At 35.5% G+C, this 57,671-nt stretch carries 48 protein-coding genes (1 of these 48 running past the window's edge); 27 read left to right on the top strand and 21 right to left on the bottom strand.

Translation table 11 applies throughout. The features are described from left to right. The 7 genes from LQV47_RS00240 to LQV47_RS00210 all read left to right on the top strand — a co-directional run. Window positions 1-252, top strand: the end of a protein-coding gene (locus LQV47_RS00240) for a beta-ketoacyl-[acyl-carrier-protein] synthase family protein (protein ID WP_230032479.1). It extends 969 nt beyond the left edge of the window; only the last 252 of its 1,221 coding nucleotides appear in the window; its start codon lies off the left edge, out of view; it ends in the stop codon at window positions 250-252. Window positions 253-256: 4 nt separating this feature from the next. Beyond that, the gene (locus LQV47_RS00235; RefSeq protein ID WP_230032476.1) at window positions 257-511 is read left to right on the top strand and encodes a phosphopantetheine-binding protein; all 255 of its coding nucleotides are present in this window, start codon (window positions 257-259) and stop codon (window positions 509-511) included. Between the two features lie 112 nt (window positions 512-623). Then, window positions 624-1,508 carry a lipid A biosynthesis acyltransferase gene (locus LQV47_RS00230; RefSeq protein ID WP_230032473.1) on the top strand — a complete coding sequence of 295 codons (885 nt, stop codon included), beginning with the start codon at window positions 624-626 and terminating at the stop codon, window positions 1,506-1,508. Window positions 1,509-1,655: 147 nt separating this feature from the next. After that, window positions 1,656-3,173, top strand: coding sequence for an NAD(P)/FAD-dependent oxidoreductase (locus tag LQV47_RS00225; protein ID WP_230032470.1), 1,518 nt, complete (start codon window positions 1,656-1,658; stop codon window positions 3,171-3,173). Window positions 3,174-3,185: 12 nt separating this feature from the next. Next, a complete protein-coding gene (locus tag LQV47_RS00220) occupies window positions 3,186-4,871 on the top strand; it encodes a C45 family peptidase (protein ID WP_230032467.1) in 1,686 nt (561 codons plus the stop codon). Further along, window positions 4,868-5,233, top strand: a complete 366-nt coding sequence (locus LQV47_RS00215) for a hypothetical protein (RefSeq protein ID WP_230032465.1) — start codon at window positions 4,868-4,870, stop codon at window positions 5,231-5,233. The genes LQV47_RS00220 and LQV47_RS00215 overlap by 4 nt, the downstream gene beginning before the upstream one ends. Before the next feature lie 261 nt (window positions 5,234-5,494). Beyond that, window positions 5,495-8,125 carry a T9SS-dependent M36 family metallopeptidase gene (locus tag LQV47_RS00210; RefSeq protein ID WP_230032463.1) on the top strand — a complete coding sequence of 877 codons (2,631 nt, stop codon included), beginning with the start codon at window positions 5,495-5,497 and terminating at the stop codon, window positions 8,123-8,125. 59 nt (window positions 8,126-8,184) lie between these two features. Here LQV47_RS00210 and LQV47_RS00205 read toward each other — a convergent pair whose 3' ends face one another. From LQV47_RS00205 to LQV47_RS00130, 16 genes are all read right to left on the bottom strand, one after another. Next, window positions 8,185-9,354 (bottom strand): DUF2062 domain-containing protein, encoded by a 1,170-nt coding sequence (locus LQV47_RS00205; protein ID WP_230032461.1) that lies wholly within the window; start codon window positions 9,352-9,354, stop codon window positions 8,185-8,187. A 4-nt stretch (window positions 9,355-9,358) separates the two neighbouring features. Then, entirely contained in the window at window positions 9,359-9,835 is a 477-nt protein-coding gene (locus LQV47_RS00200) for a hypothetical protein (RefSeq protein WP_230032460.1), read from the bottom strand. After that, window positions 9,832-10,212: a 3-hydroxyacyl-ACP dehydratase gene (locus LQV47_RS00195; RefSeq protein WP_230032458.1), complete on the bottom strand. Its 381-nt coding sequence runs from the start codon at window positions 10,210-10,212 to the stop codon at window positions 9,832-9,834. The genes LQV47_RS00200 and LQV47_RS00195 overlap by 4 nt, the downstream gene beginning before the upstream one ends. Before the next feature lie 117 nt (window positions 10,213-10,329). After that, on the bottom strand, window positions 10,330-10,965 hold the full coding sequence (locus LQV47_RS00190; RefSeq protein ID WP_230032455.1) for a hypothetical protein: 636 nt from the start codon (window positions 10,963-10,965) through the stop codon (window positions 10,330-10,332). Then, window positions 10,931-11,557, bottom strand: a complete 627-nt coding sequence (locus LQV47_RS00185) for an outer membrane lipoprotein carrier protein LolA (protein ID WP_230032454.1) — start codon at window positions 11,555-11,557, stop codon at window positions 10,931-10,933. Before LQV47_RS00185 ends, LQV47_RS00190 begins: the two co-directional genes overlap by 35 nt. Then, window positions 11,550-12,305, bottom strand: coding sequence for a polysaccharide deacetylase family protein (locus LQV47_RS00180; RefSeq protein WP_230032453.1), 756 nt, complete (start codon window positions 12,303-12,305; stop codon window positions 11,550-11,552). The genes LQV47_RS00185 and LQV47_RS00180 overlap by 8 nt, the downstream gene beginning before the upstream one ends. Before the next feature lie 71 nt (window positions 12,306-12,376). Then, a complete protein-coding gene (locus LQV47_RS00175) occupies window positions 12,377-13,438 on the bottom strand; it encodes a beta-ketoacyl synthase N-terminal-like domain-containing protein (protein WP_230032450.1) in 1,062 nt (353 codons plus the stop codon). Next, window positions 13,435-14,634, bottom strand: coding sequence for a beta-ketoacyl-[acyl-carrier-protein] synthase family protein (locus tag LQV47_RS00170; RefSeq protein ID WP_230032448.1), 1,200 nt, complete (start codon window positions 14,632-14,634; stop codon window positions 13,435-13,437). Before LQV47_RS00170 ends, LQV47_RS00175 begins: the two co-directional genes overlap by 4 nt. Before the next feature lie 84 nt (window positions 14,635-14,718). Beyond that, complete coding sequence (locus LQV47_RS00165) at window positions 14,719-14,976, bottom strand: phosphopantetheine-binding protein (RefSeq protein ID WP_230032446.1); 258 nt, start codon at window positions 14,974-14,976, stop codon at window positions 14,719-14,721. Between the two features lie 98 nt (window positions 14,977-15,074). Beyond that, complete coding sequence (locus tag LQV47_RS00160; protein ID WP_230032444.1) at window positions 15,075-15,617, bottom strand: 3-oxoacyl-ACP synthase; 543 nt, start codon at window positions 15,615-15,617, stop codon at window positions 15,075-15,077. 7 nt (window positions 15,618-15,624) lie between these two features. Further along, window positions 15,625-16,758 (bottom strand): beta-ketoacyl synthase N-terminal-like domain-containing protein, encoded by a 1,134-nt coding sequence (locus LQV47_RS00155; RefSeq protein ID WP_230032441.1) that lies wholly within the window; start codon window positions 16,756-16,758, stop codon window positions 15,625-15,627. Further along, window positions 16,755-17,183 carry an acyl-CoA thioesterase gene (locus LQV47_RS00150; protein ID WP_230032439.1) on the bottom strand — a complete coding sequence of 143 codons (429 nt, stop codon included), beginning with the start codon at window positions 17,181-17,183 and terminating at the stop codon, window positions 16,755-16,757. Before LQV47_RS00150 ends, LQV47_RS00155 begins: the two co-directional genes overlap by 4 nt. Before the next feature lie 55 nt (window positions 17,184-17,238). Then, a complete protein-coding gene (locus LQV47_RS00145) occupies window positions 17,239-18,507 on the bottom strand; it encodes an ABC transporter permease (protein ID WP_230032437.1) in 1,269 nt (422 codons plus the stop codon). Continuing rightward, a complete protein-coding gene (locus LQV47_RS00140; protein WP_230032436.1) occupies window positions 18,494-19,252 on the bottom strand; it encodes an ABC transporter ATP-binding protein in 759 nt (252 codons plus the stop codon). Before LQV47_RS00140 ends, LQV47_RS00145 begins: the two co-directional genes overlap by 14 nt. 1 nt (window position 19,253) lies before the next feature. Further along, a complete protein-coding gene (locus LQV47_RS00135; protein WP_230032433.1) occupies window positions 19,254-20,249 on the bottom strand; it encodes a BtrH N-terminal domain-containing protein in 996 nt (331 codons plus the stop codon). A gap of 56 nt (window positions 20,250-20,305) precedes the next feature. Next, on the bottom strand, window positions 20,306-20,710 hold the full coding sequence (locus LQV47_RS00130; protein WP_230032430.1) for a hypothetical protein: 405 nt from the start codon (window positions 20,708-20,710) through the stop codon (window positions 20,306-20,308). 365 nt (window positions 20,711-21,075) lie between these two features. On the opposite strand from LQV47_RS00130, the gene LQV47_RS00125 reads away from it, so the two are divergent. From LQV47_RS00125 to LQV47_RS00115, 3 genes are all read left to right on the top strand, one after another. Continuing rightward, window positions 21,076-23,988, top strand: a complete 2,913-nt coding sequence (locus LQV47_RS00125; protein WP_230032426.1) for a M16 family metallopeptidase — start codon at window positions 21,076-21,078, stop codon at window positions 23,986-23,988. A gap of 465 nt (window positions 23,989-24,453) precedes the next feature. Then, a complete protein-coding gene (locus LQV47_RS00120; protein ID WP_230032420.1) occupies window positions 24,454-25,932 on the top strand; it encodes a hypothetical protein in 1,479 nt (492 codons plus the stop codon). A 16-nt stretch (window positions 25,933-25,948) separates the two neighbouring features. Beyond that, window positions 25,949-26,488 carry a DUF6705 family protein gene (locus LQV47_RS00115; protein ID WP_230032418.1) on the top strand — a complete coding sequence of 180 codons (540 nt, stop codon included), beginning with the start codon at window positions 25,949-25,951 and terminating at the stop codon, window positions 26,486-26,488. A 504-nt stretch (window positions 26,489-26,992) separates the two neighbouring features. On the opposite strand, the gene LQV47_RS00110 is transcribed toward LQV47_RS00115, so the two are convergent. The 5 genes from LQV47_RS00110 to LQV47_RS00090 are packed head-to-tail and all read right to left on the bottom strand — an operon-like array spanning window position 26,993 to window position 33,618. Continuing rightward, window positions 26,993-27,430 carry an ABC transporter permease gene (locus LQV47_RS00110; protein WP_230032417.1) on the bottom strand — a complete coding sequence of 146 codons (438 nt, stop codon included), beginning with the start codon at window positions 27,428-27,430 and terminating at the stop codon, window positions 26,993-26,995. 5 nt (window positions 27,431-27,435) lie between these two features. Then, on the bottom strand, window positions 27,436-27,867 hold the full coding sequence (locus LQV47_RS00105) for a hypothetical protein (RefSeq protein ID WP_230032414.1): 432 nt from the start codon (window positions 27,865-27,867) through the stop codon (window positions 27,436-27,438). After that, on the bottom strand, window positions 27,867-29,006 hold the full coding sequence (locus LQV47_RS00100; protein WP_230032413.1) for a beta-ketoacyl-ACP synthase III: 1,140 nt from the start codon (window positions 29,004-29,006) through the stop codon (window positions 27,867-27,869). The genes LQV47_RS00105 and LQV47_RS00100 overlap by 1 nt, the downstream gene beginning before the upstream one ends. Window position 29,007: 1 nt before the next feature. After that, window positions 29,008-29,922, bottom strand: coding sequence for a dialkylrecorsinol condensing enzyme DarA (locus tag LQV47_RS00095; RefSeq protein ID WP_230032412.1), 915 nt, complete (start codon window positions 29,920-29,922; stop codon window positions 29,008-29,010). A gap of 42 nt (window positions 29,923-29,964) precedes the next feature. Continuing rightward, the gene (locus LQV47_RS00090; protein WP_230032411.1) at window positions 29,965-33,618 is read right to left on the bottom strand and encodes an MMPL family transporter; all 3,654 of its coding nucleotides are present in this window, start codon (window positions 33,616-33,618) and stop codon (window positions 29,965-29,967) included. Between the two features lie 194 nt (window positions 33,619-33,812). On the opposite strand from LQV47_RS00090, the gene LQV47_RS00085 reads away from it, so the two are divergent. The 17 genes from LQV47_RS00085 to LQV47_RS00005 all read left to right on the top strand — a co-directional run bounded on the left by LQV47_RS00085 (window position 33,813) and on the right by LQV47_RS00005 (window position 57,044). Continuing rightward, window positions 33,813-34,823 carry a hypothetical protein gene (locus LQV47_RS00085; protein WP_230032408.1) on the top strand — a complete coding sequence of 337 codons (1,011 nt, stop codon included), beginning with the start codon at window positions 33,813-33,815 and terminating at the stop codon, window positions 34,821-34,823. Further along, window positions 34,820-35,959 (top strand): EpsG family protein, encoded by a 1,140-nt coding sequence (locus LQV47_RS00080; RefSeq protein ID WP_230032405.1) that lies wholly within the window; start codon window positions 34,820-34,822, stop codon window positions 35,957-35,959. The genes LQV47_RS00085 and LQV47_RS00080 overlap by 4 nt, the downstream gene beginning before the upstream one ends. Before the next feature lie 244 nt (window positions 35,960-36,203). After that, a complete protein-coding gene (locus tag LQV47_RS00075; RefSeq protein ID WP_230032403.1) occupies window positions 36,204-39,650 on the top strand; it encodes a T9SS type A sorting domain-containing protein in 3,447 nt (1,148 codons plus the stop codon). A gap of 275 nt (window positions 39,651-39,925) precedes the next feature. Further along, window positions 39,926-42,436 carry a type I DNA topoisomerase gene (topA, locus tag LQV47_RS00070; RefSeq protein WP_230032400.1) on the top strand — a complete coding sequence of 837 codons (2,511 nt, stop codon included), beginning with the start codon at window positions 39,926-39,928 and terminating at the stop codon, window positions 42,434-42,436. A 156-nt stretch (window positions 42,437-42,592) separates the two neighbouring features. After that, a complete protein-coding gene (locus LQV47_RS00065; protein WP_230032399.1) occupies window positions 42,593-43,663 on the top strand; it encodes a formimidoylglutamase in 1,071 nt (356 codons plus the stop codon). Window positions 43,664-43,666: 3 nt separating this feature from the next. Next, window positions 43,667-44,668: a glycosyltransferase family 2 protein gene (locus LQV47_RS00060; protein WP_230032394.1), complete on the top strand. Its 1,002-nt coding sequence runs from the start codon at window positions 43,667-43,669 to the stop codon at window positions 44,666-44,668. A gap of 111 nt (window positions 44,669-44,779) precedes the next feature. Continuing rightward, window positions 44,780-45,898, top strand: a complete 1,119-nt coding sequence (locus LQV47_RS00055) for an MraY family glycosyltransferase (RefSeq protein ID WP_230032389.1) — start codon at window positions 44,780-44,782, stop codon at window positions 45,896-45,898. A gap of 35 nt (window positions 45,899-45,933) precedes the next feature. Continuing rightward, window positions 45,934-46,809, top strand: a complete 876-nt coding sequence (locus tag LQV47_RS00050) for a polysaccharide biosynthesis/export family protein (RefSeq protein ID WP_230032387.1) — start codon at window positions 45,934-45,936, stop codon at window positions 46,807-46,809. Between the two features lie 4 nt (window positions 46,810-46,813). Further along, complete coding sequence (locus tag LQV47_RS00045; protein WP_230032384.1) at window positions 46,814-49,321, top strand: polysaccharide biosynthesis tyrosine autokinase; 2,508 nt, start codon at window positions 46,814-46,816, stop codon at window positions 49,319-49,321. Between the two features lie 213 nt (window positions 49,322-49,534). Further along, window positions 49,535-50,425: a DUF6089 family protein gene (locus LQV47_RS00040; protein ID WP_230032383.1), complete on the top strand. Its 891-nt coding sequence runs from the start codon at window positions 49,535-49,537 to the stop codon at window positions 50,423-50,425. A 5-nt stretch (window positions 50,426-50,430) separates the two neighbouring features. Continuing rightward, window positions 50,431-51,180: an isoprenyl transferase gene (locus LQV47_RS00035; RefSeq protein ID WP_230032382.1), complete on the top strand. Its 750-nt coding sequence runs from the start codon at window positions 50,431-50,433 to the stop codon at window positions 51,178-51,180. A 28-nt stretch (window positions 51,181-51,208) separates the two neighbouring features. Then, entirely contained in the window at window positions 51,209-53,752 is a 2,544-nt protein-coding gene (locus tag LQV47_RS00030; RefSeq protein ID WP_230032381.1) for a POTRA domain-containing protein, read from the top strand. Between the two features lie 8 nt (window positions 53,753-53,760). Then, window positions 53,761-54,315 (top strand): OmpH family outer membrane protein, encoded by a 555-nt coding sequence (locus LQV47_RS00025; protein WP_230032380.1) that lies wholly within the window; start codon window positions 53,761-53,763, stop codon window positions 54,313-54,315. A gap of 66 nt (window positions 54,316-54,381) precedes the next feature. After that, window positions 54,382-54,885, top strand: coding sequence for an OmpH family outer membrane protein (locus LQV47_RS00020; protein ID WP_230032378.1), 504 nt, complete (start codon window positions 54,382-54,384; stop codon window positions 54,883-54,885). Between the two features lie 70 nt (window positions 54,886-54,955). Further along, complete coding sequence (locus tag LQV47_RS00015) at window positions 54,956-55,441, top strand: acyl-CoA thioesterase (RefSeq protein ID WP_084087138.1); 486 nt, start codon at window positions 54,956-54,958, stop codon at window positions 55,439-55,441. Between the two features lie 41 nt (window positions 55,442-55,482). Continuing rightward, window positions 55,483-56,346, top strand: coding sequence for a dTDP-4-dehydrorhamnose reductase (gene rfbD, locus LQV47_RS00010; RefSeq protein WP_230032375.1), 864 nt, complete (start codon window positions 55,483-55,485; stop codon window positions 56,344-56,346). An 11-nt stretch (window positions 56,347-56,357) separates the two neighbouring features. Continuing rightward, window positions 56,358-57,044 (top strand): hypothetical protein, encoded by a 687-nt coding sequence (locus tag LQV47_RS00005; protein WP_230032374.1) that lies wholly within the window; start codon window positions 56,358-56,360, stop codon window positions 57,042-57,044. Window positions 57,045-57,671 lie beyond the last annotated feature (627 nt).

Here is a 57,671-nt window from a genome sequence, read left to right as displayed (position 1 = left end):
CCCGTAAGTTCTACGAAATCTATGACAGGGCATGAATGCTGGATGGCAGGGGCAAGTGAAGTTATTTACTCTATTCTGATGATGCAGAATGATTTTGTAGCTCCCAATATTAACCTTGAAAATCCTGATCATGAGGCTCAAAAGATAAATTTAGTCTCCAAAACAAAAAATCAAAAAATTGATGTATTTTTGTCGAATTCTTTTGGGTTTGGGGGAACCAATTCTGCATTAATAGTTAAAAAATTTGATTAAAAACATGGAAAGGGAAAAAATAGTGGCCATCGTTAACGATTTTCTGGTAAATGAATTCGAGGTAGACGGAGACGAAATCAGTAATGAGGCCAATCTTAAAAATACATTAGGCTTAGACAGTCTGGATTATATCGATATGGTTGTTGTGATAGAATCCAATTTCGGAGTGAAATTAGGAGAAGCAGACTTCAAGAAAATGGTAACATTTGATGATTTTTATACTGCTATTGAACAAAAAATTGCTAAAAAAAACGCTTAATTATTGAATAAAATCTTTATTAATTGAATGTAGCAGTGTACCCATACTGTGTATTTTTTTAAATTAAAATAATTGTTGGATTGGTATACCGTTACATTGGTAAATTGTATATATGAACAAGTGGAAAGGTAAATCTAAAGGAACGGTATCAGGATACAGAATATTCGTTTGGTGTATTAGAAATATCGGAATCAGAAGTTCATATGTTGTTCTTTATTTTGTGGCTGCTTATTACTTTCTGTTCCAGAAAAAAAGCAACCGATACATCCTTTATTATTTTCAAAAAAGACTAAACTATGGATATGGAAAAGCTTTGCGCTCCATATTTAACAGCTATTTCACTTTCGGAAAAGTACTGATTGACAAAACAGCTATTTCTGCGGGATTAAGAGAAAAATACACCTATGAATTTGATGGGATTGAAAATCTCAGAAACCTTTTAGCCGCGAAAAAAGGAGGTGTTCTGATCAGTGCCCATATCGGTAATTTTGAAATTGCAGAACATTTTTTTGCAGATATAGATTTTGACTGCCAGATCAATTTGGTGACCACAGATCAGGAAGTTACCGTGATCAAAGAGTATCTGCAAAGTGTTGCCGTAAAAGAGAGTTCCATTAAATTTATTTATGTCAGAGAGGATATGTCGCATATCTTTGAGATTAATCAGGCATTATCAAATAATGAACTGATCTGCTTTACCGGCGACCGTTATTTTGAAGGATCCAAATACCTGGAAGCCGAATTGCTGGGGAAAAGTGCAAAATTTCCGGCAGGCCCTTTTCTTATTGCTTCCAGATTGGGAGTACCTGTAGTATATGTGTATGTAATGAAAGAAAATAACCTTCATTATCATCTCTATGCAAGAACTGCCCAGAATATTAAAAACAGGGATTCTCAGGGGCTTTTACAATCTTATGTTCAAAATCTGGAGACCATGGTTAGAAAATATCCGTTCCAATGGTTTAATTATTTTGATTTTTGGGATGATGTTGATTAATTTTTCTATTTTTATCCCTGAAAACTAACAAAAACTGAAACCATTTAGATTAAAATCAGGATTAGCCTGTCTATTGATCTCTAAAAGACCGGAGGCAGATCATCTTTTGATGAACATTCTTAATTTCTAAATTAAAATACATTCTCCTTGAAGAAAGAATATGACATACTTGTAATCGGCAGCGGATTGGGAGGTCTTGTTTCGGCTCTTATTTTGGCGAAAGAAGGGCTTAAAGTATGTGTATTGGAGAAAAACAATCAGTATGGAGGCAATTTACAGACTTTTTCAAGGGATAAGCTCATCTTTGATACGGGAGTTCACTATTTGGGTGGGCTGTCAAAGGGACAAAATCTAAACACTTTTTTTTCCTATCTGGAAATTATGGATGATCTGGATCTCCAGCAAATGGATGAAGACGGATATGACAGAATCTCCTTTGGTGATGATCCTATTGAATATCCACATGCCCAAGGATATCAGAACTTTGTTGAGCAGTTATCGGTCTATTTTCCGAACGAAAGAGAAAATCTTGAAAATTACTGTGAAGAAATTCAATATGTATGCAGCCAGTTCCCAAGATATAATGTAGTGGGGAAAGATAGTTACAATGAAGAAATTCTGCATCTGAATACCCGAAGATTTATAGAATCTGTGACCTCAGATAAAAAACTGCAATCGGTTTTATTAGGCTCTAATTTCCTTTATGCCGGAGATTCTGACAATATTCCTTTTTATGTTCATGCTTTAACGGTAAACTCTTATATCCAGAGTGCTTACAAATGTGTAAAAGGGGGAAGTCAGATTTCAAAATTATTGATCAGGAAGCTTCGTCAGTATGGGGCGGAAGTTCATAAACATACCGAAGTAACCGGGTTTATTTTTGATGAAAATAATGTACTGACCTCAGTGAAAACCGCTTCAGGTAAAGAATACGCGGCAAAAAAAATAATTTCAAATATTGAAATCCGCTCAACCATTAAATTAATTGGAGAAGAGCGGTTAAAAAAATCCTTTCTCAACAGGGTTTTAAGCTGGCAGCCTGTTCCATCATGTTTCAGTGTATATCTGGTCTTAAAGCCACATACACTTCCGGATTTTAATTATAATATATACCATTATTCCTCAGGGGAACAGGTTTGGAGTGCCTTCCGTTACAGGAAAGAAGCATGGCCGGAAACCTATATGCTTTCGGCATCACCGTCCAAAAATTATCCTGGGTTTGCAGAAAGCCTGACGGCTATTTCCTATATGGACTTTGATGAGGTTAAAGACTGGGAACACACATTCAATACAGTAGCTGATGATCACGAAAGAGGAGAACAGTATGAAAGGTTTAAGCTGGCAAAAGCAGAGAAAATGCTTGATGCCCTGGAAAAGAAAATTCCCAACCTTAAACAGGCTGTCAAAAAAATATATACTTCTTCACCGTTGTCTTATCGTGATTATATTGGTAGTTTTGAAGGAAATATGTATGGTTACATGAAAAACTCAGAAAACCCGCTTAAAACGATGGTTTCTCCACGCACTAAAATAGATAATCTGTTTCTTACAGGTCAGTCTGTAAATATGCACGGGATTTTAGGGGTAACCATCGGAGCTTTCAATACCTGCTCTGAAATTGTAGGCAAAGAAACGATAGACAGACATTTAAGTCAAATGATGTAATAAGAACCCAACGTGAAAAAAGCTGATACCAACCCTCTGTTCTATAAAAGACTTTTTCTGTATGCTCTTTTTTGTTGCATTCTGATCTCATGCGGGGTATCAAAATCTGTTCATCATCTTCCCGATGTGAAACAATATTCACTGGAAATTCCAAAAGTGAATATAATAAATGATACGACCTTTAGCTTTAAGCACAATTATCTGACTAAAAATAAGCAGCAGCTCTGGGAGCTTTATATAACAGGAAATCCGCTTCAGTTAGGGTATAATAATGGGGCGTTAACGCAAAATCTTATGCAGAAGCAGGAGGCAATTTTCTTTTCGAAGGTGGAAGGATTTGTCCCTTCAAAATTCAGGCAGAAGTTGTTGAGAGGCTTTTTAAAATGGTACAACAGAAAAATGTATCTTAATGTAAGAGAAGATTATCAGGCCGAATTGTATGGATTATCACAGTATTCCTCAGATCAATATGACTTTATTGCCCCAAAATATTTAAGGAATCTTTACCTGCATGGAGCGCATGATATTGGACATGCTATGCAGGATCTGGCCATGGTTGGCTGCTCTTCACTGGCTGTCTGGAATGAAAATACAGAAGATGGAGATCTTCTGATAGGACGGAATTTTGATTTTTATGTAGGTGATGATTTTGCGAAAAATAAGCTGGTGGAATTTGTAGAACCGGAAGATGGAATTCCTTATATGTCAGTAAGCTGGCCGGGGATGATAGGAGTAGTCTCGGGGATGAATAAAGAAGGAATTACGGTGACCATCAATGCAGGGAAATCAAAAATTCCTTTAACAGCCAAAACCCCTATTTCTTTGGTGACGAGAGAGATCTTACAGTATGCAAAAAATATAGATGAAGCCGTTGATATTGCAAAAAAAAGAAAGGTTTTCGTTTCAGAATCCATTTTGGTAGGAAGTGCTCATGATAAAAAAGCAGTAATCATTGAAGTATCTCCCAAAAACTTTGGAGTTTACAGCGTACAAAATACAAGCAGGGTTCTTTGTACTAATCATTTTCAGTCTGAGGCTTATAAAGATGATACAAAGAATCAGAAACATATTGAAGAAAGCCATTCAGAATATAGGTATGAAAAACTGCAGGAGCTTCTTCAGGAGGAAAAAAAACTTACTCCACAGAAAATGGCTTCCATTTTAAGAAACAGATCAGGGTTACATGGTGAAAGTATTGGCTATGGAAACGAAAAATCTCTGAATCAGCTATTGGCGCATCATGCAGTTATATTTTCTCCTCAGAAGAAATTGGTCTGGGTATCTTCAAATCCTTATCAGCTGGGAGAATTCGTATGTTATGATCTGAATGCCATATTTTCAGATAAAGGATTACAGCATAGCGATTTTTCAACATCACAGCTCAATATTGGAAAGGATCCCTTTGTGGAGTCCCGTGACTTTAAAAACTATGAGGAATACAGAGTGTTGAATACAAAAATAAACGATGCGATTCAAAATCGTGAGCTTCTTACAGATAGCTATATTACCCGCTATCATTCTTTAAATCCCGATTTTTGGAAAGGATATTATATGGCTGGAAAATATTATTTTTACAGGAAAGAGTATGCAAAAGCAAAGACGGAATTTGAAAAAGCCCTGACAAAAGAAATTACAACAGTACCTGATAGGAAGGACACTGAGAAATTTCTGAAAAAAACTTTAAAGAAACTGAAATGATCCCTAAATATATAAAAGTCTTGTTCTGCATTCCCATTGTCATTATTCTGTGTTATTCTGTTTATCTTCTCTCAGTATATAGCTCAGTTCCGGAAATTATACCGATTCACAGCTATGGAGGAAGAAAAGATGAGTACGGGAGCAAAGTATTTCTGTTTTTACCGGTAGTATTAAATTTGATCATTCTTATCTTTACCTGGTTGATTATCAGAAGACCGGATAAGATTAAATTTACCTTTGAGATCAATGAAAATGACCGTGAAAAAACCTATCATACCATCCAGATGATTTTAGTAATTCTTTCCATATTTGTCACAATCATGATGAGTCCTTTATCATTTTTTGATGTTGTTTATAAATAACGTTTTATATCTTGCTCAACCCTATTTATAGTGTGAAATTTTGTAAACAATTGTTTGATTTTAATAGTTTTAATAGCTTTTTCATCCTCTTTTTTGATATCAAATATGAATAAAAAACAATTTAGGATTCATTTTAACTAAAAATTTAAATTCTTTTTTCTTTTTTTTATGAGTTGATTGTGAATTGTTTATAAAAAAGTCCTTTTTGTTGTATTTTTTATTGTATGTGTTTACATTGGATTCTGTAAAAAACATTTAAATATGAAAAAAATTAGATTGACTATTAAATTTCTTCTTTTATCTTCTCTGTTGACCACAGGAGCCGTTTTTGCTCAAAATCAGGAACAGATTATAAAAGAATATCTGAACTCTTCTAAAGGGCAGTTTCAGAGATTAGATGCAGATTTAAAGACTTTTAAGATCTTAAATATTGATCATTCTGAAAGCTTGAAGGGAGATGTGGTGGGCATACAGCAGACTATTAACGGTATTCCGATATTTGGCAGTTCTGCCAATGTGTTGATAAGAGAAGATAAAGTATTAAGTTTTGCGGATACTTTCATAAAAATTTCGCCATCTTCTATTAAAGGAAAAGAAAGAGCCGATAAAGATGCTCTTATTGTAGCTGCAGCAAAAAAATTAAATGGAAATCCTACTGCCAAAAACAGGGTTGGAAAAGACGAACCTATTAAAGCTACCACAGTTTATTTTGAAAAAAATGGGAGCCTGATCCTCGGATATGAATTTGATATTGAGGAAAAGGGCACCAATAATACCTGGATGGTGATTATCAGTGCTGAAGATGGTTCTGTTCTGTACAAAGAAAATTTGACCCTTTCCTGTAATTTCCATTCTGATGCTTATGAACATTCTTTTGCTGAACATCATATGCCTGCAATATTTCCAAACTTAGAGAAAGGAACAAAGCATAATACAAACTTTGTTTTAGCTCCGGATAATGCATCCTATAATGTATTTCCGCTTCCTGTTGAGGCTCCTACATTCGGAAGCAGAGCTTTACTTGCCAATCCTTGGGATCTGACTGCATCCCCTGAAGGATGGCATTCTGATGGAACCAATCATTATACCAATACAAGAGGAAATAATACGTATACCTATACAGATGAAAATGCAACCAACACTCCTCAATTTTCACCAGATGGGGGAGCGGGCAGAGTCTTTGATTTTCCATTAGACATTACACTTCCACCTCAGAATTATACTTCTGCAGCAGTGACCAACTTATTTTATCTGAATAATAAGATTCATGATGTATTTTATAAGTTCGGATTTACAGAATCTTCCAAGAATTTTCAAACCAATAACTTTGGAAACGGAGGTTCCGGTAGTGATGCTGTTCTGGCAGAAGCGAGAGATGGAAAAGGGTATAATAATGCTAACTTTAGTACACGTAATGATGGATTTGCTCCTAGAATGCAGATGTATTTATATGAACCTAAAAATTTACAGAGAATTTTTTATAACTCACCTACCGGATTTACATCGCGAGCTCCAATTTCCAATACAGCCGGTTTTGGTCCTAAACTTACTATAACAGGTGTTACAGGAGATATTGCTGTGACTACACCTACGGATGGCTGTGCTGCCATTACTGAGAATCTAACCGGAAAAATAGCTTTAATACAAAGGGGAAGCTGTGGCTTTGTTGTTAAAGTAAAGAATGCCCAGCTAAAAGGTGCTAGTGCAGTAATTGTTTATAATGCCGTAACATCACCGGATTTTCCTGGAATGGGAGGAGCAGATGCTACGATAACTATTCCATCTTTACTTGTGGAAAATTCTGAGGGAGTTGCTATTGTCAATCAATTGGCTTCTACTTCTGTAAATGCTACATTAAAATATGATAAACCTAATTATATCTATAAAGATGGAAGCTTAGACAATGGTATTGTTACCCATGAGTACGGACACGGTATTTCTGCCCGTCTTACAGGAACAAGTGTTGGCTGTTTAAATTATACATCTGATAATGAACAGATGGGAGAGGGCTGGTCGGATTTCTTTGCCTTAGTGCTGACCAATAAACCGGGTGACAATGCTTCTGTTCCGAGAGGGATGGGAACTTTTGCTGAAGGACAAGCCACTGATGGACTAGGTATTAGACCCGTCAAATATTCACCCGATTTTATGATCAATAATTATACGTACGGAAAAACAAATGGGATGAAGTATAACGATGTGGAAGATGATGGAACTGAAATTACCAGAGTAAATTCTCACAGTGTCGGATTTGTATGGGCAACAATGCTCTGGGATCTTCATTGGAATTATGTGGCAAAATATGGATATAATAGTAACGTACTCGCTGATCCTGATAGCGGAAACGCAAGAGTGTTACAGCTTGTGGTGGATGCTCTGAAGCTGCAGCCGTGCCTTCCTTCTTTTGTTACAGGTAGAAATGCTATTTTAGCAGCTGATCAGGCGAAAACAAATGGAGCAGATAAATGTATGATCTGGAAAACATTTGCTAAAAGAGGATTGGGAGTTAATGCTGCACCGGGTGGGCTTATAGGAAGATGGGTTGGAAGTAATCAGCCAGCACCAGATCTAAGTGATCAGGTAGAAGATTTTACAGTACCTGCAGAATGTGGTACCCTTGCAGTAAAAGAAGTTTCTGCTTCTAAAGGTATTTCTATCTATCCTAACCCGGTGAAAAGCGAATTTACTATACAAGTACCTGACGGAATGAATGCCTCAGGAATCACTACGGTGGCTATCTATGATTTTACAGGAAAGCTGATGACTACGGAAAATATCAATCTTAATAAGCAGACTAAGATCAGTGCTGATAAGTTGATCAACGGAGTGTATATTGTAAAAATCAAAAATAACACAATTGATTATTCGCAAAAGATTATTGTTTCAAAATAGACATTAAAATACGATACTATGAATAGCCCTGAAATACTTTATTTCGGGGTTATTCCTTTTTAAGGCTCCGGATTCAGTTTGTTCAGAAAAAGAAAAGTAAATATTCCTGCAATTGCAGATAAGGTGGTACTTAAGATAAGGCTCCCAATTATATATTGAAGCAGATTATTCCTGATCAGCTCAAAATTAAAGTCCTGGCTCAGGATATTACTGTTACCTTCCACAAATGGAGCGCCCAGAAATAAAGAGGCAGCAATGATAAAAGGAATAAAAGGAGGGAGGCTCACATTGGAAGCGATGAATGCAAGAACTTTATTCAATTTGAAAAGAACCGATACGCTAATCACAAGAAGGGTCTGAAATCCCCAGAAAGGAGAAAGCCCTATAAAAACCCCAAGTGCAATGGAAAAAGCTTTGGTACGGTTGCTCCCGTCACTTTCTAAGACATCTTCCTGGATGAACCTTTTAAAACTTTTTTTTTTGAAATTATTGATGAAGTTCCTCGGAATAATATAAAATAAAGTAATCGTCACCAGAATTGTATTCAGAATACTGATTCTTGTAAAATCCTTGAAGGGCCTGAAATGGGAAACCCGTTCTGCAGGATCATATAAGACCTTTATAGGAACATTCTTTACCGGAACATGTTTCCATGCGGTTCTTACAATGATCTCGATCTCAAATTCAAATTTAGGAGTAAAATATTTCTTTGGAATTTTGTGCAAGGGATAAAGCCTATAGCCGGATTGGGTATCTTCGAGCTTAATTCCGGTCTCAAACCAAAACCAAAAATTGGAAAAACGGTTTCCAAAACTGCTTTTTTTCGGAATACCATCCTGAGACATATTTCGGTTTCCAATAAGAAGAATATCTTCCTTTTCCTGAAGAAGTGCCTCTACAAACACCGGAATATCATCCGGATAGTGTTGCCCGTCCGAGTCGATGGTGATAGCATAATGATAACCTGATTCCTTAGCCTTTCTAAAGCCTGTTTTTAAGGCGTTTCCCTTTCCTCTGTTCTCAGATAAGGTAATGATAGCTATTTCAGGATATTGAGAAAGGATAAATGGCGTAGAATCGGTAGAACCGTCATTGACAATAATAATACTTCCGGTGTAGCTGAGAACGCCGTCAATTACCCTTTTCAGGGTTTTTTCATTATTGTAGGTGGGTATTAAAATGCAGATCTTCTTTTCGGAAATTGCATTTTGTACTTCAGCAACGGACATGGTTTTATTTTAAAGTGGCTCTTTCGGCTCCGGTAATGGTCTTAGACTGCATCGCAAACCTTTTGATATAGTTTTTCAGGGCTGTATTCTGTTTGCTGTAATTATTCAAAAGGAAGGTTTTATCTTCTTTCAGACTTCCCCGGTATCCTACTATTTTTGGAATGTTTTCCTGAACGCTTAATCTGATCAGACGCAGTTCTGCATTATTCGGATTGCTTTTTATGATACTTTCAAGACTTGTAGCACCTGTTTTTACCATAGATTTTCTGTTTCCTTTAGCTACCTTGGCTTCCATGATCTTAGCTGCCGCTTTATATCCTAAAGTTACCGCATCAGAGCCGGATTGCTTTTCTGCAGTATCAATAAAATTTTGTGTATTGACATTAGATTCGTTGGCTTTGGCATAGCTGTTTCTCAACGTTTCCAAATCAGACTGGAAGAAAAAAATAAATGCCGCTAAGAAAGATAAAATAAGTTTCATGATGGTATTTTTTTATAGCTTACAGACATTTTTAATGCAATAGTCTCGCCAAAAGAAGTGATGTTTTTTACTTTAACATCTTCTCCGTTTACAGCAATATCCAGCTGAAGTTTTAAATCAGGCGTCTCAAAAGGATTGATAATTGCCATGAATTTAACGTTGGATGCTGTTTTTAAAAATAATTTGGAACCCACAAATTCTTCAGTAAGTTCTTTTACAATCTGCATCATACATACTCCTGGTGTAACCGGGTTTCCCGGAAAATGCCCCTTGAAAATATCATGATCTTTGTTTAAGCTGATATCAGCAATAAAACTTCCGTTTTCTGATTTTTCGTATGATTCTAATGTATAAAAGTCTGTAAGAATGCTCTGCATGATCTTATTTTTTAAGATTAAAAGTATAATAAACTCCAGCCTGGAATAGGTGCATGTGCAAAAGATAAACCGAAGATTAATGTAAAAACTAAGAAGCGTATTTTTTTCATGTCAAATTTATTCCGTCACGGTTATTTGAACCAGTTTTATATTGATCTTAAAATCTTTGTGCTGCAGATTTAAGCTGTCCGCGAAGATATGCTTTTTTGCCTCAAAAGTAAAATTGATTTTTTCCTTATTATTCCGAGTATAAATGATTCTTTTCAGTAAGCCGTTTTCTTTATTAAAAAATAAATAATAGCCTTTATTATCGTTTTTTGACAGATAAATTCTGGCATTTTCATTCTCAAAACTTTCACTGATAGGATATTGCTTTTTTAAAAGTTCCCGAAAGTCGTTTTTAAGAAAATTGATGACCATCTTTTTGTCGAGATCAGGAAGAACATAATTCAGTTTAAAATCATGTTGCGAAATCTCAAAATCAATCAGCTTATTTCCGAAATCTGAAGTTAATGCGACCCGGTGTGTCGTTTCATCGATTTTTTTGATGATAAGAATACCACTTACATGATTCTTATAAATGTCTATCTGACACTTGTATACATAATCTTGGGGAGAAGAAAAATAAAGATTTTCAACCGTTTTCTTTGATTCAGAAACAGGTTTTACATCCGTAAGCTGATAAGACTTACAGGAAATAACCCCTATTGACATCAGGCTATAAACTAAACTCAGACGCAGGAATTGAAGCATTAATCTTGGTATTTTTGAAAACAATATGGGTAGTATCTCCTGAGGCTTCCGTCATATTAACTTGTGAAACTGTTGACTGGTTCTTCGGGAAATACAGTTCAATCTGCTTGATATACTTCAGAAGCTGGGATGTTTTCGGAATGAATTTCGCCATATTGTAGTTTCCGCTCTTAAAATAAGTTACGGTGAATTCAGGATCACTGAACATCGTTCCATTAGAGCTTCCTACAATAAGTTTATTGATCTTTTCAAACGTTTTGCTCTTTGCATCTACAGAAGACTTTTTCCCCTGATCATTGATAAAGATCTTATTATTTTTAAAAACAATGCTGTATTGATAAGGTTTTGTATATTTCCAGCTCAGCATATTCGGGGCCTGTAATGACATTTTTCCGTTCGTAACGATGTTCTTATCCAAAAAGTCCATTTTTTTGGTTTGGGTGAAATCGCTTTGCAGCGTTCTGATCTCTTTGGTTTCAGAAGAAACTTTAGAGACAAAAGCTTTTGCTTCAGCTCCGGACATTGCTGTATTTTGAGCCGAGAAAAGACCTGATATTAATAAAAATGCTCCGAAAGCAATGTTTTTAATCATTTTTCTTTGAATTTGTAATTGAATCAATGGTAAAAGCTGCATACTTTTTATCTTCCAAAAATACTAATAAATTAACCAGTACACGGTAAGTCTTCTCCGATGTATCATGGAGAAGGATGATACTTCCTTTTTGTAAGCCTTTCGTTATTCTTCTGTAAATTTTCTTTTCATTATCAATAACGGTATCTAAAGAGCGGACATTCCATCCTATACTTTTTTTATGGGTTCTTTTAATTGCTTTTGCAATATTTGGATTGGTAACCCCGAACGGTGGTCTGTACAGCTGCGTTTTTATATTCCCGACTCTGTATATCACTTCATCACATTTTTCAATCTCTTCAATCATTTTAGAGGCAGATAAAAAACCTGTTGTGCTAGAGTGTGTCAGCGTATGGTTTCCAATGGTATGGCCTTCTTCAATGATCCTCTGAAAAGTTTCCGGGTATTTTTCAATCTGTTTTCCGATACAGAAAAAAGTAGCCTTTATCTGATGCTCCTTTAGTAAATCTAAAAATTGGGGTGTAAATTCCGTTGGCCCATCATCAAAAGTTAAAGCCACTTCCTGAGCTCTTGTCCGCTTATGGGTGATACTGTTGACGAAATATCCCAGTTCAATATGGAAAGAACCCCAAACAACTACTGCAGAAAAAGCCAGAAAACATGCTATATATACCCAAAAGCCTCCATGAAACGCATAAATAAAAACGTTACAGAGAAGGTAAAATAGAATGAAGAAATAGTGTTTCATCGTTCGTTGTTTAATAGTTTATTCGTTGTATGATAAGCAAATTTACGAATAACCTTTTGCTTTCACTTCAGTTAAGCTTTTTCCAGTAATACGAGACTATGATCAGAACCTGCCAGATGATTATATAAAAGTATGTTTTTTACTTCACTTTTTGTATTTCCGTTGATCATCATTATCTCCGGAATCTGCTGTTCTTTAAGAATATGACAGGCCAGAAAAGTTGAAAAACCACTGGCTGTATTGAATTCTCCACTCAGATGTTTGTAATATAGCAAAGCTGAATCCGGAAATACATCCATTGCTTGTTTATAATAAGTATCTGAAGCTTCATCTCCACTAAAGCCTAAAATGACCACATCAATATGATTACCGGATAGATTGTTTTTAGCTAAAAAATCCTGAATAAAACCCTGAGTCTCATTCAATTCTAATGTATTGATGATCTGAATGTCGGTAAGCTTTGCATAAGAACTCTCTGTCTTATTTTTTCCTACCACAAAAAAACTGGCTCCTTCGCCCCAGATCACTCCATCCGTTGTAGAATGTAAATAATCAGCAGGAAGGTCTTTTTCTTTTTTAATGATATTGTGCAGACAGTAGAGTTCCATAGTTCTGCCGGTCTGTTCATCGGTAGAGCCCACCAGGATATTTTCAGCTTCTCCATCTTTGATCTGAAGCTGAGCATCCAGTAATGAAAACTCCAGTGATGAAGAGGTATTTACATAGGTGAAATTGTAAGCGTGACACTGCAGTGCCAGAGCAATTTGCCCTGAAACGGTATTGTGAGTAGACTGGATAAAAAATGTAGGTGTTAAAAACTCCTCATGGTTATCAATCACATTTTTCAAAAACTTTTCAGAATCCTGGGAGCATCCCATTCCGGTTCCTACAATAATGGCGTCAGGCATCGTAATTCCTGCCTCCTGTAAAGCATAATGTGAAGCTGCGGAACTCATTTTTACGGTTTTAGACATTCTCCTGATCATAGCAGGCGGAATGAATTCCTTGTAATTAGGTTCTATCGCTTTGAGCATTTGTACCGAACTTTCCGGGGCAAGATTCTGTAGGATATTTTCGTTTAAAGTGTCCTGAACAGATATGCAGGATGCACTGTTGATGTAAACGGAACTCATGATTTTGAGAATATTAAAGTGGAACAGTTTCCTCCAAATCCAAATGAATTGGAAAGCACATGATTGATATCCTTCTTTTTAAGTTCAGTGACAGGCGTTAAATCAAATTCTGCCATTTTCGTCGTAAAGTTCAGATTTGGAAAAATAAGACTGTTTTGCATGGCTAAGATTGAAAAAACAGCTTCAATCCCGGCTGCTGCTGCCAGGGTATGTCCTGTAAATGCTTTCGTGGAACTGAATTCAGGAACCTTGTTTTCGCCAAAGATTCTGATCATAGCAATTCCTTCCGATAAATCATTATTAGGAGTGGCGGTTCCATGAACGTTGATATAGTTTATATCTTCTTTGGCTAATCCTGAAACCTTAAGGGCCTGCTGCATGGCTAAAAATGCGCCCTGTCCGTTTTCTGAAGAAGCCGTCTGATGATGGGCATCATTAGCATTTCCATAACCGGAAAGGTAAGCAAGAACTTTCTTGTTTTCTTTTTTTACAATTTCTTCAGATTCAAGCACCAAAAAAGCGGCTGCCTCTCCTAAGTTTAACCCTTTTCTATCATTGTCAAAAGGAGTATTATAAGAATCTGTAAGGATCATCAGTGTATTGAATCCATTCAAAGTAAATTTTGAAAGAGAATCAGTGCCTCCAACAATAACGCGGTCTAAAACTCCGTTTTTAATCAGCTTTGCCCCCATCATAATGGCATTGGCTGCAGATGAACAGGCGGTACTAATAGTAGAAACCATGCCTTTCAATCCCAGATAACCCGCGATCGCCAATGAGGAATTTCCGGCATCATGAGCGTCAATATATTTTTGCTTTTCAGGGAAGCTCTCATAAGAGTAGAAATACTTTTCAGTGATATCCATCCCTCCTACACTGGTAGAAGAAATCAATCCGGTTCTGTATCCGTTGATTTCTGAAATTCCGGCACTTTCTACTGCTTCTTTTGCGGCAACCATTCCTAATAAAGAAGTTCTTGTTACATTATTGTCTTCATCAAGCTGAAGCTTTTGTATAAGTTCTTCATTAGATAATTTTACTTCACCCGTTTTAATGGCTCCGGCATGGCGGGTTTCAAACATCTGGATATCTGAAATTCCGTGTTTCCCGGATTGTAGTGAAATAAAATTTTCCTCCACATTGTTTCCAATAGAGGAAATGATGCCCATTCCTGTTATGGCAATTTTTTGGCTCATTTTATTAGGTAATGTAACAATGTATCAATGTAAGAGTTTCCCAATTATTGGTACATTGTTACACCGTTAGATTGTTATATTAATTTATTTTGTTCTGTTGTTTTCGATGAATTGAGCCATGATTTCGATAGATTGGAAAATTTCCTTTCCTTTTTTAGGATCAGCTAATTTTATTCCGTAATCTTTATCGAGAAGGACGATGAGTTCCAAAGCATCGATAGAATCAAGTCCCAGCCCGCCTCCGAATAATGGATCTGTATCTTTTATTTCCTCTACAGAAACATCTTCAAGGTTAAGAACTTCAATAATTTTGTGCTTCAATTCGGTTTTTAAGTTTTCCATAAAAAGTTTTAATTTAACAATGTACCAATATAACAGTTTACCAATGCATTAATGACTTATCATTACTACATTTTCAGATTGCCAGATGGTTACATTTTTTATAAGGTTAGCAAATATACAAAAGCTTTATAATTTTCCTGAAACAATTCAACCCAGCCACATAATACTTTATCTGCTTTTCCGGACCGGAGAATCTGTTCCGAATAATTGTTTAAAAAATTTTCATCAAATTCATCCAAAACAAAAAAAGCATTCTCCGTCTGCATTTTATGTTTGATGCTGATTTCACCTACGCAAATATTGGGCAAGGTGTAAACAAATACAGCAGGACTTGGAAAATAGTTTTCCTGAGAATTAATGCTTTCCTGATATTTGAAATCAGTATCAAGACTGGATGATGTGTTGGCAAGAACCAAAGCGGTCCGGCTATGATCCCCGTTTTGCAATATCATTTCAGCAGCAAGGAAGGCCAGTTTGCTTAAACTGTCCATTTTGTGGAACTTGGGATAGTTCAGTTCCAAACTTTTATAAGCTTCTTTTGCAAATTCAGGAAAAGAATGTGTTTCACTTTCAAAAACAACGTTTCCATCAACGGCTATTTTTGAATTTTCCAGGGTACAGGTGGTTATTTTCTTCATCATATTCATTTTAACATTTTTCCAACACCACTGCTGCATTACATCCTCCAAATCCTGAAGCAGTTTTCAAAATATATTGAATGGTTGCAGTCTTATTTTCTCTGATAATATTAAGGAGTTGGGATACGCCCATTTCTTCAAAATTCTTAGACGGAAGTAACATATTGTGACGGGCACTTTCCATTGAGATAATGCTTTCCAGGAGCCCGGAAGCTCCAAGACAATGTCCGTAAAAACCTTTCATGCTGTTTAACGGAGCATTTTGAAGTTCCATTCTGTTGAATGCAATAGCTTCCATTTCATCATTGTACAGGGTGGCCGTTCCATGAGCCGAGATAAAATCAATTTGCTCTGAAGAAACCTTTGCTTCTGTCATGGCATTTCTGATGCTGGCATATAGGCCGTCTCCGGTTCTTGAAGGTCCGGAAATATGATTGGCATCATTAACCGCGGAGTCACCTAAAACTTTAAATCTGAATTTCTCATTTTCAGAAGGAGAGAAGGTGATATATACCGCTGCCCCAGCTTCTCCGATATTTATTCCGTTCCGGTTTTTGTCATAAGGCTTACAGGGCTCTGTACCAAGGGCCTGGAAAGAATTAAAGCCCGAAATCACAAATTCTGTAATTTCATCTCCTGCGATCACAAAAGCGTCTTTATAGTATCCTGCCTGAATCATATTTTTGGCAACAGCAATAGCCATTACTCCGGAAACACAGGCATTGGAAACAACAATGGGTTTAGTTTTAAACCCAAAGAAATCTGCAATTTTCTGTGCTAACACAGCAAGGTAAGCACCTTCGGGTAAAACAGTCTGATTTTTTAATAAACTCACATTTCCTTTTGTGGTGGAAAGGATAAGTGCCGTGTTTGCTGTGACAGGATGGTTCTCTATCAGAGGTTTCAGGCTTAGAAGGATCATCTTCTCCAGCCTTGTGAAACTTTGATTTTCAAAGTTTTTACTGAATTCTTCGTTCAGCTTTTCAGAATCAATCATAGAGGCGTACACAGCCTCCTGATTTTCTGTAATTTTATGTAGTGCTACTCCTGATTTCCCTTCTAACAGTGAACTCCAGTTGGAATTTACATTAAATCCAAGGGGAGTAACGCAATTATAATCTGTAATAAAAATTTCCTTCATCATGATAATCCCATTTTATCTTTCCAGCTTTGAAAAAACTCCGGATTGTAAAGACATAAATTTCCTTCGCTGTCCAGGAATACCTGGATGGTTTCTCCACTGCAAACCAGTTTGTCCTCCTGGTTGAAAAGCTCATATTTGTAGATCAGCTTGGCTGAAACTGTATTAATAAATGTAGTGACAATTCTGAAGGTCTCACCATATTTTAAAGGAAGAAAATGCTCACAGGTACTTTTTACAATAGGCGTTACAAATCCTGCCTTCTGAATATCAAGATATGTAAGGCCATGCTGACGGCCAAAGGCCTCTCTGCCATCTTCAAAATAAACAATATAATGACCATGCCAGACAATTCCCAGCGGATCTGTCTCATTGAACCGTACCCTTACTTCTTCGGTACAGGTTAATATGTTTTTTTTAGACTGCATTTTTTCTTTTCTTCCTATATTTTTTTCTTTCTGTGAGGTTCAGGAAACTCCTGATTTAAACATTATGGAGTTTTCTTTCGTAAAAAATCGATATGGATATGGTGGCAAGGTAAAATACAAATAAAAATACTAATTCTTTAGCAATTCCACCAATTCCGCTGTTCCTTAAGATAATGTCGTAATAAGCATTCAGCCCCCAGTTCATAGGAGAGAACTTGGCTACGGTCTGCATGAATTCAGGCATTAAAAATACGGGAACCCATATTCCTCCGATAGCGGCCAACACAACAACCGAAGTGGCTCCAAAAGGTGCCGACTGTTCCTGGGTATCCGCTATGGTACCCAGCAAAACACCAAATCCAATGGCTGCAAGCCCCGAAAACAAGGTTACCATAATAAGCTGAAACATTTTTCCGGAAACATCAAATGCCGGAAGATCCATATAAGGAAAAAGATAGATTCCTACTGCTACCATCAATAAAAACTGAATGATACAAATGATAAGGTATGTAAATGTTTTTCCTAAAATATGAACAAAATAAGGAGTAGGGCTTATTCTTGCCCGTACACTGGTTCCCTGACTTTTTTCTTTTACCAGATTGATAGATAGCGGAACAACGATGAAAAAGATAGCAAAAAGGGCCCATGCAGGAACGTTATGCTGAACGGAATTCGGCATCACATCCATTTTTCCTTTCTTAGGGGTGATCTCTTTAAAGCTGATCAGATTTTTATTCTCGCTGAGGTTCTCTGTTGTTCCCAGCTGCTCCTGGAATGCTTTATAAATTTTTTTATTCTCGATTTCAAAAACCATCTTATTGACAGAATTCATGACCGAATTTTTGAATCCTGCATTGGTAGCTGGATCAAAGTATAAGTGAATTTCTTTTGTTTTTGAATCCGGTTTTCTGACTGCTGCAGAATCTGTTTCCAATCCAAATGAACTTACTATCGTCTGAACTTTTGAATCAATATTGGAATTGAGGTCTTTTGTCAGATTTTCAGGAATGACAATAGCCATCTGATACTCTCCTGAGAAAACTGCTTTCTGAGCAGACTTTTCGTTGAAATTGGTCAGTAGCAGGAATGTCTTGCTGTTTTCCAGTTCCCCTTTTATACTTTTGGAAACCTCTGATTTGTCATTGTCAATAAAAATAATCGGGATTTTTGAGCCTTCAAGATTTTTAAAGGTGGAATCCTGAATCAGGGTAATGGTAACAATTAAAAGCAAAGGCATCACAAAAATGATGACTATTCCTCCGATATCTCTTTTCAGGAGAAGAATTTCCTTAATAAAGCTTCTCCACAGTTTATACAACAACATCTCTTAATTCTTTTCCGGTTAATGAAATGAAAACATCCTCCAGGTTTTCGGCGTGAGCAATCTGAGAAACCAGCTCTTCAGGGGTTCCTACAGCATGAATCTTTCCTTTATCAATGATGGCAATTTTTGTACAGAATTCTTCGGCCTCGGAAAGGTGATGTGAAGTATAAATGATACAAGTCCCGTTTTTATTCAGTTCCTGAAGAAAATCAATAATCACTTTTTTGGATTGAACATCAACTCCTACCGTGGGTTCATCCAAAAATAAAACTTTCGGGTTATGAAGTGTTCCTGCGATGAGGTTACAACGGCGTTTCATTCCTCCGGAAAATTGTCCCACCTGTTTATCGGCAAACTTTGAAAGCCCCATCATTTCCAGGGATTCATCAATAGCTTTGAGGAGCTGTTTATGTTTTAATCCATACAGGCTTCCGAAAAACATGAGATTTTCTCTTGCCGTAAGCGTAGGATAAAGTGCATATTCCTGAGGGACAATACCAATGATCTGTCTGATTTTAAAATTATCCTTCTGGGGAGACATCCCATTGATCAGGAATTTCCCGGAAGTGGGCTTGATAAGTCCAGAGAGCATGGAAATAAGGGTGGTTTTACCGGCTCCGTTAGGTCCAAGAATTCCGTAGATTTCATTTTTGTCAATATTCAACGTGATATCATTGACAGAAAATTCATCAGAATTTTTGTATTTTTTATATAGATTTTTAACCTCAATCATATTTTCTGCCATATCAGATTGCTTTTCTCAGTTTTTTATAGAAAGCTTCTTCGAGATCTGCAATATGAAGCATTGTTTTTGAAAGTTCATTGTAGATATTGCTTTTTGAATTTCTGTTTTTATACACTCTGGCAATGTCTACAGCAAAATCTCTCCAAAGGTCACCAATAGCTGTAATTTCCTGTGACAGTTCTTTTAACTGTTCATTTTTGAGGATTACTGCCGCTTCCTGAAGAAAGGCTCCGTAAATAAATCTGAAGCCACCTCCGCCGGTCCCTATTTCTTCCTGCATTCTGATCAGCTGCCCCAGATAGTGGTTGGTTACCTTTGTGCCTTTCTTTTCTGCCCATTTAGGGATGCTTTTGGCTACCCATCTCATGGCTCTCACACCAATAAGGGGTACCGGTGCCAGCATATTTTTACAGGTATCTTTGATTCCTTTCTTTATAGCTTCTTCAAGATTGATATTTTGAGGAACATAGACAGGATAATACATATGTCCTTTTGGGGGAAGGGCTCCTTTGGCATATCTTACTTTTTCCAGTTCGGCTTCCGAAAGTGAGGTGACATAATCCATGACAGGATCACTGATCAGGAATTTTCCGTCTTCTTTACCATATACCACAAGGTTGTGGGCATTGAAGTGAAATTTATATTCTTCAGGGAAATATGTAAGGTTGAAAACTCCTACCTGTAGCCCTGTAGGGATATTTTGCTCCAGATTTCTTTCCAGTGCTTTTTGAGCGTCCTGAGGATTGGAAAATTTCTCTCTCTTTATTTTAATTCCCAATCTTTTGGCTGCTTTGCTGAAAATAGCACCGGGCATCGGACGATAGCTGAAGCCGGGAGCAAAATTTACCTTTAAAAAGGGAAGATAGACGAAAAATAATCCGGAACCTATTCCGAAGATCATAGGCTCACTTAGTTTCAGTCCTTTATTAAGCAGTAGATTAGAAGCAACACCGTTTTCGCAATGCGCAGTCTGATGGTGTTCAAAGTTTAATTTCATTTGCAGCTTTTATCTTTTTCATTGGTTCAATGGAATTTTGCATAGAATGCTTCCATTTATTTCCCATCGAAGTTTTTTAATTCATCCACTGAAATTCCAAATGCATCAGCATATTTTTTCAGTGCAGTTTCGCTTAGTGTTGTAAATATTCTGGGCTTAAAATGTCTTTTCACCCTCCATTGCCACATTCCTACATAAGAGGCAAGTACTCCAAGATCCATTTTATTCAGCTCCATAAAATAAACGATAGGACTTACAGTTTTATTGGCAACGTTTTGCTTGGCTTCCTCAATTCTTTCATAAATGAGCTCCATAGATTCATCCAAAGCAGCTTTCTTTGCATCCCAGCCTGTGCTGTTTGCTGTAGTATAGTTGTTATTTTCGTCCGTTACATACAGTACTTCTGTCATGTTGGCGGATTTCAGGTTGCTTTCGTCTTGAGGTAGGTCTTGTTTTTTCATCTAAATAATACTATTTTTTAGATTCCAGATGAAAAATAGTTCACCTGTTTTGATTTTTTTAATCAGTTGGCTAAAATAGTGAAAATACATTATATGTAAATCATATTAAATTTTGAGGAGTTATTGTCGTGGAGTATAGTTATATGGAAGGATAATTTTGAGTTTTTATCAAGTTTGATCGAATATGTTTTTAGCTTTTACTATTATTTTAATTTAAACATAACTCATCGGAAAGAATATCATCCTAACCTTCAATAGGCTTTTATTATTTGTCTTGTAATGGATTTGCTGTAACAAGTGTATTGTATTGTGAGACTAATGTTTTTGAGAAATCTGATTATAAAATTAATTGTTAACTACCAACTATGAAGAAATTTTTTATTTCTGTTTCGCTTTTCTGCATGTTAAGTGCAATGGCACAGAAATTCGAGACACAAAAACTTACGGATGCCCAAGGGTATACCTATGAAACGGTAAAGAATGATCAGGCCGGTGTAAGAGTATATACTTTGAAAAACGGACTGAAGGTTTATCTTGCAAAAAATGAAGATGCTCCGAGAATTCAAACCTATATTCCTGTAAGAACAGGATCTAATAATGACCCAGGTGATAATACGGGATTAGCCCACTACCTTGAACATATGGTCTTCAAGGGTACATCCAATCTGGGAACTCAGGACTGGGCAAAGGAAAAGGCTTTGCTACAGCAAATTTCCGATCTTTATGAGCAGCATAAAGCTGAAAAAGATCCTGCAAAGAAGAAAGAACTTTACAAAAAGATAGATGAGGTATCTCAGGAGGCTTCAAAATATGCCATTGCCAATGAATATGACAAGGCAATCTCTTCACTGGGAGCAACAGGAACCAATGCCCATACGTGGCTGGATGAAACGGTTTATAAAAACAATATCCCATCCAACGAACTTGAAAAATGGCTGAGAGTAGAAAAAGAGCGTTTTTCAGAATTGGTACTGCGTCTTTTCCATACAGAGCTTGAAGCGGTGTATGAAGAGTACAACAGAGCTCAGGATAATGACGGACGTCTTGTAAACTATGCTTTAATGGAAGCTCTTTTCCCTAAACACCCGAACGGGCAGCAGACAACGATTGGAACTTCAGAACACTTAAAGAGCCCTTCAATGGTAGCAATTCATAAGTATTTTGATACCTATTATGTTCCTAATAATATGGCTGTCGTATTGGTGGGAGATATTGACTTTGACAAAACTATAAAATTAGTTGATCAATATTTTGGTGCTTTCAAATACAAAGACCTTCCGATGAAAAAGATGGTAACAGAAGAGCCTATGACAAAAGTGGTTTCCAGAACTGTAAAAAGTCCGTCTACACAAAGAATGACCATGGCATGGAGAACAGATTCTTATGGAAGTCAGGAAGCAAGATTGGCAGATGTTGTTGCAGAGATCTTAAGTAATAATGGTGATGCCGGATTAATTGACCTTAATATTAATCAAAAGCAAAAGACCCTTGGAGCAGGTGCCTACGAATCACCGTTCAAAATGTATGGTCTGTTTGCGTTGACCGTAACTCCTAAAGAAGGGCAAAGTTTTGACGAAGCTAAAAAGTTATTGCTTGATCAGCTGGATCTTGTGAAAAAGGGACAATTTCCGGACTGGATATTCAAAGCTATTATAAATGATAAGAAAGTTCAGCGTATGAAAGGCTGGGAAACGGCAGACGGGTTAGCTACAGAACTTTACGATTCTTACATTAAGGGAAGAACATGGGAACAGGAACTTGATGAGATCAATCAGTATGAGAAGATCACAAAAGCTGATGTGGTAAAGTTTGCCAATGAATTCTTTAAAGATAATTACGTAGTCGTTTATAAAGAAAAAGGGGTCAATGATAAGCTTGTAAGGGTAGAAAACCCGGGAATTACTCCCATTAAACTGAACAGAGATGTTCAGTCTCCTTTTCTTAAAGGTATTTTAAGCACAAAAGTAGCTGAAATCAAGCCTGAGTTTATTGATTATAAAACAGCGATTCAAAACTCACAAGTGAAAGATAAGACGGTAAGTTTTGTAAAAAATAAGTATAATGAAATTGCCCAGGTAAGTTATGTTTTTCCTTTCGGAACGGATAATGATAAAGAGCTTTCTATTGCAGGAACTGTTTTTGGATATCTGGGTACAGACAAATATACTCCCGAGCAGTTAAAAGAAGAATTCTATAAATTGGGAATCAGCAACAGCATCAGAACTTCCAACGATCAGATGATCGTTACCCTGACCGGTCTTGAGAGCAATATGAAAAAAGGGGTAGAGCTGATGAATCACTGGATGACGAATGTAAAAGCAGATAAAGCAATATACAGTCAGACCGTAAAAACGATCCTGGAGGCCAGAGCCGTAGGAAAGAAAGATAAAGGGAGAATCATGGCTGCTCTTTCGAATTATGCCAAGTATGGTAAGGATTCAAGAATGACGGATATTGTGTCTAAAGAGCGTCTTGAGAGCATAGATGTTACGGAGCTTATCAAAAAGATTAAAACACTGAATCAGTATCCTTATCAGATATTCCTTTACGGACAGGATCAGTCGGGGATGGAGAAAGCGGTTAAGCCTTATGTTGTGAATGCAAGCCTTCAGCCTGCAAAAGCTAAAGAATATGCAGAACCTGCCACAACCGGAAAGGTGTATTTTACCAATTATGATATGGTGCAGATGGAGATGGCGAAAGTGGCAAAAGGAAGTACGGTAAACCTTAGCAATTTTGGAAAATCAAATGTTTTCAACGAATACTTCGGAAGAGGCCTTTCCTCAATTGTTTTCCAGGAGATCAGAGAAAGTAAGTCTTTAGCCTATTCAGCCTATGTTTCTTATGGTAATGCATCAGAAAAAGGACATGCAAATTATGTTACTAATTATATAGGAACACAGTCTAATAAGCTTCCTTTGGCGGTAAGTGCAATGAACGATCTGATGGCAGAATTGCCACAAATCCCGGCACAGTTTGATAATGCAAGAGGTTCTGCCCTGAAGCAGATTGCTTCTAACAGAGTAAACAGAACGAATATCTTCTTTAGCCAGCTTGCACTGAAAAAACTGGGTATTGATTATGATATCAGAAAAGATACTTATGCAGAAATCCAGGGGCTAACATTGCCTCAGCTTACAGGATTCTACAATACAGAAGTGAAACCTGTACAATACAATACAGCAATCATCGGTAAGAAAGAAAACCTGAATATGGAATCGATCAACAAAATGGGTGAATTCCAGGAAGTGTCTCTTGAAGAGATCTTCGGATATTAATCTTTTGGATTTATAATAGTAAAAAGTGAGGCAGGAATGTCTCACTTTTTTATTGTTCATATGAGCTTGTTTGTGATGATGCAGGTTTCACGGATTTGTACAATGTTTCACGTGAAATACATCCGTATGATATTTTTTTTATCAAAGCCTGGAGTAATTTTTTTACGATGTAATTATTTGAATTATATTGTTTTATAGTTTTGTCCTAGAGAAGGTGTTATCTTTTTAACTCCGTATTTTTCAGATTTTAATGACAATGTAATGCTAAATCATCTTGGGAAATGCCTTTAGCTTCTCTGAATCTTTTTACTTTTGTGCCTATGCTCATATTATCGATATTTTGATCAAAAATAACAAAATATCGATGATGTTGAAAGAAAAATTATTTTAGTTTTGTAGAAAATAATCACCTCAAGGTGTATTATCGAATTATTTAATATATTTACGATTCTAACAAACACATTTATGAACAAAAAAATTTTCAGGCTACTCCTGTTAGTTGTCTTTAGTTTTTCATTGTATTCCTGCATTCATGAAGATTTTGAAAGCTCAGATCAGGAGACATCAAAGAAAAAATTTAAAATTTCTGAAATTAAAAACAACAAAATTCTTAATGATAGTGAAATTTCAGCAGAAATTACTAAAATTCAAGTCGAAAAATTCAAAAGCATTTCAACTTCTAAGAGTTTGCAAGATTCTATTTTAGACGGTGTAATAATTAATACGGAAAATGTTTTACTGGTAGAAAACGGTACCCAAAAAACATATACTTTCCCGATTAAAAGAAGCTTTGCTTCCTCAAAAATTGAAAATTTAGTACTTAAAAAAAATGCTGACAGTACTTTTAGTGGTGCTTTACTCCAATATGATTTGACTAATGAGGAAAAGGCTTTAATGCTAACCGGACATTATGTGGATTTGACTAATAAAATTAAATTTTATGACATTAGCAAAATTTCTATAAATCAAAACCAAAAAGTTGTTACAGAAGCCATCGGCTGTTTAGAAATAACATGGGAAAATGGTGTTTGCGCTTCAGGACAACATGCTTATGGAGAATCCGGCTGTACACTTTCAGGAAGCCTAGCAGCGGGAAGCCCTACCGTAATTTCGGTAGTTAATACCTGTGGAGGCGGGGGTGGAAATCCCGGGTCAAATAATGATCCTAATTTTCCTGGAGGTGGAGGTGGTTCTGAAGGTGGAAATGGTGGTTCTGAAACTACTCCATATGATGGAGACTTAATGACTTTGCCACCAATGTTGAAAAACGATTCTGATTGTAATAAAGCAAAAGCTATTTATAATAACACGGCTGTAAAATCCCGATATGAAAGTTTACAGGCTCATACAAGAGATGGACATGAAACAGGGTATGGTTTTAAAACTATTGCTGTAAATGGTACGACTACAACGCAAACAGAACCATTAAATCCAGATACAGTAAGTCCTGATCAAATGCATTTAGTGATCCAAGGGACAAGCTTTGGGTATGTTCATACCCATATTGAAAAAGTAGAACCAAAATTAGCTGTAAAAATATTTTCTCCCGCAGATATTAACACTTTTTTGGCGTATCTTCATAATGCAAAGCAAAATAGCATTCCTTTTGGTAACATTTTTGGCGGTATGCTTGCAGAAGAATATGGAGGAAACGGAACAAATTTTAATATTTACCAGATACAGTATAACGGAAATGGAACAGATTTACCACCGGAATTGACGGAAGAACAAAAAGCAACTTTTAGAAATGATTACCTAAAAGAAGCTCAAGCATATTTAACAGAAGATTTTGACATTAGCCACTACAATATGCAGAAATTATTTTTTAAAACATTAAAGAAAATGAATTTAAAAGATTGTGTACTGTTTAAGATAAAAAATGGAATTAGAAAGAAAATTACTCTTGATGAAAATGGCGAACCTAAAGAAGAATTGTGCGCATAAAATCAAAAATTATATTATGAAAAACTTATTATTACTATTTATAGTATTTGTTTCCTGCTCTTACCCTAAAGCACAAGAACAGATTATACCTTTAGAGACTAAAGGAGGAAGAACTGCAGGTGCGTATTACAAAGATTTAGATAATGAACTTTCTCCCTTTGTAGGAACTTGGAAAGGAACATTTCAAGATAAAACTTTTATTATTACATTTTATAAAATAAAATATTACAATTCACTTAGTGATTATTTCCAAGATTCTATAATTGGAAAATATAAATTGTTAGATTCAAATGGGAGTGAATTGTACTCTACTTATAATCTTGCTGATAATAAGGCGAAAATTTTAAGTATTGGTTTTAAGAACTATAAGACAAAACTTTGGTTTTCATTTACAGACAAATGTATAGAAGGAGATATATTAATCCATTTTACGAATGTAGAAAAAAACCAAATATATTGGAAGTATATTACTGATCAAACTATAGTAACTAATACTGCTAATTGTGCGCCTTTTAACGAAATGCCAAGAGATGAATTTATTTTGAACAAACAATAAATGAAAAATTTGGCGGTATGATAAAACATATAAGAGTAGATATGCCTTGCCCTGAGAAATAGGAAGATAGCAAGATTCTTTTCAAGGTAGATTCTGTGAAAAATGCTCTAAATGTGTGGTAGATTTTACAGAAAAAACAGATCAAGAGATTCAGAATATTATTAAGAATGCTATTGGTCAAGAAATCTGTGGAAGAATTTCATTTCCTTTTTCTAAAATTGCAGCGGAACTTGTTTTAGTAGCCAATCTTACTTTTGTTCGAGTTCAATCTAAATATTTCATATTTGAAGACAAAATAGCAGAAATTATTGCAAGAAAAAGCTATTTGAATAGTTTACACTTATTATATTCAAAACTTAAGATAAAAGAGGCCATCTCACAACTCGTGAAAACGGCCTTTTTTATGAACTCCTATATGAGAAGGGTTTTTCGTTTAAACGATTCTCAACCCACATCGTTTAGTTGTGAGACGGCTTCTTTATTTTATAGATATGCGGAAAAAAATTACACTTCCTGGATAAAAAGGTTAATATCAGCTCTGATTAATAATTCATCATGATTGAACGTTTCGCAGAAGATGTGGCAAATGTTTTCAAACTGGGAAACAAGTGAAGCTTTTGAAATAATTTTATCCCCCACTTTCGGAAGGGCAAAAACTTCAATTTTTTTGATATTGGTAATAAAACCGATCACTTTCGTATCTGCTTCAGGATTTTCGAAAAAACTCTGTCCAAGAATGGAAGAACAGGTTTGTGCCAGATTTTCAATCAGCCCGGCTTCAACGAATTCATTGTTATGAACAAAGATATTCTCTTCTTTTATTTCAAAGGAAGTCACAACTTTTTCTTTGGTTAATTCCAAGATATGATCAGCCATCAACATCGGTTCACGGTGAGGCAGAAAGTTGTGTATATTGATCATTTGGTCTTCCCTGATTTCCATTAGAATTATTTTACAGCAGTTTTCATTTGAGATTTTGCAATCACATCACCATTTAATCTGGTGACGATATCTACAAGTGTTACTCCCATTACTTCATTAAGAATGGTAACTTCTGAGATAAGACGATCTCCGGTTTTAGGCAGTACCTCCGCTTCAAAAGATTTTATAGCTCCAATATATCCTGTAGGAGCTTCTTTCCCCAGCAGGAAATATTTATAACCTGTGTGTAATGCGACACTTTGTGCCTGATGTTCTATCATACCTGAAGCCTGAAAAATTCCGTTCTGAACAAAGAGGTTGTCTTCTTTTATTTCAAATCCGGAAATCAGATGCTTTTCAGAGTATTCTGTAAGCTCATGTACCATTACAAAAGGAAATCTTTGAGGAATAAGGCTTTCTACAAAATCTTTATCGGATGTTGGCAGTCTGTTCTCCATTAGCAAACAGTTAATAAGGCGCAAGAATAAGCAAATCTTCCACTTTCAGGAACACAAAGAAGTACTTTCTCCCCTTTTTTCAGTTTGCCGGAATTCATGATTTCTTCCAATGCAATGAAAATAGAACCGGCACCAATATTTCCGACATCAGAAAGATTGTAGAACCATTTCTCCCAAGGGAAATCCATTCCTTTTTTTGCAAACTCATCTTTTAAGCCCTCTTTAAAATAACCTGAAGAAATATGAGCCAAAACATGGTCTATTTTTTCAGGATCCAAATTATGTTTGTCAAAAGAAGATCTTAAACTTTCTGCTCCTTTTACCAGAATATATTTATCAAGGATTTTAGTATCCTGTTTTAAGGCGAAGATAGATTGCTTTAACCATTCATCAGATGAATAGTCTGCCCATGATTGTAAACTTCCGTCTTCCTGCTTTTCGCATCCGGCATACATACATGCTTCAATTTCATGAGCATAAGAGTAGAAATCAATAAAATCTATTTTTAAAGAGATCTGATTTTCCCGGGGTTTATTTTCTAACAGGAAAGAACCGGCTCCATCAGAAAGCATCCATCTCAGGAACTCCCTTTTGAAAGCAATAATAGGTCTTTCTTCCAGTAATTTTAAATTCTCAGCTTCATGGTTGAATTTATCAGCAGTCATCCATGCAGACATTCTCTCAGAACCCGCACATACAGCGCTTTCGTGTACACCGGCTTTTACAGCAAGAAATCCGTAGTTAAGAGCATTCATCCCGGAATTACAAAGACCTGTAGCGGTATTAATCTCGATAGATTTTCCGATATTCAGCTCCCCATGAACCATAGAAGCATGTGAAGGCTGTATCTGGTCCGGAGAAGTTGTTCCTACAGATAATAATTTCATATCCTGCTTTTTGAAATTTTCATCAAAAAGACCTTCGATTGCCTTTGCTGTAATCTGCGCATTGGTGTGCGTAGAATTCCCTTCTTTATCTAAAGCGTAATATCTTGTTGTGATTTTATTATTTCTTAAAATAAGTGTTCTTGCTTTAGAAGGCGCATCATTGATCAGACCAAGATAGGTCTCCATTTCATCATTTGATACCGGCTCATTGGGTAAGTATGTTGATGCTTTTGTTATAAATACGTCGTACATTCTATTTTAAATTAATTCCTTGTAAATATCTTTTTTGTTTTTGTCTTTTAAACCAAAATATAGGGGTTGTAAGCAGATGTAAAACCAAAACGATTGGTGAGATAATCCATATCGCTGCCATCAAATATACCTTAAAGAATTTTATCAGCAATGGACGTTTCTCTTTTTTCTTTATAATCAGATTGGACCAAACGGTGAAAATTTTATTTCCTACCTTTTCTACCCGTACCAGAAACGGACGGATCTCAACGGCTCCGTTTTTTACCAGATCTGGCTGTAAATTCTCCAGATCATTATCTTTAAAATGCTTTTTAATGATTTCTCCATACTTCACAGATCCTGTAATCTCTTGATCAGAAATACCGGCTGCAGGAAGTATTCCCGACTTTTCCTTCTGCCCTGTGGTCAGCCATCGTAAGATCGTTAGTACACTGGTATAATTGTCATGTCTGTCTACCAGGGCTATATTTCCAACAAGGTTGGCTTTTAAGTCTTTTAAATAGACCTTAAGTTTCTCCTGGGAAAGCATCCACATATTTCTTGTCCCGGAAATGGTAACAACAGGGGTGTCTTTAAGAATTTTCTCTGCATACCCACTTTTCAGGAATGAAATAATAGGAATAGATGGCGTTAAATACCATACCTGATAACCAAACAGGATGAGGTCATACTTTGTATTCAGTACCTCTTCCGATGGAGGGAGTATTTCTTTAGGGATCTGAAGATAAGACTCGGGGAAGGTATTGAAAAAAACATCACCTGGCCAGGGAAAAGGAAAATCTTCCTTCAGCTGAATGTTATAATAGGTAACATGATATTCTTCCTTCTGAGCTTCAAAAGGTCTGGCAATATTTCTCACAATATCTTCCAGCTGGCCGGTTTGTGAATAATATATTACAAGTATGTTTTTTTTCATTACTATTTTTTAACGGTTACAAAAATATGTTTTTCATATTTATTATTCAGCCTTAAATACTTTTAATGAGTCAGAACTGAATTTTAATGTATAATTTTCGTTTTTAAATGATGCATTATTTGCATTAACAAAAATGATAATTTCCGGAAGAACCTGAATGGTGTTCACGGAAAAGCTGTCGTCTGAAACAAGAAGGATATCTATTTTTTTATTGACTTCTGAAAGATCTTGTATATAATGAAGCTTCCTGTTTTTCACCAGATAAGTTTGGGAGGCAACTTCTCTTTTTTCACTGTTTTTAATGAATGAAAAGATTTTTCTGCTTGCCTGATAAAGCACCAGTAAAGCATCTTTTTGTCCGAAATCATCTGCTATATGCAGAATATTGGTGTCTTTAGGAATGTGTTTATTGAGTTCAAAATAGACGGATTTATAGGTGTTGAAATCTTTCTTTATTTCTTGTACCACATCAGTATTTTTATATAAGTAGCTCAGGAACAATTTCTTTTTAAAATAATTCTCATCCTCAAGTTCTTCTCTCAGCCTGGCAAATTCATCCCTGAAATAGGCATTGATCTTTTTTGTTCTTTCAGAATAGTTTGTTCCAAAGCTTGTATCATCTTTGCTGATTCTGTTTCCTACTTTTACAGTAATACTTCCGTCGTAAATAATAAAATCTCCTTTCGGCAATACTTCAGAATTCCCATGAATATAAAGAGGCAGAATATCTAAGCCAAACTGCTCAGCAAGATAGAATGCTCCTTTGTGGAACCTTTTGACATCATGAGTATAAGAGCGTTCTGCTTCAGGAAAAACAACAAGGGAATATCCCTGGTTAACCTTTTCCTTCAGTTTATCCATTCCATTTTCAATACCCTGTGAAACGGGATAGAAACCTAATGCTTTTACCAGCTTTCCAAATACAGGAGATTCATATACCCAGTCATTGACCAGGTAAATGATTTTGTGAGTAGCCATAGCAATAGCCAGAGTGTCTAAAAATGAAGTATGATTGGCAATGATCACTGCCGGTTTGCTAAAATCCTCAGAAGTATTTCTGATGACTTTCTTCCTGACAAAGGGATTTGAATAAAGTACCGACGTTAAAAAACGGGCTAAGATCAGTTTTATAATATCCAATGTTTTTCCTTTAGCATTTTTAACGAAAAAACTTCCGAAGGCTGAAAATAGCAATCCTCCCAATCCATAATATAAAAATGATAAAAATGAATTAAGAAATAGCCTGAATGTAATAGGAGAAAGCCCCTTTTTTGCTCTGTTGGTAATTAAGAACCTAAACCAGAACGGATATAATGTTGAGGTAATGATAATCACGGAGAACATCCCGATTAAGGCAACCAGTGCTAAAGAATGTAACGCCGGATGCTTGGCAAAGATCAGGGATCCAATGGAAAGTATCGTAGTGAAAACTGCCAGGATAATGGACGTTCTGTAGGTTGGAAGTTCGTTTTTTCCTGTAGTATGCTCTTTTTGCATGGCCTGTGTAAGGAAAATACTAAAATCATCACCTACTCCAAAGACTAATGTACATACTACTGTACTGAAGATATTGAGTTCCAGACCTAGAAAATAAAGGATTCCTGCAGTGACGACTCCGGTTAAAACAATTGGAAACATGGTAAGAATAGTCAGCTCAAAATTTCTGAAGAAAATAATAATGGTTAAAACGATGGCTAAAAGAGAATAGTTGATTAAAGTACTGAAGTCTCTTTTCAATAAACCAAGGAAATTTTCATTCATTTGCTGGCGGTCAATAGCGAGAGCATCATGTTTCTTTTCAATATCTTTAATGAAAGTATCTCTTTTGTTTTCGTCAACCTTTACAATATTTGAAACTGTGTAAAAACCGTTTTCGTGGCTTAAGAATTCTGAAATCTGTAATGCCTTTACCCTTTCATAGTCCTTCAATGTTAAAACTGCGTATTTTTTATGTAAAACATCATTAAAATGATCAAAAGCCGAACTGTTGAAACCAAATTTATTTCCGTTGCTGATCAGCTCTGCAACGGTGTTATTCTTTTTGTTGGTATCCCAGAAACGTTCCCATTCGGCCAATTTCTTTTGTTGATCTTTTTCGGAAAGTACAATATTACCAATTGAATTGTAGCTTAAAATTTTTCCATCTTTTTTCTCTTTTTCAAGAAATTGGCTCAACTTTGAGTTCCGGGCCAATGCTTCTTCTTCGGAATTTCCGTATGAGATGGTGTATATCGACTTTGAAGTGATGTCTGAAAGCTTCTGGAGTTTAGCCTCACTTATTTTCAGCTCTTTGGGAATGTAATTCAGATCACCAATATCTTCATTGAAGCCTACATGCCTGAAGCCAAATAAACAGGCAAGAATAATTAAAGAACAGCCAATAAGTAGAGGTTTGTTTTTTTCATAAGGATATGAACCGATTCGGTCTATGAAATTTGTATTGTGCTTTTCCGATGTTTTTTTAGGCTTATAAAGTTGAGGTACGATGATCAATGCACTGATAGACGATAGAATAACAGTGATAGCTGCAAAAAGACCGAGGTCCTTCAATGCTTCAGAGCGTACAAAAACCAGACATAAAAAAGAAACAGCCGTTGTTGCGCTGCTAAGAATGATGGGCTGTGTAATATCCTTGTAAAGCTCTTCAATATTATTGTTGTGCTTATAATGAGTGAGGATATGCAAGGCATAATCTATGGTGATTCCAATGAGAATAGCTCCTACACTTAATGAGATGGCTGAGATTTTATCCTTAATAAAATACAGTATCAATAGGGCGAGCAGCACAGAAAATACAGTGGGTAGAAAAACAATAACAGGGGTGAAGAAATTTCTGAAATAATAGATCAAAAGGACCAACAGCACCGTCATTGAAATGATAACCGTATTCTGAATATCTTTTTTGATTTGCTGGGCATTGGCAACAGCAATAACCGGTGACCCGAAATAACTGATTTCAGTTTTGCCTTTGAACTGTTTGTTAATATTTTCCCTTATCGTATTAAGCTGGTTCACAAAAGCTTCATTGCCCTTGGTGTCATTGCTTTTGTTTTTCGGATCAATAAATAATAAGAGGTTCTTGTCATCTTTGGTAACGATATAGCTGTCTTCAAGTTTGAAATCTTTACTGATGTTTAAAGCATTCAGTTTTTTGATCCCCAAAAAAGTAAGTCCCAAAGGATCTTTTTTAATGAATTCTTTGGTAACAAGACTTGTAGGAGAAACTAATGATATATAATTGTTCTCCACCTGCCTCGCAATACTGTCTTTCTGAAGTTTCTGTCCGATTTCTTTATAATCGTTCTCATTCAGAAACAGAGGAAGGTTCTGATTGACAAAATCAAATGTTTCTGAAATTTCATTGTCATTTACTTTGCCCTGAACCGAGCCAATGTATTTTTGTAAAGGTTCAATTTTCTGTAGAAAGATATCTGCCGTTTCAGAAAGCTGAAAGCTGTCTTCACCGGATTTATTCTCTATAATAACAATAATCTTATCTGAAAAGTTAAGTTGTTTAAGAACTTTGGCCGTAAGGTCAGATTTTTCATTTTTAGGGATAATCTGATTAATGTCTTCTTCAAAGTTAATTTTTGAAGCGAAAAAAATACACAAAGCCGCGATTCCTAATGCACTCAATACAGCAATAGTTTTGTTTTTAGAAATCAGATAATATAAAAATATGAAAAAACGATGCATTATATTTAAAAGTCAGTCTGCAAATTTAAATTTTTAAGTATTAGTTCAAAATAATTGAGGGATAAGTTTTGTCTGAAAATCAATAAAATATTCTAGGCAGAATGAAAAAATATTCTACTTTTGCAAAAGTTCCCCTTTAATGAAATGTATTTTAAACCACAATTATTATTAAAAAATAAGAATCTGTTTTAGATATGTTGGAAAAAAATGATGAAAAAATAAACGGATTTCTATTTGTGATAGTACTTCCGCTTCTGCTGTTTGCCATGTCCTATTATGGATTTGAATCTTCCTACACCAGGTTGAAAACATCAGAAAAAACTCCGGAATTTTTATTCTCCTCTGTATATGCGTATAGGGTGATTCCTAATTATCTCAGTGTGCAGATGACAGACATTGTGTATTATCTGATCAATGGGCCTTTTTCGTTCTTTAAGGATTTTCTGTCTAAGAACGGGACGCCATTTTATCATGGTCTTTTTCTGATGAACAGTTTTTTCTTTATCCTCTGTTCGGTTCTTATTAATAAAATGCTTCAGTTTAAAACGTTGTTTTCTGACGTTAATGTAAGGAGAGTCATTCATTTACTTTCAGTTTTTTTTATCGTTATCACTCAGTATGCTCCCACAAATTGTGATACCATTGCTTTATTTTGCTACTTATCAGGCGTTTTTCTTACGCTGAAATATCTGCACACCCAGCAAAAGGTATATTATGGGATTTTAATTGTCCTGATTATTATTTCTACATTCGTAAGGGAAACAGCATGTCTTAATATTGCTTTTTTTGCAGCGGTTTTCTTTAATGTGAAAAATATTCAGGAAAAAAATTACCGGTTTATATGGATAATAATTCCTTTGGTTGTTGCTTTTCTAATTCCATATCTTGGATTAAGAAAGTTTATGACAACAGAAGAAACAACCTTTGTGGAAGGTTTTTATATAGACAGAAACTTTTCAAGTCCGTTTAATTTAGCGGGGTTGGTTTTTGCGGTCATAGTTCTTTATTTTATATATAAGCTTTGTATTGATAAAGAAAACAGGTTGGTATTTGGCAAATATCTTTTCTTTTCACTGCCTTATCTTATTATGATTACCTTAGTCGGATTGTTTTGGGAAGTGAGACTCTTTCTTCCTTTAATTCTAACCGGGATTATCATAGTATTTCACCAGTTTAAAAAAACAGCAGAGATTCAATTAGTATGAGTTTATTACATCCATATTATATTATTGCAATTATATATATGCTGTTCTTCAGTGTTCAGGAGGTATATGGTAAAAAAGTAGATAAAAAATGGTTTTGGTTCCTGGGTATCTACCTGATTATCATTGCCGGGCTTCGTGATAGTGTAGGTCCGGATTATGGTAGTTACCGTGGTATTTATATTTATTCCGATACCAAAAGTTATTACAGTATCTTTATGAAGATGCTCCATATGACGGGGCCGGATACCCTGGACGTAGAGTGGCTCTATACCTTGATTAATAAGATATTGCTTAACGTATTTAATGCCCCTTTTTATATTGTTACCCTTGTTATAGCCATTTTTGCAATAAGCTTTAAGATAAAATATACAGAAGACAATACTTTTTACCCCTTTACCTTTACCCTCTTCATGTTTATTCCCAACTTCTTCATCGGAGAAAGTGGGCAGATAAGACAAAACCTGGGTACCTTTATTGTTTATTTTGCTATACGCTATATCAAAGAAAGAAAACTGTGGCATTATCTGTTTTTTATATTTTTAGGATCAGGAATTCACAGTGTATGTTATCTGTTTTTACCTATGTATTGGCTGGCCCGCATTCCTTTGAATAAGACCGTTATGCTGATTATGATTATAGGCTCCGTCTTTCTGTCACCCTTTGAAATTTATAGGGTTTTTGGAGACTTTTTAAATGGAATGACAGAAGAAAGTACACTGGTGGAAGGGTTTAACGGATATATGGATGAAACTGTACAAAGGTTGAATGGTAGCATTGGTATCCCGGAAGCGATGATGGCCATCCTGACCTTTTTCCTCTTTGTTTTTGACACCAAGATGAAGGAACTCTATCCTTACTACGAATACCACCGGAATTATGCTGTGGTGGGAATATGTTTCTACTTTATTTTCAGGAATAATCCTATATTCTCATCCCGTCTTGCAGGAGCATTTATCGGATTTTCATATATCATAATTCCTAATGCAATGTATGTGGTCTCGGCCAGGGTTAAAAATATGGTCTATGCATTTATTATTACTTTGGTAGTATTCAATTTTGTCGTTTTTGCTTCCTTTAATAATATAAAAGCAGGAAGGTTCTCAATAGATTTATATAAAAACCATATTCTTCCTTAGAAAATATTTCAAAATTAAAAAACAAAAGACAGCTCTTAGTGAGTTGTCTTTTTTGCAATACAATGACATGGATGCCAGTTATATTTCAGTTTTTACGTGAATGATGAGTTTTTAGTGGTAATGAATTTATTTTTAATTATTTACATTTTAATTCAGATATGGTATGTTTATTTATAAATTAAATCTGTTTTTTTGAGCGTAGGCTTAAAAGTTGTATTTCTGATAATACACACAAATCCAGAATATGAAACGTTTAGTTAAAAAATTAGCAGCAATTTTTTGCTTAGTGTCGATTGGTCTCTGTTTTAAAGGTAACATAATTTCCATAGAGGGGTTTTCCTCAGTTGGTTATAAAGTAAACGTTTTGACTGCAAAAGAGTTGGATTCGTTGAATAAACCTCAAAATAATCTACGTTATACTATCATTCCAGACTGGAAAAAGGCGCCCAACAGTTATTTTTTTGATCCCGGCCAAAGTAGCGAAGGTCTGTTTGTTCCGGTAAGAAAGGCTTATGCTATGTGGGAAGGAGATCCTTATATTAATGGCAATGGGATACCTGCAGGAACAGTAACGGCAGATGTACTTTGGGAAGATGTACATGGTTTAATTAAATCCGGGACGGGCTATGCCTTAGAGATTTCGGGATCAGGGCAGGATGCAAAAATAAAAGTTCCTGTTAATAAGACTAAAAAAGGAAATACGGTGATTGCTTTCAGAGTGAATGGAGAAATCTACTGGAGCTGGCATATCTGGGTCACCGACGATCCTTCCAATGGTTCATCCTATAAAAGTTTTGAGAACGTTAAAAGGCTAAGGTCAGACGGAACTATTGAGCTTATTCCTGATTTCGAATGGAAATGGATGGACAGAAACCTGGGAGCCCTTACCAACTCCATTACGGCATCAGATTGGAATAGAAGTAACGGATTGCTTTATCAGTGGGGAAGAAAAGATCCTATTCCACCTTTGGTAACAAGAGGTAACGATTTTTATGAAGCATCGGGATCTGTAGGAAGGGTAAGACACAGAGGTGCAAAGAACTTTACCAACGCGGTAAGTATTGATGACCTTACAAAGGTAGTGTTGCTTTCTGCAGCAGAGATAACCAATAATATAAGGCTTTCTGTAAAAAATCCTTTGAGTCTGATTTATATCAATAAGAATGATAATTCCGGACAGGCCTATTACAATAATAATGTCAATCTTCCTGTCAACTGGTTTGGACGAACGGCCGATTTACCAGATAACAGACTCTCCGAGCTTAATCTTTGGTCTGATAATTCGCAGGGAAAAATTGCTGCGGGATATAATAATGACAGCAGTGCAAAGCCATATAGAGATAAATCCGCATATGACCCCTGCCCCAATGGCTGGCGTGTTCCATCCATGCTTGTAGCTAATCTTGGATCTTCATCTTATATAGATGATATCCGGATAGATTTTTCACCTTTTGGGGTTAAGACCAGTATGGGGAAAAATGTTTTTGAAGCTAATAAATACCATATTATAAAACCAACAGACGCAGGTGTTCCGGCGTTCATGACAGGTTTTAAGATTTACCCAAATTGGGGATTTGATCTCTCCAGTGTTAACGGCTATGATATGGGAGTATTTCCGGGGACCGGACAGCTTATCAGGAATGCTCATTTAGGGCAGTATAGCGATCAGCATCATACTGCGTTATGGACAGCTACTATGACGAGACATTTTGATGCGTCTCCCTCAGTTGGTGTAAGGGGGTTAACTATGATTCCGGATAAAGGGCAGCCGGATATACCAGATCCAAATTATCCCAATATCCATGGTAGATATTTTTATATGCCAATGTCCGGAATGTATACCTCAGATGCCAACGGATGCAGATGCATAAAAGACCCATTGTATAAAGTTAATGATTATGATTTCCCAACGGAATATATACCTGCTGCTGTAACAGATTACAAAGAAGGAATCAACAACCCCAATACCTATCTGGCGACTAAAAGCACACAGCCCTATACTGTGGAAATTCCTGTCAGTAAGGCATTTTCTGTTCAAAGCCAGTTGCTTAATAATCGAAATATACTAATTCCCTCAAATTTCAATAATCTGAAAGCCAATGTCCTGTGGACTACCAATGTCAACCTCGTAAACAAAGTTTCCCTGGTGAATCCATCCCCATCTGCATTACAGGATATCAGGTATTCCCGGATATCTGTAGAGATACGGCCTAACCAAAGCGGAAATGCCGTTGTTACGCTACATAACGGAAGCATTACAAACCCTGTATACTGGAGCTGGCATATTTGGATTACAGATACTCCTGTAGTTTCCTATGCCTATACAACAGAACTTCCGGTAAAAGAAGCCGTGAATTATGTAAATTATGTGAATAAAGCAGACATCGTACTAATGACCGAGTTTCTGGACAGAAATATAGGAGCCTTATCTGCTTTTCCAAATGTTGGAAATCCATTAGCTCCTACTGCTGCTGAGCTTGCAGAGATAAGAGCTTCTACCGGATTGCATTATCAATGGGGAAGGAAAGATCCTATTCCTACCTTTCAGTATGCAGATAACCGGGCTTCTTTCAATGTGTTTTTGGGGAAAGTTCAGGAGAATGGCACCGTTTCATATACTACGCTTTCAGCTGCAACCTATAATAACCTTTCGGCAGGATATATAGTTCCTTATGATACGTATGCTTCTGCATCGGGTGTTCAGGGAATAGATAAACCGGTTGATAAAGTGAATAAAATAATGGCTTACTCAGTGCGGAATCCTTTGGTTTTTATGGTCCCAAGTACCTTTTCACCATTTAACAGTTCGGCGCCCAATTATACCAATGGAACAGACTGGATAGCTAATGAGCCAAACCTTGCCCCGGACAGATGGGGAAGAGGAGGAGGAAAGTCCCCTTTCGATCCTTGCCCTGACGGATGGAGAATTCCGGATCTTACCAGTGTGGCACTCGTTTCCGGACAGGATTTTGGGCAAACCCCATGGTATAAAAAAGATAAAAATATAGCCACTTCTTATAGTATTGCTACTGATTATAAGGGGATTCGCGTGAGAAACCCGTCTACAGCTTATACTATAGGGTATGAGTTTTCAGATAAGACATATACCGTTGGAAATTATCCCGATTCAGGGTCCCGTGCATTCAGAAATGTTGTAGGAAACCAGTCTCCACAAGGAACTTTTAATGTAGTGAATTTTCAATATCCGGGAATATGGACCGATGCACTGGCTTCGAATTATCTGGGAAGAGCCGTTAATATATTGTTTGATGCAGCTTCTACAGCCAATCGCCTGATAGTCTTTCATGATAATAATGATCCGTATTTTGGAATGGGCTGCCGCTGTGTAAGAGTTAAATATAATGCTTTTGGAAAAGAAGAAGGGCCCGCTTCAAAATTTGTGATCAGTGCACTGCGAAATGGGATTATAACCCCTGTAGCTTTCAATAATACAGAACTTAAAACAGAAGCCAAGCATATTTCAGTATTTCCCAATCCTTTTAAAGATACTCTTTATCTCAAGGAGTCAGAAAATAGGGAATATAACTATGAAGTATATGATGTTTCCGGAAGGCTTGTGAAATCGGGAATATTTGAAAATAAACAAACGGATCTTTCTTCTTTAGTTCCGGGAGGGTATTTAATAAGAATAAATAATTCTGAAGCAGTGGTGAAAATTATAAAAAGATAAATCTGCTGGAATAATGCTTAAAAAGGCAGAATACATGAGTTTATTCTGCTTTTTTTGAACAATACATATTTTCTGTGTCTATTACAGTTGGTGAAAAATTCTATATCCCTTAAGATTGATAAGTGGTTAACATGCTAAAACATACAATATAAAGGACTTGATTGGGCTGAAGAGGGTTGTCATAATACGCTCTTAAGAAATCTAATTGTCAAATTAAACGAATAGAACAAAAAGTATATAATAAAAAAGCTTTACTTTTGCAAAAAATTTTTAGAATGTCGAAAAATTTAGTAATCGTCGAGTCCCCGGCAAAAGCAAAAACTATTCAGAAATATTTAGGAAAGGATTTTGAAGTGAAATCCAGCTTCGGACATATCCGGGATTTGCCTAAAAAAGGGATGGGAATAGATCTTGGCACATTCAGTCCAGATTACGAAGTTTCTGCAGACAAAAAGAAATTGGTAACAGAATTAAAAGCTGCAGTAAAGAAGGCCGAAATGGTTTGGCTGGCTTCCGATGAAGACCGTGAGGGGGAAGCTATTGCCTGGCACTTAGCAGATGAGTTGAAGCTGAAGCCTGAAAACAGAAAAAGAATTGTTTTCCATGAGATTACTAAAAATGCCATTCTAAAAGCAATTGAAAACCCAAGAGATATTGACCAAAATCTGGTCAATGCTCAGCAGGCAAGAAGAGTATTGGATAGGATTGTAGGTTTTGAAATGTCTCCCGTTTTATGGAAGAAAGTAAAGCCAGGGCTATCTGCAGGAAGAGTTCAGTCTGTAGCGGTAAGGTTAATTGTTGAAAGAGAAAAAGAAATCCGTGAGTTTGTACCAAAAGCAAGCTTTAAGCTGGATGGGATTTTCCTGAATAATGCAGAACAGGAAATTGCTGCCAAGCTGAAAAAAGATTTTGAAAAAGAACAGGATGCAGAAAAGTTCCTTGAACAGGCAAAAACTACAGAATTCAAAGTACTGAATGTGGAAACAAAACCTGGTACACGCTCTGCATCTGCTCCGTTTACCACTTCTACATTACAGCAGGAAGCTTCTTCACGATTAGGATATAATGTGACCAATACCATGCGTCTGGCACAGAGATTATACGAAGAAGGATACATTACCTATATGAGAACCGACTCGGTAAATCTTTCCCAGGAAGCTATTGAAGGAGCCAAAAAGCAAATCATATCAGAATATGGAGCAGAATATTCTTCTCCGAGAAATTACACTACAAAGTCGGCATCGGCACAGGAAGCTCACGAAGCGATCCGTCCTACAGATTTTGGAGTGAAAAGTATAGGAGATGCTCAGTTGAGTAAACTATATCAGTTGATTTACAGAAGAACATTGGCTTCTCAGATGTCCAATGCTAAAATTGAAAAAACTGTTATTGAAATTGGGAATGCATCTTTGCCACACCATTTTGAAGCACAGGGCGAAGTTATTATTTTTGATGGTTTCCTGAAAGCCTATGGTATTGTAAAGACGGAAGATGAGGATGATGAGAGCAACGAAAAGCTATTGCCAAAAGTAAAAGTTGGTGAAATATTAAACTATAAAAGCATTACTGCTACAGAAAAGTTTACAAGACCAAGTGCAAGATATACTGAAGCCGGGTTAGTAAGAAAACTTGAAGAATTAGGGATTGGAAGACCTTCTACATACGCTCCTACTATTCAGACGATTCAAAATAGAGAATATGTAGACAAGCGGGAGATTGAACCGCAAACCCGTGAAGTGATTAAGATGTCTTTGGTAAAAGATAAAATCAAAAAAGTAGTTCTTGACGAGAAATTTGGTGGAGATAAAAATAAATTCATTCCTACAGATATAGGAGAAGTTGTGAATGATTTCCTAACAGATAATTTTAAAGAAATCTTAGACTATGGTTTCACAGCAAGAGTAGAAGAGAGTTTTGATGAAATTGCAAGCGGTGACCAAAAGTGGAAAGAAATGATGACCAATTTCTACTCAAAATTCCATCCAAGAATTGAAGATGTAGAAGAGAATGCTGACCGTGCAACGGGAGACAGGTTATTAGGGGTAGATCCTAAAACAGGTAAAAATGTTCACGCCAGAATTGGAAGATTTGGGGCTATGATCCAGATTGGAGAAACCGATGATGAAGAAAAACCAATCTTTGCTTCATTAATGACCGGGCAGAATATAGCTACGATTACTTTTGAAGAAGCTATAGAATTATTCAAATTACCTTTTGACTTAAATGAATTTGAAGGGCATGCCGTTTCTGTAGGAGTAGGAAGATTTGGGCCTTATGTAAAATGGGGTGATACTTTCATCAGTATCCCTAAAGGTGAAGATCCTTTATCTGTGAGCCAGAGCCGTGCAGAGGAAATTATCAACGAAAAGAAAAAAGCCGATGCGCCAATTGCCACTTATAAAGGCGAACCGGTAACCAAAGGTGCAGGAAGATTCGGTCCGTTTATCAAATACAAAGATATTTTCATCAATGTTCCGAAGAAATATAATTTTGACAACCTTTCCCAAAGTGATATCAATGAACTGATTGATGCTAAGCTGGAAAAAGAAGCAAACCGTTATATCCAACAATGGGAAAAAGAAAAAATCTCTATTGAGAACGGAAGATGGGGACCTTTCATCAAATTTGGAAAAGCAATGTTTAAAATTCCAAAGAAAAATGATGATACAAAATATGATGCAGAAGAATTGAAGGATGTTTCTTTGGATGAAGTGAAAAAATGGATTATCGATCAGGATAAAAATGCCTTTGCAGAAAAGAAAAAGCCAGCTGCCAAAAAGAAGTAATATTAAAATAATAATACAAAGCCGTTAACAAATAGTGTTACCGGCTTTTTTTATGAATAAATGCAGCGTAGAGGTAAGGAGTTGCTGTGGTTTTTTGTATGTTTGTTATATAAAGCAATTAGTAAATTATCACCTTATCAAATTTTTTTAATTAATATGGATTTTGGAGACTTTATCATTTCACCAAGAAATTTCAAAACAGAAACCTGGCAGATTGGAAGTCGGATTACAAAAGATATAAAAGAGGACAGTATTGTACTTTTATTTGTATCGGATTACAGAGGTGCCGGTGGAGAAGCAGAAGTACAGGACTTTACAGCAGTCAGAAAGGAATTCTATAAGCTTTCTCAGCTTGATTTTGAAATCCCTATTGTAGATCTTGGAGATTTGGTCTCAGGGAAATCTGTTCAGGATACCCATTATATTTTGCAGGAAGTTTTGTCGGCCTGCCATTATAAAAGAGCTATTCCTGTAATTATTGGTGGCTCCAACGACTTTGCCTTTTCCTTATTTTCAGCATTAAATTTTCATCAGAAAAGTCTCAATTTTACTCAGATCAGTAATATGATCTCTCTTAAGCAAGGAGAAGAAATTAATGAGCATACTTTTTTAAGCAAAATTTTTGGAGCCAAGAATTTTTCTATTAAAAATTATCACCATTTAGGATACCAGAAACATTTAAATGAAATAGACTCTGTCCGATTGATTAAGGAAGTAGAGTTTGATATTGTCCGTTTGGCTGAAATGATGAATTCTACTGAGAAAACGGAACCTTTCTTCAGAAGAGCAGATCTTGTAACAGTAAATTGCGATGCTATTGAAAGTTTCAGTGAGCCTTTTTCTATGAATCCTCAGGTGAATGGGTTGAACAGAAGAGAAATTTGTGCCTATATGAAAGAAATAGGACTGAGTGAACATCTGAAATCTGTAGGAATATTTAATTATAATATCTATTCTGAAAACCAACTGAATCACCAGCTATTAGCTCAAATGCTCTGGTACCTCGCAGAAGGTATTAATATTCAAAGGTCTCATCCGAAAGAAAGACACTACGAAATATTCTATGTGTTGGTTGACGACAGACAGTACACTTTCAAACGGGATACTTTCAGTAACCTGTGGTATTTTGGCGAAGACGAGGATATAGAAAACTGTATTCCGTGCTCCCGAAAAGATTTTGATGATGCCAAAAAGGGCTGGTTGAATGCAAGGCTGACGAAAATTTAATGTATGATAAATAGCCCTTCAAAAGTTTCAGTCATTGTTCCTGTATATAATGTCGAAAAGTATTTGGCAAAATGTCTTGACTCTTTGGTTAATCAGACTCTTCAAAATATTGAAATTCTTGTTGTGAATGATGGTAGTACAGACCGTTCTGAAGATATCATTAAAGAATATTCTCAAAAATATCCCGAGAAAATTAAAGCTTTCACCAAAGAAAATGGTGGGTTAAGTGATGCCCGGAACTTCGGAATTGACAGAGCTACGGGTGATTATATCGGGTTTGTAGACAGTGATGACTATGTTACAGAAAAAATGTTTGAAGAAATGCTTCTGCTGGCGGAAAAACATCAGACTCAAATGGTGATCTGCAATATTCAAAAGGTGGATCAACATGGAGCAATTACCCAGAAACTCACTCAAATGCCTAATATGCCTGAGAAAATAGACCTTGAAAAAAACTTCTCTGTCTTTTCTGATATCAGCTATTTTGCTTGTAACAAATTGTTTAAAAAAGAACTCTTTCATCAGAAAAGATTTAAGAAAGGGATACATTTTGAAGATATTCAGCTTATTCCACAGTTGCTGCTGGAATGCAGTACTATTGCTCAGACTCAGAATTACCATTATCAGTACCTTGAACGTACGGACTCCATTACAAAGACCCATACTGAAAAAGGACTTGATATGCTGAAAGCAGTAGCAGATGTTGAAAATACTTTTAATGAATCCCAGTACACCCATAAAAGAAAAGAACTGAAAAATTTTCAGATTTTTGAAGGAGTGTATTCGTTTCTGGCGTATCTCGCATTCGTTAAAAAAGATGAAGTGTTTTATGAAATGGCTGAACAGCTGGGGTTTTTTATAAAAGAAAGACAGATAAAAATTCAAGATATATTGAACTATAATCGTTTTGGTAAGAATTATCTTTTATCTTTGCCAGTGAAAAAAAAGATTTTTTATCTGTTATTTTTTGCAGGGCAGAAGAAACTGATAAGAAAATTAATGTAAACACAAGTGTAAGTACTATTGTTTCGGATAATAGCATTATGATGTAGATGATTCGTTATATCTATGTGATGATTTTTCAAACGAGGCATGTGTAACTGAATAAGAAAAAAAATGAAAAATTTTGAATTGTTCTTAAGCGGATCGGGAATACCTATTTTCTATGTGAAGATAGGATTGGGTTTTATATTTTCCTTTTTAATCACTTTTTTTTCTATACCTACCATTGTAAAGATTTCAAGAAGAAAGAATCTGATGGATGAGCCTGGAATAAGAAGCTCACACCTCAGAAAAATTCCCAACCTTGGAGGTATAGCTATCTTCTATTCCATAGGAATCTGTGCTTCTATTTTTGCCTACGAGCTGTTTGATCTCTATAAGTTCTTATTTGCATCATTAATTATCCTGCTATATGTAGGAGTAATGGATGATATTGTGGTAATGAGAGCGTATAAAAAACTTGTAGCACAGATCATAGTATCTTCATTAGTGGTTATCGGCTCAGATATCAGAATCAGAAGTCTGTTTGGAATATTTGGAGTATATGAACTGAGTTACTTCATAAGTGTTGTATTTAGTATTATTACTTTCATTATTCTTATCAATGCCTTTAATCTGATAGATGGTATAGACGGGCTTGCGGGCGGATATTCCGTGATTTGCAGTGCCTTGTTCGGAATAAGCTATTACAGATTGGGGGAATACAATTATCCACTAGTTATTTTATCTGTTGTCATTATAGGAACTGTTTTGGCATTTCTGTATTATAATCTGTCAAACTATAGGACCAACAAAGTATTTATGGGGGATACAGGCTCCATGCTGCTGGGCTTTTTACTGGCATTTACTTCCATTTGTTTTATTGATATTTTTATTGATAAAAAACTGGCAGATGTACCAAGATACCACTTACAATCAGCACCTGTTGTGGCTGTTGCTATTTTGATCCTGCCTATTGTAGATACGTTAAATGTAATTATGATAAGACTTTACAATAAAAAGTCACCCTTTGATGCAGATAAAAACCATATTCACCATAAGCTACTAAAACTTGACCTTACCCACAGGAGATCAACCTTCTATATCATTCTTTACTATCTGATGATTGTAGGAATTGCTTATTATCTAAGACATATGAATGTAAATCTACTGCTATTGGTTATTATTTCATTGGGCTTTTTGGGAGCTTATTTACCGGATTTATTGTATCGGTTAAGAAATAACAAAAATTAACAATTTAATCTTTACTTTTGTAAACATATTTTAACATGATGAAGAACTTTAAGTATTTATTTTTAATATTACCCTTTTTAATTACTTCCTGCATCACAACAAAGGATGTGCGATATTTACAGCCAAGTGAGAGTCTTGTCATAAACGAAGAAGGTCTTGTTCCCTACAATATCCCTGTTTATAGGATTACTAAAAATGATATCCTCAATTTAAACATCGTTACCACCCCTAAAGGAGATGCTGCCCAGTTTTATTCTGCCTATAATGCATCCGGAGGAGTAGGTATTCCCGTTTTGAATAATGCCAGTTCCGGAGCAGGAAGAGCCAGCGGAGGAACTGGAGAAGGTTCCAGTTTTGGAGGAAATACAAGCTTTTATTTTAACGGTTTGAAAGTAGATTCTAATGGAGATATCAATGTTTTTGGAGCAGGCTATATAAAAGCTGAAGGAAGAACATTGGATGATATAAGCAAAGAAATTCAAGGAAAAGTAAATGAAAACTTTCAGGATGGTAAATCTGAAGTAAGATTAAATACGAACGGAATTACCTACTATATTCTTGGAGATGTAGAAACTACCGGTATTTCAGGGGAAAAAGTGGCTCATAAAAATACAATGACCATTACCGAAGCCTTAGCTATAAATGGTGGACTGAACAGAACAATTGACCGGAAAAATGTTGTAATTCATAGAAAATTACCGGAAGGAATTAAAATTGCTAAAATAGACCTTACCCGGGAAGATCTTATGAATTCCCCTTTTTATTATGTGCAGAACGGAGATGAAATTTATCTTAACACCAGAAAGAAAAGCCTGAACGGATTTGGAAAAGATCCTATTCAGACCTTACTTACCAGTGTGACGGCAATTACAACGGCACTTACTTTATATACAATCCTACAAAAACTTTAATCCTATGATTCCAGGAAAAGACAATACAGTAGGGAAAAATGACTCCTCAAAAGAAAAGTATGGGGTGTTTGCATTATTTGATATTGAACATTTTGTAAGAAGAGTATTTAAAAACTGGTATTGGTTTGTGCTTATGCTGTTTATTGGTTATGCCGTTTCTTGGGTATACAGTAAATATTATGCACAGAATATATTTGCCTCAGATATTTCTTTAAGTACCTCAAACAATACTGCCAGCTTTTTACAGCCCACTCAGGCAAGTCAGTCTATTAATTTTATCTGGGGACAAAATGGCAATCAGGACGGAATATTTTTAAAGAAGATGCTTTTATCGAGATCTCACAACGAGTTTCTGGTAAAAGAACTGGATCTTTTTGTTAATTATTCTACCAAAGGACTTATAAAGTCTACCTATTTGGATAAGGATGACTCTCCTGTATTTCTTGAAATTGATAAAAAACATCTTCAGCAGACCCATTACCCAATTACACTAATCCCAAAAGGAAATGGAACATATGAAGTCGTTCTTCCGGAAGAAGGAGAATCTACGAACTTATACAGCTATGAAGCGGAAAACTTTCAGGCAGTTAGACCTTACACCAGACCTGCTAATAAGATTATTAGGATAAATGAATGGTATAATTCTCCTAACTTAAGATTTAAGCTGGTTCAAAACTCGGTAACCCCTAAAATCAAATTTGAGAATATTATTATTAATCTGAATACTGTCAATGAAAGCGTTAATGATATTGTTTCTACAATTTCTGTAGATTTCGATAAGGAGATCAGTACGATAATGGTTATTGTAAAAAAAGGGTACAACCTGAACAGTACAGTAAACTTTCTTAATAAATCTGTAGCTGAACTTCAAAAGAAAAGACTCGCTGATAAAAATATAGTAAATAAAAACACGGAAATTTATCTGCAGGGAAATTTAAGTAATATAAGAAAGAAGCTAGATTCCAGTGCTTCAGTGCTGAATTATTTAAAAACATCAGAGAAACTTTATAATATTAAAGACAGGGATGAGAAGTCTCTGGATAAGATAAAAGAACTTGAAGCACGAAAGGCTGATCTGGTAAGTAAAATAAGTTCACTGAATACGATTAAGAATACCCTTCAGTCTCAGGATTTCGACAAAATGATCGGAACGAACGCTGCAGGCTTCGAAGATGGTATGTTCTCTGCATCGGTTACCGAATTGAAGGCTTTGTATGCCAAAAGATCAGAAATGGCTTTGATTTATAAAGCGAATTCTGAACCCATGAAAGAAATTAACAGGCTTATTAATGAGTCAAGAATGGGTGCTTCAAATAGTCTGAGAAATTATTATACTAAATATTATGATGAGATCAATAAAATTGATCGGGAAGTCTCGGACGCCAATTCAGACCTTGCTTTATATCCTGAAAAAGAAAGAAAATATCTGGATGCAGAACGCGGGTATAATATGATAGAATCTACATATAACAGTCTTTTAGGAAGGCAGAATGATACCCAGATGAGAATGGCAACCAATCAGTCTGATATCACGGTTATTGACCCTGCCAAAAATTTAGGGCAAAACCCTATCGCACCTAATATAAAGCTGGCCAAGATTATTATTATGTTGGGAATGTTACTCCTTCCTTTCTTATTTATTTTAATCGGAGAACTTCTTGACAATAAGGTTAGAAATATCAAAGAACTATTAAGTGCAACAAAAATTCCGCTACTAGGTGTTATAGGAAACAACAATAACGAAAATATGCTTACTGTTTTGGAACAACCAAAGTCATCTGTTTCAGAGGCATTTAGAGGAATAAGAGCGAGTATTAGATTCTTAATGAATAACGATAATGAAGAAGAAAAAGGAAAAGTAATACTGGTGACTTCTTCCATTGGTGGAGAAGGAAAAACCTACGTTTCTATCAATTTAGCTTCTGTGATTGGATTGAGTGATAAGAAAGCAATTCTGTTAGGGATGGACCTTAGAAAACCAAAGATCTTTGGAGATTTTAAAATTGATAATAAATATGGTATTTCAAATTATCTGACAGGAGAAGTAGAAATAGACCAGATTATTAATAAAACCAGAATTCCGAATTTAGATGTAGCAACCTCTGGACCTATCCCGCCAAATCCTTCTGAACTTTTAATGAGCCAGAGAAACATTAAGTTTTTGGAAGAGCTCAAAGAAAAATATGATTTCATTATTATAGATTCTCCGCCAGTGGGTCTGGTAGCAGATTCTTATGAATTAATGAAATATTCTGATGCCAATATCTATGTCGTTCGTCATGAGTATACTGAGAAATATATGCTTAAAATGATTACTGATAAGTACCATAATAATGAAATTAATCATTTAGGACTTATTTATAATGATTATAACACAAAACAAGGTTACGGTTATGGCTATGGCTACGGTTATGGCTATGGTTACGGTTATTTTGATGAAGATAAAAATTATAAAGAACCATTACTAATCAGGATAAGGAATAAAGTACAGACAATGTTTAATAAAAAATAGAGCTTTAAACCCTCATATAATGGGGGTTTTTCTATATATTATGTATTTTCAATCTGTGAAAAAAAGAATATTTTTGCCACTTTATCGTTTACTTTATAACAAATTATGTTTTTTTGTTTATTTTTAACTAAACATTAAGATTATCATTAATATAAAAATGTTTTATATTTGCAAAAATTAAATTTTAAAATAACCATAAATCCATATTCTTTTATGAATAAAAAATTATTGTTTAGCTTCCTTGCTCTCCTTGGAGTAGTAAGTGTTAAGGCACAAAGAAACGAATTGGGAGTTCGTCTAGGTATGAGTAACCTAGTGGGAGATGTAGGAAGTACGAATTATATTTTACAAAAGCCGTTGGATTTAAATAAAGTTTCAGATTGGGGATTCCCATTTTATGGAGGATTATTATATAGATTTAATTTTAATCCGCACCAGACTGTTAGATTGGATTTAGGGTATAACCAGATTCAGTTTAGCGACAAGGTTGCGAAAGAAGAATACAGAAAAAATAGAAACTCATTTGGAAAGAATAATGTGTATGGAGCAAGCTTAATGTTTGAATACAACTTTTTTCCAATAAATAACGAGCAGATAAGCATGGTAAGTCCATATATTTTCGGAGGTATCGGAGCTTTAATGTTTGATGCTCCCAAGGCTACTCTTATCAATGATTTCAGAAGAGATGCTGATGGGGTAGCACAAGCGCCTATCAATGAATTGGACTTTAAAACTTCCACCGAGTATTCATTAGGAAAAAAAGTGACAATGCATATTCCTTTTGGTGTTGGTTTGAAATATAAATTTAACCATTCATGGGCTATATTTGCAGAAGCAACATTTAGATATACATTGACAGATCAGCTGGATCACAGCAAAGTTCTGCCTAAAGATATCAAAGCTTCTTATAATGCAGATATTTTAGACCCTACCACCGGAGGTTCATTATTGCAGTCAGGAAACTATTATGCTGTTGCTAAAGAAAGAGAAGAGGAGTTTATTAAAAAAAGAAATATTGGAGATGATAAATCTAATGATTGGATGAATACTTTCAGTTTAGGACTGACGTTTTCATTCGGAAGACCTCCATGTTATTGTGAGTAATTAATATGTCGTTGATTAAAGATAAAATAAATTCTGAGAATTTACCGAAACACGTGGCTATCATTATGGATGGCAATGGAAGATGGGCAAAATCTCGTGGTGAAGAAAGAACTTTCGGCCACAAAAATGCCATTAATGCTGTAAGAAATGCCATTAATGCATGTAATGAGATCAATATTCCCTATTTAACTCTTTATACGTTCTCTTCAGAAAACTGGAGCCGTCCTACTGAAGAAGTAAATAGCCTTATGAATCTATTGGTAGAGACTCTACTGCTTGAGGCAGAAGAGATCTTCAGTAAAGGATTAAGGATGCATGTTATAGGGAATATAGAGAAACTGCCTCCATTAGTAAGAGAACAATTGCTGCGTGTGGTAGAACTTACAAAAGAAAACACAAAAGGAAACTTAGTATTGGCTATAAGCTATGGCTCACAAAACGAAATTTTGAATGCCATAAAAAATATAAGTTCTGATGTAAAAGAAGGAAAAATAGAGGTAGAGAATATTGATGAAAATTTATTCGAAAACTATCTGTATACAAAAGACTTTCCTCCTGTAGATTTGCTGATAAGAACCAGTGGAGAAATAAGAATAAGTAATTTTCTTCTTTGGCAGATTGCCTATGCAGAATTACAATTTTTAAATGTTCTATGGCCGGATTTTACCAAAGATATCTTCTTTCAGTGTATTGTAGATTACCAAAACAAAGAAAGAAGATACGGATTAACCGGTGAGCAACTAACAGGCCAATAAAATTTTAAGAAAAGAAAGACTCGATAAAATGAAGTTTAGACTATTACCCATCATTATGTTTGCTGCTTCTGCGCATTTTTATGGACAAGTAACTCCACAGGATAGCACAAAAGTAAACAATGCTGTGCATGCAGAAAGTGAAGTAGGTACTTATACACTTAAAGACATTGTTGTAGATGGGGTAAAAAAATATACACCAGCTCAAATCTTACGATTTACAGGATTATCCAAAGGAGAAAGTGTAGACATTCCAGGACAAAAAATCAGCAATGCTGTTAAAAAGCTATGGGATACACAATCTTTTTCCGAAGTGGAAGTTTATGTTCAAAGTATTGAAGGGCAAACTGTAATTCTTAGATTCTATCTGGAAGACCTTAAAGAACTTGGAGAAGTAAAATTCAAAGGGAAAGGAATAGGTAAATCTAAAAGTGAAAAACTTGCTAAAGATAACAATCTGAAGCCGGGAACAAAGATTACTCAGAACTTAATCTCAAGCCTTAAGACAAACATTCCGAAAGACTACATTAAAAAAGGTTTTGCTGATGCTAAAATCAACATTGAAGATAAAGTTAATGCAGGAGATCCTGCGTTAGTAGACTGGACGATCATTGTGGATAAAGGTAAGAGAATAAAAATTGACCATATTGAATTTGAAGGCAACGAAAGTATTACAGACAGTAAACTTAGAAATAAAGCCTTCAAAGAAACAAAACAAAAACGTTTTGGTATCGGTGGAATTTTGAAATCTTCAAAATTCATCGAAGATAAATACCAGGAAGACAAACGTGGACTGATCAATTATTATAACTCCTTAGGATACAGAGATGCGAAAATTGTTTCAGATTCTGTATGGAGAAATAAGAGAAATAATTACGAAATCAATGTAAAGTTGAATGAAGGTAAAAAGTATTATATCGGGGATGTTACATTCACCGGAAATACCGTATACCCTACAGATTATTTACAGAGATTATTAGGATATAAGAAGGGAGATATTTACGATGCCGTAGGATTCAACAAAAAAGTTGGAGAAGATGGTGGTAAAGAAGATGATTCAGATATTAAATCTGTATACATGAATAATGGGTACCTTTTTTCCAATGTAACACCAATAGAAAAGTCCGTAACAAGAAATGCCGTTAATCTTGAAATAAGAATTAATGAAGGAGAACAGGCGACATGGAATAAAGTAACATGGCAAGGAAATACGACAACCCATGACCACGTTATCCTAAGAGCTTTAAGAACAAGACCTGGAGATCTTTTCAAAAAGACAGAAATTAAAAGAACTTATTTTGATCTTGCCGGGATGTCTTTCTTTGATCCACAACAGATCGGACAGGACATTCAGCCAAATCAGATAGATAATACAGTAGATGTTAACTGGAAGCTTGTAGAAAAAGGATCTTCTCAGGTTCAGCTGCAGGCCGGATATGGGGGTAACAGCTTTATCGGTACTTTAGGATTGACGTTTAATAACTTCTCCCTAAAGAATTTCCTTAAATTTAAAGACTTTAAACCAGTACCTCAGGGGGACGGACAGACATTATCTATCCAAATGCAGGCAGGGCAGTATTTCCAAAACTATGGTATTTCATTTACTGAACCATGGTTATTCGGAACAAGACCAACTGCACTTTCTGTAAGTTTAAATAACTCAAGAGTAAAATATAGTGATGCTGTTGGAGGCTCACAGAAATTAAATATCTTCTCGGCAACTGTCGGATTAAACAGATATTTGAACTGGCCTGATGATTACTTCTCATTGTATACAGGTATTCAGTTCCAAAAGTATAACTTCAGTAATTATCCTTTCCAGTTTGGAGATACTACAGAATATTATGGAGATGCTAATAACTTTAGTATCAATGTAGGTTTGAGCAGAAATTCAGCGGGTATTGACCCTATTTTCCCTACAATGGGTTCTAATATCGAGCTTTCTGCAAAACTGACCCCCCCATATTCATTGTTTGGTAATAAAGATTATTCTACAATGGCTGCTATTGATAAATATAAGTGGATGGAATTCTATAAAATTAAATTCAAGGCAGATGTATATAATGAAATTGCCGGGAAGTTGGTTTTAAGGTCTTCTGCTGAAATGGGGTTCATGGATGGCTACAACAGTAATTTAGGAGCCCCGCCATTTGAAAGATTTTATATGGGAGGAACCGGTCTTTTCGGAGGTAGATATGACGGTAGAGAATTAATCCCTTTAAGAGGGTATGAAAATGCTTCTACTTATGGAGGAGATGCTTCTCAGGGAGATATCACTCCAAAAGGAGGGGGAACCATCTATAACAGATTTACTTTAGAATTGAGATATCCGATTTCAATGAATCAGACAGCTAAGATTTACGCATTGACGTTTGCTGAAGGAGGTAATGTCTGGAATTCTTGGGGAAATTATAACCCTTTTCAGCTGAAGAGATCAGTAGGAGTAGGAGTAAGGGTTTATATGGGAGCATTTGGATTGATTGGATTTGACTTCGCTTATGGATTTGATAAGACAATTTCCGGAACAGACCCATCAGGCTGGAAGACTCACTTCTTGATGAACCAATCATTATAATTATAAATATGAAAAACTTTAAAGTAACTTTCACATTCGTACTGCTTTTATTGTTCGGGTTTAATAATGCCCAGAAAATAGGAGTAGTAGATACTGATTATATTTTAAATAAATTACCTCAGTATAAAGAAGCCGAAGCAAGATTAAACTCACAGATCGATACTTGGCAGTCAGAACTTCAGAATCTGCAATCAGAGTATGAAAGAAAGAAATCTGCATTTGAAAGTGAAAAAGTATTATTGATAGGAGATCAGTTAAAGCTAAGAGAAAAAGAAGTAGTAGATCTTGATAAGAATGTTAAAACAACTACCAGTCTTCGTTTTGGTGCCAATGGTGAGATTACGAAACTGAGAACAAATCTTGTTTTACCGTTTCAGGATCAGATATGGAATGCCATTAAAACAATGTCTGAGAAAAATGGTTTGGGCATAGTTCTTGATAAAAGCAATAACATTAGTGTTATTTTTCTCCAGAAAAAATATGATTTTACAGACAAGGTCTTAGACATTTTGTTGAAAGGAACTGATAAGAAAGAAAAATCGAATAGCAAAAATAAAAAGTAATTATCAAATTAACTTTTGCTTAAATTTAAAGTCTAAAAACAAATTAAATTATTTATTATACCAGTTATGAAAAAATTAAGTGTATTATTTGCAGCAGTAATGATGGTTGTATCGGTAGGTATGGCAAAAGCTCAAAAAATTGCTACTTTAGATGTGATGGGAGTTCTTAATGCAATGCCTGAAAAGAAAAAAGCAGATGCTGATATCAAAACATTCTTAGATACTAAACAAGCTGAGATTAAGAAAAAAGCTGATGCAGGACAGGTAAAACTAAAGCAGTATACTGAAGAAGCGCCTAAGAAAACTGCAGAAGAAAACAAAGCTAGAGAAGGTGAATTACAAAAAATTCAGGAAGAAATAGCTCAAATGCAGGACAAAGCTCAAAAAGATCTACAGGCAAAACAAGATGTTGCTTTCGCACCTATTGAGAAAAAACTAAACGATGCAGTAGAAAAAGTAGCTAAAGCTAGTGGATATGATTATATCATGGATGCAAATTCGGCAGCATTTGTTTACAAAGCAGGACCAGATGCTACTGCAGCTGTAAAGAAAGAATTGGGAATTCAATAATTTCTGCGAATTAACAAAGATTTATAAAACTAACCGCCTCTTTTAGAGGTGGTTTTTTTATTTTTGCGGAATGGAAAAAGAAGTATCAACCACGGTTAAAGTTAGATTTAGTGATTGTGACCCGATCGGACATTTGAATAATGTAAAATATCTGGACTATATGTTCAATGCAAGAGAGGATCATGTAGAAACATTTTATGGATTTACCTATGAGGAATATACTAAACAGACTGGCTGTACTTGGATCGCAATTCAAAATGAAATTGCCTATTTAAAAGAAGTAAGATACAATACCCAGGTCGTAATAAGCAGTAAAACAATAGAAATACAGGATAGGACAGCCAAAGTAGAAATTCTGATGAAAAGCTTGGACGAAAAGACTGTTCATGCAGTGCTTTGGGTAACGGTTATTTATTTCAATATTAAAACCAGAAAGTCGGAAATTCATCCTGAAGATATCAAAGAAACATTCCATAAGTTTTATGTAGATTTAGAACAGAAAGACTTTCAGCCAAGAGTTAAATTCCTGAGATCTCAAAACGCAAGAAACTCTTAAAGTTGAAAGCCAATCTTTATCAATTTAAAATAATAATATAAATGAAGAAAATACTAGTAATAGGAAGCAATGGACAGTTAGGAAACTGCATTAGAAAAATTGCTCCCGATTTTGAAAATACATATGAATTCTTATTTACAGATTCAAAAACCTTAGATATTACAAACGAAGAGCAGGTTAATGACTTTTTTTACGATAACAAGCCAGATTATTGCATCAACGCTTCAGCTTATACAGCTGTAGACCTGGCAGAAAAAGAGAAAGAAAAAGCATTTGCTGTAAATGCTGAAGGAGTTGCCCATCTTGCTCAGGCTTGTACAGACTATAAAAGTATCCTAATTCATGTCTCTACAGACTATGTCTTTGATGGAGATACAAATCTTGCCTATTCAGAAGATGATTTTACAAGTCCTATAGGAGTATATGGACAATCAAAAAGAAAAGGAGAAGAGCTTGCTTTGGAAATTAATCCCCAAACTATTATTTTAAGAACATCATGGTTGTATTCGGAGTTTAATAAAAACTTTGTTAAGACTATGCTGAATCTATTCTCTCAAAAAGATGAGCTGGGAATAGTTGCCGATCAGTTCGGGCAGCCAACCAATGCCAATGATCTTGCTGAAGCAATAATGAGCATTATTGAATCTTCGGTAAAAACGTTTGGTATTTTCCACTTTTCAAACTATCCGGAAACAACATGGTTTGAATTTGCTAAAAAAATTGCTGAGTTTTCAAAATCGTCAGTAAAACTAAATCCTCTGACAACAGAGCAATATCCAACCCCGGCAAAACGACCGGTCAGAAGTACCATGTCATTAGATAAAATAGAAGAGATCTACAATATAGAAGCTAAACATTGGGAAAATAGCCTGGAAGAATGTGTAAGCATACTTTCACAACAATAATTATACAGCATATGAAAAATCTAGCAATCGTCTTTTCAGTATTATGCTTCCAGTTTTGGAATGCACAAAATGTTTACCTGATTAAAGTAGAAAAAACAAATGATAACCAGGATAAATTTCTATACAGGAAAGATGATACCATATCAGAAACAATTTATCTGGGAGAAATAGAAGTTCAGGGATTTTCAAAAGATGACGCTGGAATTTTTTCATTAGTATATAAAAAAGCAAAAGAAATCGGAGCCAATACATTTGCACTAAAACCATTTGAAAATGTCGATGGAACTCCCCAGCCCTTTAATGTAGCAAACTATAAAATCGGACTCTATTATACACCCAAAGAAAAATTAGTAGGAAAGGACGGTATGGTATATGTATTTGCCTCTTCAGAAAAAGCACAGAAAATAAGCGTTAATCAGAAAGACTATACCTTACAGCCCCGGACATTTATAAAAGTAAAAATTGTTCCCGGAGAAATCTATACTGTTTCAACAAAAAAACTTTTAGGCTCTACTATAAAAGTTCAGCCAAAAGATAATAAGGATAATATGTATTTTCAGATTTCATCTTTGAAAGTTAAATCAGATACTTCCGGAAATGGTGGCTTGAATCTTAAATCCGGAGATGTTCATGGTTTGGAAAAATCCTATGCCGAGTTTCTGAGCCTTATCTATAAAGATGATACACCATTAAAATAAGGATATCCTATTTTATTCCTGTTTTTAAATACCAGATGCCCAAAATTTATATTTTGTTTAAAACTTTTCACCTTACCTTCCAGCGTGTTAAGATAAAAAATGAACGTAATATGAATTTAGTGTTACATAAACTTGTTTGGTATAGGTAAGTTGGCTTACCTTTGCCGCACTGAAAAACGAAAGAAGATCAGTAAGCGCAGAAGAGCTTTTAGATAAGCATAAAACGGTATACTCGAAAAGAAAATAAGTCTAAAAAAAGACTTTGGGAATTTTTAGAAATAAAAGTTGCGGAAGTAAAAAAGATTTGTATCTTTGCAGTCCCAATACGGGAGCGCAGGAGTATAGAAGATTAAGGGTTATAGAAGGAGTTAAGGTTAGTAAATAAACTTTAAATTTTCTTTCAAAAACATTTGGTCATTACGAAATAAAGTTTTACTTTTGCACTCGCAAATATGGAGCGCCACTGACAGAGAGAGTGTTTCATTATAAAGCGAAAGAAAAAAGATCATTGACATACAATATAACAACCAAGTAAGGAAAAACTAAAGCGTCAAAACTTTGAGTGAGTCAGACAAACATACAATGGAGAGTTTGATCCTGGCTCAGGATGAACGCTAGCGGGAGGCC

This window comes from Chryseobacterium sp. Bi04 (assembly GCF_918698085.1).
GTDB lineage: Bacteria > Bacteroidota > Bacteroidia > Flavobacteriales > Weeksellaceae > Chryseobacterium.
The sequence above is the reverse complement of the archived record's forward strand: the minus strand, read 5'-3'. Positions and strand labels throughout refer to the sequence as shown.

Excerpts from the sequence above, each read along its gene's own strand:
- LQV47_RS00090 (WP_230032411.1), bottom strand. The coding sequence starts at position 33,618 with ATGCATCGTTTTTTCATATTTTTATATTATCTGATTTCTAAAAACAAA.
- LQV47_RS00080 (WP_230032405.1), top strand. The coding sequence starts at position 34,820 with ATGAGTTTATTACATCCATATTATATTATTGCAATTATATATATGCTG.
- LQV47_RS00050 (WP_230032387.1), top strand. The coding sequence starts at position 45,934 with ATGATGAAGAACTTTAAGTATTTATTTTTAATATTACCCTTTTTAATT.
- LQV47_RS00085 (WP_230032408.1), top strand. The coding sequence starts at position 33,813 with ATGTTGGAAAAAAATGATGAAAAAATAAACGGATTTCTATTTGTGATA.
- LQV47_RS00115 (WP_230032418.1), top strand. The coding sequence starts at position 25,949 with ATGAAAAACTTATTATTACTATTTATAGTATTTGTTTCCTGCTCTTAC.
- topA (WP_230032400.1), top strand. The coding sequence starts at position 39,926 with ATGTCGAAAAATTTAGTAATCGTCGAGTCCCCGGCAAAAGCAAAAACT.
- LQV47_RS00195 (WP_230032458.1), bottom strand. The coding sequence starts at position 10,212 with ATGCAGAGCATTCTTACAGACTTTTATACATTAGAATCATACGAAAAA.
- LQV47_RS00005 (WP_230032374.1), top strand. The coding sequence starts at position 56,358 with ATGAAAAATCTAGCAATCGTCTTTTCAGTATTATGCTTCCAGTTTTGG.
- LQV47_RS00165 (WP_230032446.1), bottom strand. The coding sequence starts at position 14,976 with ATGGAAAACTTAAAAACCGAATTGAAGCACAAAATTATTGAAGTTCTT.
- LQV47_RS00205 (WP_230032461.1), bottom strand. The coding sequence starts at position 9,354 with ATGTCCGTTGCTGAAGTACAAAATGCAATTTCCGAAAAGAAGATCTGC.
- LQV47_RS00045 (WP_230032384.1), top strand. The coding sequence starts at position 46,814 with ATGATTCCAGGAAAAGACAATACAGTAGGGAAAAATGACTCCTCAAAA.
- LQV47_RS00035 (WP_230032382.1), top strand. The coding sequence starts at position 50,431 with ATGTCGTTGATTAAAGATAAAATAAATTCTGAGAATTTACCGAAACAC.
- LQV47_RS00140 (WP_230032436.1), bottom strand. The coding sequence starts at position 19,252 with ATGGCAGAAAATATGATTGAGGTTAAAAATCTATATAAAAAATACAAA.
- LQV47_RS00215 (WP_230032465.1), top strand. The coding sequence starts at position 4,868 with ATGATCCCTAAATATATAAAAGTCTTGTTCTGCATTCCCATTGTCATT.
- LQV47_RS00235 (WP_230032476.1), top strand. The coding sequence starts at position 257 with ATGGAAAGGGAAAAAATAGTGGCCATCGTTAACGATTTTCTGGTAAAT.
- LQV47_RS00030 (WP_230032381.1), top strand. The coding sequence starts at position 51,209 with ATGAAGTTTAGACTATTACCCATCATTATGTTTGCTGCTTCTGCGCAT.
- LQV47_RS00130 (WP_230032430.1), bottom strand. The coding sequence starts at position 20,710 with ATGAAAAAACAAGACCTACCTCAAGACGAAAGCAACCTGAAATCCGCC.
- LQV47_RS00230 (WP_230032473.1), top strand. The coding sequence starts at position 624 with ATGAACAAGTGGAAAGGTAAATCTAAAGGAACGGTATCAGGATACAGA.
- LQV47_RS00160 (WP_230032444.1), bottom strand. The coding sequence starts at position 15,617 with ATGATGAAGAAAATAACCACCTGTACCCTGGAAAATTCAAAAATAGCC.
- LQV47_RS00120 (WP_230032420.1), top strand. The coding sequence starts at position 24,454 with ATGAACAAAAAAATTTTCAGGCTACTCCTGTTAGTTGTCTTTAGTTTT.
- LQV47_RS00190 (WP_230032455.1), bottom strand. The coding sequence starts at position 10,965 with ATGCTTCAATTCCTGCGTCTGAGTTTAGTTTATAGCCTGATGTCAATA.
- LQV47_RS00135 (WP_230032433.1), bottom strand. The coding sequence starts at position 20,249 with ATGAAATTAAACTTTGAACACCATCAGACTGCGCATTGCGAAAACGGT.
- LQV47_RS00145 (WP_230032437.1), bottom strand. The coding sequence starts at position 18,507 with ATGTTGTTGTATAAACTGTGGAGAAGCTTTATTAAGGAAATTCTTCTC.
- LQV47_RS00155 (WP_230032441.1), bottom strand. The coding sequence starts at position 16,758 with ATGATGAAGGAAATTTTTATTACAGATTATAATTGCGTTACTCCCCTT.
- LQV47_RS00175 (WP_230032450.1), bottom strand. The coding sequence starts at position 13,438 with ATGAGTTCCGTTTACATCAACAGTGCATCCTGCATATCTGTTCAGGAC.
- LQV47_RS00150 (WP_230032439.1), bottom strand. The coding sequence starts at position 17,183 with ATGCAGTCTAAAAAAAACATATTAACCTGTACCGAAGAAGTAAGGGTA.
- LQV47_RS00025 (WP_230032380.1), top strand. The coding sequence starts at position 53,761 with ATGAAAAACTTTAAAGTAACTTTCACATTCGTACTGCTTTTATTGTTC.
- LQV47_RS00020 (WP_230032378.1), top strand. The coding sequence starts at position 54,382 with ATGAAAAAATTAAGTGTATTATTTGCAGCAGTAATGATGGTTGTATCG.
- LQV47_RS00065 (WP_230032399.1), top strand. The coding sequence starts at position 42,593 with ATGGATTTTGGAGACTTTATCATTTCACCAAGAAATTTCAAAACAGAA.
- LQV47_RS00055 (WP_230032389.1), top strand. The coding sequence starts at position 44,780 with ATGAAAAATTTTGAATTGTTCTTAAGCGGATCGGGAATACCTATTTTC.
- LQV47_RS00015 (WP_084087138.1), top strand. The coding sequence starts at position 54,956 with ATGGAAAAAGAAGTATCAACCACGGTTAAAGTTAGATTTAGTGATTGT.
- LQV47_RS00200 (WP_230032460.1), bottom strand. The coding sequence starts at position 9,835 with ATGAAACTTATTTTATCTTTCTTAGCGGCATTTATTTTTTTCTTCCAG.
- rfbD (WP_230032375.1), top strand. The coding sequence starts at position 55,483 with ATGAAGAAAATACTAGTAATAGGAAGCAATGGACAGTTAGGAAACTGC.
- LQV47_RS00210 (WP_230032463.1), top strand. The coding sequence starts at position 5,495 with ATGAAAAAAATTAGATTGACTATTAAATTTCTTCTTTTATCTTCTCTG.
- LQV47_RS00100 (WP_230032413.1), bottom strand. The coding sequence starts at position 29,006 with ATGTACGACGTATTTATAACAAAAGCATCAACATACTTACCCAATGAG.
- LQV47_RS00105 (WP_230032414.1), bottom strand. The coding sequence starts at position 27,867 with ATGGAGAACAGACTGCCAACATCCGATAAAGATTTTGTAGAAAGCCTT.
- LQV47_RS00185 (WP_230032454.1), bottom strand. The coding sequence starts at position 11,557 with ATGATTAAAAACATTGCTTTCGGAGCATTTTTATTAATATCAGGTCTT.
- LQV47_RS00060 (WP_230032394.1), top strand. The coding sequence starts at position 43,667 with ATGATAAATAGCCCTTCAAAAGTTTCAGTCATTGTTCCTGTATATAAT.
- LQV47_RS00180 (WP_230032453.1), bottom strand. The coding sequence starts at position 12,305 with ATGAAACACTATTTCTTCATTCTATTTTACCTTCTCTGTAACGTTTTT.
- LQV47_RS00170 (WP_230032448.1), bottom strand. The coding sequence starts at position 14,634 with ATGAGCCAAAAAATTGCCATAACAGGAATGGGCATCATTTCCTCTATT.
- LQV47_RS00110 (WP_230032417.1), bottom strand. The coding sequence starts at position 27,430 with ATGGAAATCAGGGAAGACCAAATGATCAATATACACAACTTTCTGCCT.
- LQV47_RS00040 (WP_230032383.1), top strand. The coding sequence starts at position 49,535 with ATGAATAAAAAATTATTGTTTAGCTTCCTTGCTCTCCTTGGAGTAGTA.
- LQV47_RS00075 (WP_230032403.1), top strand. The coding sequence starts at position 36,204 with ATGAAACGTTTAGTTAAAAAATTAGCAGCAATTTTTTGCTTAGTGTCG.
- LQV47_RS00125 (WP_230032426.1), top strand. The coding sequence starts at position 21,076 with ATGAAGAAATTTTTTATTTCTGTTTCGCTTTTCTGCATGTTAAGTGCA.
- LQV47_RS00095 (WP_230032412.1), bottom strand. The coding sequence starts at position 29,922 with ATGAAAAAAAACATACTTGTAATATATTATTCACAAACCGGCCAGCTG.